Source organism: Sphingorhabdus sp. EL138, assembly GCF_945890115.1.
GTDB lineage: Bacteria > Pseudomonadota > Alphaproteobacteria > Sphingomonadales > Sphingomonadaceae > Sphingorhabdus_B.
Map to the genome: position 1 here is coordinate 1 of NZ_CAMDCK010000012.1, position 57,671 is coordinate 57,671.

51 protein-coding genes, 1 tRNA gene and 2 pseudogenes (1 of these 54 running past the window's edge) are annotated in these 57,671 nt (G+C 54.0%); 27 read left to right on the forward strand and 27 right to left on the reverse strand.

Going from position 1 to position 57,671, the window contains the following annotated elements:
* Positions 1-33 precede the first annotated feature (33 nt).
* The gene (locus Q0O07_RS07065) at positions 34-312 is read left to right on the forward strand and encodes a hypothetical protein (RefSeq protein ID WP_295491996.1); all 279 of its coding nucleotides are present in this window, start codon (positions 34-36) and stop codon (positions 310-312) included.
* Between the two features lie 114 nt (positions 313-426).
* On the opposite strand, the gene Q0O07_RS07070 is transcribed toward Q0O07_RS07065, so the two are convergent.
* Together Q0O07_RS07070 and queF are read right to left on the reverse strand one after the other, a co-directional pair.
* The gene (locus Q0O07_RS07070) at positions 427-1,563 is read right to left on the reverse strand and encodes a serine hydrolase (protein ID WP_295491997.1); all 1,137 of its coding nucleotides are present in this window, start codon (positions 1,561-1,563) and stop codon (positions 427-429) included.
* 185 nt (positions 1,564-1,748) lie between these two features.
* Positions 1,749-2,207, reverse strand: a complete 459-nt coding sequence (gene queF / locus Q0O07_RS07075; RefSeq protein WP_295491999.1) for a preQ(1) synthase — start codon at positions 2,205-2,207, stop codon at positions 1,749-1,751.
* A 161-nt stretch (positions 2,208-2,368) separates the two neighbouring features.
* Here queF and Q0O07_RS07080 point away from each other — a divergent pair, with 161 nt between their 5' ends.
* The 5 genes and pseudogenes from Q0O07_RS07080 to Q0O07_RS07100 all read left to right on the forward strand — a co-directional run bounded on the left by Q0O07_RS07080 (position 2,369) and on the right by Q0O07_RS07100 (position 6,591).
* Complete coding sequence (locus Q0O07_RS07080) at positions 2,369-3,892, forward strand: cryptochrome/photolyase family protein (protein WP_295492001.1); 1,524 nt, start codon at positions 2,369-2,371, stop codon at positions 3,890-3,892.
* 61 nt (positions 3,893-3,953) lie between these two features.
* On the forward strand, positions 3,954-4,796 hold the full coding sequence (gene sseA / locus Q0O07_RS07085; RefSeq protein WP_295492003.1) for a 3-mercaptopyruvate sulfurtransferase: 843 nt from the start codon (positions 3,954-3,956) through the stop codon (positions 4,794-4,796).
* A complete protein-coding gene (metC, locus tag Q0O07_RS07090; protein WP_295492005.1) occupies positions 4,793-5,971 on the forward strand; it encodes a cystathionine beta-lyase in 1,179 nt (392 codons plus the stop codon). The genes sseA and metC overlap by 4 nt, the downstream gene beginning before the upstream one ends.
* 78 nt (positions 5,972-6,049) lie before the next feature.
* Positions 6,050-6,204: pseudogene (locus Q0O07_RS07095) on the forward strand (MerR family transcriptional regulator); the annotation flags it as partial.
* Between the two features lie 18 nt (positions 6,205-6,222).
* Complete coding sequence (locus Q0O07_RS07100) at positions 6,223-6,591, forward strand: multidrug efflux SMR transporter (RefSeq protein WP_295492150.1); 369 nt, start codon at positions 6,223-6,225, stop codon at positions 6,589-6,591.
* Here Q0O07_RS07100 and Q0O07_RS07105 read toward each other — a convergent pair.
* On the reverse strand, positions 6,558-7,427 hold the full coding sequence (locus tag Q0O07_RS07105) for a 3-hydroxyacyl-CoA dehydrogenase NAD-binding domain-containing protein (protein ID WP_295492007.1): 870 nt from the start codon (positions 7,425-7,427) through the stop codon (positions 6,558-6,560). The two genes, Q0O07_RS07100 and Q0O07_RS07105, sit on opposite strands and share 34 nt — an antisense overlap.
* Before the next feature lie 190 nt (positions 7,428-7,617).
* On the opposite strand from Q0O07_RS07105, the gene Q0O07_RS07110 reads away from it, so the two are divergent.
* A complete protein-coding gene (locus Q0O07_RS07110) occupies positions 7,618-8,937 on the forward strand; it encodes a homoserine dehydrogenase (protein ID WP_295492009.1) in 1,320 nt (439 codons plus the stop codon).
* Here Q0O07_RS07110 and Q0O07_RS07115 read toward each other — a convergent pair whose 3' ends face one another.
* Entirely contained in the window at positions 8,938-9,381 is a 444-nt protein-coding gene (locus tag Q0O07_RS07115; protein WP_295492011.1) for a hypothetical protein, read from the reverse strand.
* A 105-nt stretch (positions 9,382-9,486) separates the two neighbouring features.
* Here Q0O07_RS07115 and glpX point away from each other — a divergent pair, with 105 nt between their 5' ends.
* Positions 9,487-10,470, forward strand: coding sequence for a class II fructose-bisphosphatase (gene glpX, locus Q0O07_RS07120; protein ID WP_295492013.1), 984 nt, complete (start codon positions 9,487-9,489; stop codon positions 10,468-10,470).
* 3 nt (positions 10,471-10,473) lie between these two features.
* On the opposite strand, the gene Q0O07_RS07125 is transcribed toward glpX, so the two are convergent.
* Positions 10,474-10,965, reverse strand: a complete 492-nt coding sequence (locus tag Q0O07_RS07125; protein WP_295492015.1) for a flavodoxin family protein — start codon at positions 10,963-10,965, stop codon at positions 10,474-10,476.
* 41 nt (positions 10,966-11,006) lie between these two features.
* Here Q0O07_RS07125 and recJ point away from each other — a divergent pair, with 41 nt between their 5' ends.
* Both recJ and Q0O07_RS07135 read left to right on the forward strand, forming a co-directional pair.
* Positions 11,007-12,773, forward strand: coding sequence for a single-stranded-DNA-specific exonuclease RecJ (gene recJ, locus Q0O07_RS07130; protein ID WP_295492018.1), 1,767 nt, complete (start codon positions 11,007-11,009; stop codon positions 12,771-12,773).
* 66 nt (positions 12,774-12,839) lie between these two features.
* Positions 12,840-12,914: transfer RNA gene (locus tag Q0O07_RS07135), tRNA-Glu, on the forward strand.
* Between the two features lie 1,047 nt (positions 12,915-13,961).
* Here Q0O07_RS07135 and Q0O07_RS07140 read toward each other — a convergent pair.
* The 7 genes and pseudogenes from Q0O07_RS07140 to Q0O07_RS07170 form a co-directional block, all read right to left on the reverse strand.
* Positions 13,962-15,128, reverse strand: coding sequence for a methyltransferase domain-containing protein (locus Q0O07_RS07140; RefSeq protein ID WP_295492020.1), 1,167 nt, complete (start codon positions 15,126-15,128; stop codon positions 13,962-13,964).
* Positions 15,129-15,795: 667 nt separating this feature from the next.
* Positions 15,796-16,956, reverse strand: a complete 1,161-nt coding sequence (locus tag Q0O07_RS07145; protein ID WP_295492022.1) for a glycosyltransferase family 1 protein — start codon at positions 16,954-16,956, stop codon at positions 15,796-15,798.
* A 115-nt stretch (positions 16,957-17,071) separates the two neighbouring features.
* Positions 17,072-18,361, reverse strand: a complete 1,290-nt coding sequence (locus tag Q0O07_RS07150) for a capsular biosynthesis protein (RefSeq protein ID WP_295492023.1) — start codon at positions 18,359-18,361, stop codon at positions 17,072-17,074.
* Complete coding sequence (locus Q0O07_RS07155; protein ID WP_295492025.1) at positions 18,361-19,872, reverse strand: beta-3-deoxy-D-manno-oct-2-ulosonic acid transferase; 1,512 nt, start codon at positions 19,870-19,872, stop codon at positions 18,361-18,363. The genes Q0O07_RS07150 and Q0O07_RS07155 overlap by 1 nt, the downstream gene beginning before the upstream one ends.
* A gap of 99 nt (positions 19,873-19,971) precedes the next feature.
* On the reverse strand, positions 19,972-20,799 hold the full coding sequence (locus Q0O07_RS07160) for an inositol monophosphatase family protein (protein ID WP_295492027.1): 828 nt from the start codon (positions 20,797-20,799) through the stop codon (positions 19,972-19,974).
* Positions 20,800-20,803: 4 nt separating this feature from the next.
* The gene (locus Q0O07_RS07165) at positions 20,804-21,976 is read right to left on the reverse strand and encodes a polysaccharide biosynthesis/export family protein (protein WP_295492029.1); all 1,173 of its coding nucleotides are present in this window, start codon (positions 21,974-21,976) and stop codon (positions 20,804-20,806) included.
* 225 nt (positions 21,977-22,201) lie between these two features.
* Positions 22,202-22,562 (reverse strand): annotated as a pseudogene (locus Q0O07_RS07170) (transposase); the annotation flags it as partial.
* A 268-nt stretch (positions 22,563-22,830) separates the two neighbouring features.
* Here Q0O07_RS07170 and Q0O07_RS07175 point away from each other — a divergent pair.
* The 5 genes from Q0O07_RS07175 (at position 22,831) to Q0O07_RS07195 (ending at position 27,427) form a co-directional block, all read left to right on the forward strand.
* Positions 22,831-23,940 (forward strand): hypothetical protein, encoded by a 1,110-nt coding sequence (locus Q0O07_RS07175; protein ID WP_295492031.1) that lies wholly within the window; start codon positions 22,831-22,833, stop codon positions 23,938-23,940.
* The gene (locus Q0O07_RS07180) at positions 23,930-24,739 is read left to right on the forward strand and encodes an ABC transporter permease (protein WP_295492033.1); all 810 of its coding nucleotides are present in this window, start codon (positions 23,930-23,932) and stop codon (positions 24,737-24,739) included. Before Q0O07_RS07175 ends, Q0O07_RS07180 begins: the two co-directional genes overlap by 11 nt.
* Positions 24,736-25,404, forward strand: coding sequence for an ABC transporter ATP-binding protein (locus Q0O07_RS07185; protein ID WP_295492035.1), 669 nt, complete (start codon positions 24,736-24,738; stop codon positions 25,402-25,404). Before Q0O07_RS07180 ends, Q0O07_RS07185 begins: the two co-directional genes overlap by 4 nt.
* A gap of 44 nt (positions 25,405-25,448) precedes the next feature.
* The gene (locus tag Q0O07_RS07190) at positions 25,449-26,366 is read left to right on the forward strand and encodes a hypothetical protein (RefSeq protein ID WP_295492037.1); all 918 of its coding nucleotides are present in this window, start codon (positions 25,449-25,451) and stop codon (positions 26,364-26,366) included.
* A gap of 80 nt (positions 26,367-26,446) precedes the next feature.
* Entirely contained in the window at positions 26,447-27,427 is a 981-nt protein-coding gene (locus Q0O07_RS07195) for a hypothetical protein (protein WP_295492038.1), read from the forward strand.
* A gap of 95 nt (positions 27,428-27,522) precedes the next feature.
* On the opposite strand, the gene Q0O07_RS07200 is transcribed toward Q0O07_RS07195, so the two are convergent.
* Positions 27,523-28,185, reverse strand: a complete 663-nt coding sequence (locus tag Q0O07_RS07200; protein WP_295492040.1) for an FkbM family methyltransferase — start codon at positions 28,183-28,185, stop codon at positions 27,523-27,525.
* A 239-nt stretch (positions 28,186-28,424) separates the two neighbouring features.
* Between Q0O07_RS07200 and kdsA the strand changes: the two genes are divergently transcribed.
* Genes kdsA through Q0O07_RS07235 form a run of 7 tightly spaced genes read left to right on the forward strand, consistent with a single transcriptional unit; the run spans position 28,425 to position 35,127 of the window.
* Positions 28,425-29,267, forward strand: coding sequence for a 3-deoxy-8-phosphooctulonate synthase (kdsA, locus tag Q0O07_RS07205; RefSeq protein WP_295492042.1), 843 nt, complete (start codon positions 28,425-28,427; stop codon positions 29,265-29,267).
* A 2-nt stretch (positions 29,268-29,269) separates the two neighbouring features.
* Positions 29,270-30,058 carry a hypothetical protein gene (locus tag Q0O07_RS07210; RefSeq protein WP_295492044.1) on the forward strand — a complete coding sequence of 263 codons (789 nt, stop codon included), beginning with the start codon at positions 29,270-29,272 and terminating at the stop codon, positions 30,056-30,058.
* 1 nt (position 30,059) lies between these two features.
* Positions 30,060-30,800, forward strand: a complete 741-nt coding sequence (locus Q0O07_RS07215; protein WP_295492046.1) for a hypothetical protein — start codon at positions 30,060-30,062, stop codon at positions 30,798-30,800.
* Positions 30,797-31,885: a GSCFA domain-containing protein gene (locus Q0O07_RS07220; RefSeq protein WP_295492048.1), complete on the forward strand. Its 1,089-nt coding sequence runs from the start codon at positions 30,797-30,799 to the stop codon at positions 31,883-31,885. The genes Q0O07_RS07215 and Q0O07_RS07220 overlap by 4 nt, the downstream gene beginning before the upstream one ends.
* 49 nt (positions 31,886-31,934) lie before the next feature.
* Entirely contained in the window at positions 31,935-32,978 is a 1,044-nt protein-coding gene (locus tag Q0O07_RS07225; RefSeq protein WP_295492050.1) for a bifunctional 2-polyprenyl-6-hydroxyphenol methylase/3-demethylubiquinol 3-O-methyltransferase UbiG, read from the forward strand.
* Between the two features lie 20 nt (positions 32,979-32,998).
* Positions 32,999-34,132: an NAD(P)-dependent oxidoreductase gene (locus Q0O07_RS07230; RefSeq protein WP_295492052.1), complete on the forward strand. Its 1,134-nt coding sequence runs from the start codon at positions 32,999-33,001 to the stop codon at positions 34,130-34,132.
* A complete protein-coding gene (locus tag Q0O07_RS07235) occupies positions 34,129-35,127 on the forward strand; it encodes an FkbM family methyltransferase (protein ID WP_295492054.1) in 999 nt (332 codons plus the stop codon). Before Q0O07_RS07230 ends, Q0O07_RS07235 begins: the two co-directional genes overlap by 4 nt.
* A 5-nt stretch (positions 35,128-35,132) precedes the next feature.
* Here the strand turns inward: Q0O07_RS07235 and Q0O07_RS07240 are convergent, their stop codons facing one another.
* The 6 genes from Q0O07_RS07240 to Q0O07_RS11230 are packed head-to-tail and all read right to left on the reverse strand — an operon-like array spanning position 35,133 to position 44,755.
* The gene (locus tag Q0O07_RS07240) at positions 35,133-37,334 is read right to left on the reverse strand and encodes a glycosyltransferase (RefSeq protein ID WP_295492057.1); all 2,202 of its coding nucleotides are present in this window, start codon (positions 37,332-37,334) and stop codon (positions 35,133-35,135) included.
* Complete coding sequence (locus tag Q0O07_RS07245) at positions 37,331-38,848, reverse strand: hypothetical protein (RefSeq protein WP_295492059.1); 1,518 nt, start codon at positions 38,846-38,848, stop codon at positions 37,331-37,333. The genes Q0O07_RS07240 and Q0O07_RS07245 overlap by 4 nt, the downstream gene beginning before the upstream one ends.
* Positions 38,845-41,166 (reverse strand): hypothetical protein, encoded by a 2,322-nt coding sequence (locus Q0O07_RS07250; RefSeq protein WP_295492061.1) that lies wholly within the window; start codon positions 41,164-41,166, stop codon positions 38,845-38,847. Before Q0O07_RS07250 ends, Q0O07_RS07245 begins: the two co-directional genes overlap by 4 nt.
* A 7-nt stretch (positions 41,167-41,173) precedes the next feature.
* Positions 41,174-41,812, reverse strand: coding sequence for a hypothetical protein (locus Q0O07_RS07255; protein ID WP_295492063.1), 639 nt, complete (start codon positions 41,810-41,812; stop codon positions 41,174-41,176).
* Positions 41,805-43,502, reverse strand: coding sequence for a hypothetical protein (locus Q0O07_RS07260; protein ID WP_295492065.1), 1,698 nt, complete (start codon positions 43,500-43,502; stop codon positions 41,805-41,807). Before Q0O07_RS07260 ends, Q0O07_RS07255 begins: the two co-directional genes overlap by 8 nt.
* On the reverse strand, positions 43,499-44,755 hold the full coding sequence (locus Q0O07_RS11230) for a glycosyltransferase family 4 protein (protein WP_367271061.1): 1,257 nt from the start codon (positions 44,753-44,755) through the stop codon (positions 43,499-43,501). The genes Q0O07_RS07260 and Q0O07_RS11230 overlap by 4 nt, the downstream gene beginning before the upstream one ends.
* Positions 44,756-44,865: 110 nt before the next feature.
* On the opposite strand from Q0O07_RS11230, the gene Q0O07_RS11235 reads away from it, so the two are divergent.
* The 3 genes from Q0O07_RS11235 (at position 44,866) to Q0O07_RS07270 (ending at position 47,538) form a co-directional block, all read left to right on the forward strand.
* On the forward strand, positions 44,866-44,955 hold the full coding sequence (locus Q0O07_RS11235) for a hypothetical protein (protein ID WP_367271057.1): 90 nt from the start codon (positions 44,866-44,868) through the stop codon (positions 44,953-44,955).
* A gap of 331 nt (positions 44,956-45,286) precedes the next feature.
* Positions 45,287-45,640, forward strand: coding sequence for a hypothetical protein (locus Q0O07_RS11240; protein WP_367271058.1), 354 nt, complete (start codon positions 45,287-45,289; stop codon positions 45,638-45,640).
* A gap of 1,214 nt (positions 45,641-46,854) precedes the next feature.
* Positions 46,855-47,538, forward strand: coding sequence for a hypothetical protein (locus tag Q0O07_RS07270; RefSeq protein WP_295492069.1), 684 nt, complete (start codon positions 46,855-46,857; stop codon positions 47,536-47,538).
* Positions 47,539-47,575: 37 nt separating this feature from the next.
* On the opposite strand, the gene Q0O07_RS07275 is transcribed toward Q0O07_RS07270, so the two are convergent.
* From Q0O07_RS07275 to rfbC, 8 genes are read right to left on the reverse strand one after another with little or no spacing between them, the layout of a single operon-like run.
* Positions 47,576-48,328, reverse strand: coding sequence for a DUF5672 family protein (locus Q0O07_RS07275; protein ID WP_295492071.1), 753 nt, complete (start codon positions 48,326-48,328; stop codon positions 47,576-47,578).
* 2 nt (positions 48,329-48,330) lie between these two features.
* Positions 48,331-50,019: a glycosyltransferase family 2 protein gene (locus Q0O07_RS07280; protein ID WP_295492073.1), complete on the reverse strand. Its 1,689-nt coding sequence runs from the start codon at positions 50,017-50,019 to the stop codon at positions 48,331-48,333.
* A gap of 27 nt (positions 50,020-50,046) precedes the next feature.
* Positions 50,047-50,856: a 3-deoxy-manno-octulosonate cytidylyltransferase gene (gene kdsB / locus Q0O07_RS07285; protein WP_295492075.1), complete on the reverse strand. Its 810-nt coding sequence runs from the start codon at positions 50,854-50,856 to the stop codon at positions 50,047-50,049.
* Positions 50,857-50,883: 27 nt separating this feature from the next.
* Positions 50,884-51,888, reverse strand: coding sequence for an SIS domain-containing protein (locus tag Q0O07_RS07290; protein ID WP_295492077.1), 1,005 nt, complete (start codon positions 51,886-51,888; stop codon positions 50,884-50,886).
* Between the two features lie 36 nt (positions 51,889-51,924).
* Positions 51,925-52,809 carry a glucose-1-phosphate thymidylyltransferase RfbA gene (gene rfbA / locus Q0O07_RS07295; protein ID WP_295492080.1) on the reverse strand — a complete coding sequence of 295 codons (885 nt, stop codon included), beginning with the start codon at positions 52,807-52,809 and terminating at the stop codon, positions 51,925-51,927.
* Positions 52,806-53,711 (reverse strand): dTDP-4-dehydrorhamnose reductase, encoded by a 906-nt coding sequence (gene rfbD, locus Q0O07_RS07300; RefSeq protein ID WP_295492082.1) that lies wholly within the window; start codon positions 53,709-53,711, stop codon positions 52,806-52,808. The genes rfbA and rfbD overlap by 4 nt, the downstream gene beginning before the upstream one ends.
* A 5-nt stretch (positions 53,712-53,716) precedes the next feature.
* Positions 53,717-54,772, reverse strand: a complete 1,056-nt coding sequence (gene rfbB / locus Q0O07_RS07305) for a dTDP-glucose 4,6-dehydratase (RefSeq protein WP_295492084.1) — start codon at positions 54,770-54,772, stop codon at positions 53,717-53,719.
* A 59-nt stretch (positions 54,773-54,831) separates the two neighbouring features.
* A complete protein-coding gene (rfbC, locus tag Q0O07_RS07310; RefSeq protein WP_295492086.1) occupies positions 54,832-55,404 on the reverse strand; it encodes a dTDP-4-dehydrorhamnose 3,5-epimerase in 573 nt (190 codons plus the stop codon).
* 749 nt (positions 55,405-56,153) lie between these two features.
* On the opposite strand from rfbC, the gene Q0O07_RS07315 reads away from it, so the two are divergent.
* Positions 56,154-57,521, forward strand: coding sequence for a cytochrome P450 (locus Q0O07_RS07315; RefSeq protein ID WP_295492088.1), 1,368 nt, complete (start codon positions 56,154-56,156; stop codon positions 57,519-57,521).
* Between the two features lie 49 nt (positions 57,522-57,570).
* A protein-coding gene (locus Q0O07_RS07320) for a hypothetical protein (RefSeq protein WP_295492090.1) crosses the window boundary here: on the forward strand, positions 57,571-57,671 show its beginning. 685 nt of this gene lie beyond the right edge of the window; only the first 101 of its 786 coding nucleotides appear in the window; it begins with the start codon at positions 57,571-57,573; the stop codon falls past the right edge of the window.

Genomic DNA, 57,671 nt, shown 5'->3' on the forward strand with positions numbered 1-57,671 from the left:
GGTTTTCATAAGTTTTGCTAGGGGGTTTCCCATATGAAGAAAATTGCTGTATCTCTCGTTCTTGCCGCTTCGCTCGGTTTGGCCGCTTGCTCAGGTGCTGAAGAAGCAACCACAGAAGCAACCACAGAAGCAACCACAGAAGCTGCTGATGCCGCTGTTGAAGGCGCTGAAGTAGCTACCGATGCTGCTGCTGCAACTGATGCCGCTGCAACTGACGCTGCTGCAACTGCAACTGACGCCGCTGCAACTGCAACCGACGCCGCTGCAGAAGCTGGTGCCGCTGCAGACGCTGCGAAAGAAGCTGCGAAGTAATATTCGCGCTTTCTAAGCGAAAGCATTTTGAAAAGGGCTGTCCTGTCTACAGGGCGGCCCTTTTCTTTGCCTGCGACAGGGCTATGTCTTTGGCAACCAAAATTGATGCCTAGGTTATTGTCCGTGATATGTGGCGATAGTCCGCGACACAAACTGCATGAATGACATGCGTTGTGGAATAGGCGCGGTTGTACTGCCCATCATAACGGCCACGGCATAGCGCGTGCCGTCAGGCGCCGTCATTATGCCGATATCATTATAGCCCGTTGAAACCGGAGGCAGAATTTGCCCCGTCCCTGTCTTGTGGACAAACCGCCATCCCGCAGGCACCCCTGCCCTCAATCGGTTCGGACCGCTTGATGTGCGTGACATTATCCCCAAAATAAGGCGCGTCGATGCAGGCGAGAGCAGTTCGCCTTTAGCCAATCTCGCAAGCGCACGAACAATCGCCTCAGGACTTGCCCCGTCGACGGGATCGGCAAGGTAGCGATCTAACGCTGCTTTCCGCGTCGCCAAGGGAACCGCGCCACGCGCAGCATAAAAACGGCGGCCAATCGCATATTCTTGACGCCATTCCAGCCCCGCTATCCCGCTTTGCATCAAACGCTCACCCGGACCAAAACGGATGGCGCCCAGTTTTTTGCGCAGCAGGAAATTCTGCACGGCCTGTGGACCACCCGCTGTCCTCAGCAAAGAATCATTGGCGGTGTTATCACTGCTGATGATCGCTTGTTCGAGCAACGAAAGCACTGTGACTTCGATCTCGCCATTGGCGATAACGCGATCGCGAATAGGTTGATGAAAAACCGCAAGGTCATCGCGCGTTATACGTATTTTTTGGTCCAACCGGACCTTTCCTTGGTCGACCAAGTCCAAAATGGTCAGCGCCACCCATGTTTTGGATACGCTTTGCTGCGGAAATAGCTCGTCAACGCGTTTACCGGTTATCCATTCGCCACCATCGATGCGCATGATAGCTACGCCCGTGCGGCCCGGAAAAATGCGCCATTGGTCGTTCAGCAGATTATCCAATCCTAACGGTGCACGGACAATCGCTGGACGAGCCGGAACGGCAGGCGTCGCAAGCTTTTGCACAGGCAGTGCCTTTTTCGCGGCTGGTGCAGGTGTTCGTGACGGCGCGCGCTCTGCAGCAACGCATGCCGACAGCACGGACAGCATCGCCAATGAGACCATGCCTTTGCGACGCGCGTCTTGAACGCGGCTTTCCCAAGCTCTTAATATATTGGCCATGCAGAAGTGATAAAGCAGGCCCTCGATCGAGAACAGCTTTTACCGATATTTTGCGACGAACGATTCCTGAGCGTCGACGAGATGAGGAATGCCAGCACCACGGAAGGTTGCGCCCTTCACATCTGCTGCCGGATTGGGTGAAAAATTCCTCATAGGCGAAATATTGGGCGGCTTGTTTAAATTGCCTAACCGCGACCGCGATAGGGCTGAACAGCTTGGTCGGGTAACCACAGACCCTTGGGTGGTTCGCCTGATTGCCAGAACACATCAATCGGTATGCCGCCGCGCGGATACCAATAACCGCCGATACGCAGCCAATGCGGTTTCATTTCCGAGAAAAGCCGCTGGCCGATGCCAACGGTGCAGTCTTCATGAAAGGCGGCGTGATTGCGGAATGACCCCAGAAACAACTTTAACGATTTTGATTCGACGATTGTCGCATCTGGCGCATAATCGATAACTAAATGGGCAAAATCAGGCTGCGCCGTAACCGGGCAAAGCGAGGTAAATTCCGGGACTGCAAAGCGCGCGAGATACAGCGTACCAAAGCGCGGATTGGGAACATAATCCAGCTGCGCCTCTTCAGGCGTTTGCGGAAGCGCGCTGTGCGCACCAAGAAATTTGGGCTTTAATGTGTCAGTCATGATCGCGCATTTAGCCGTTTCGCAGCGCGAAGCAAACCAGTGATGCCAGATATTGCGAACGGTTCGGGATTAAATAGGTTGGGATCCATCCAAACAGGACGCGCCCGTCTTTCTTTAAACCCTGTATCGCCCTGCAACGCACGCCGCGTTATGGCGCAGACATGACAATTTTGATTCCCATATTTGGTGACCAGCTCAGCCACGGCCTGTCTTCTTTGGCGGGGCAGGACAAAACAGCCTGCGTCATCTTGATGGCGGAGGTGGACGAAGAAACCGAATATGTGCCGCACCATAAATCCAAAATGGCGTTTATTCTGTCCGCTATGCGCCACCATGCAGAGGATCTGCGCAGCGCAGGCTGGACCGTCGATTACGTTAAACTGATCGATGCGAACAACAGCGGCAGCTTGACCGGCGAAGTCGCGCGCGCAATTGAGCGGCACATAATCTCCGCACTGCGCGTGACCGAAGCCGGCGAATGGCGGGTAAAGGCCATGCTCGATAGCTGGTCCAACCGCTTTGATGTTCCGGTGACTATCCTGCCTGACGACCGGTTTTTGTGCACCCATGGCGAATTTGAACGCTGGGCCAAGGACCGCAAGCAGTTGCGCATGGAGTATTTTTATCGCGATATGCGCCGTAAGTCCGGCCTGCTTATGAATGGCGATACGCCCGAAGGTGGGCAATGGAATTTCGACGCAGAAAACCGCAAACCCGCCAAGCACGATCTGGCAATGCCAAAGCCCTTGCATTTTGCGCCCAATGCCGTGACGCAAGAGGTCATCCAGATGGTTGAGAGCCGTTATGGTGACAATATCGGACAGACGGCCAAATTCGGCTTTGCCGTGACCCGCGCAGATGCGTTGCAGCAGCAACAGCATTTCTTGGTCCATGCTTTGCCCAATTTTGGCGATTATCAGGACGCGATGCTGACCGGCGAACCGTTTTTATGGCACTCGATCCTCTCGCCCTACATCAATGCGGGCTTGCTGGACCCGCTTGAGCTGTGCCGCGCGGTTGAGGTGCAATATCGGGCGGGCAAGGTTCCGATTAACGCCGCTGAGGGCTTTATCCGGCAAGTCATTGGCTGGCGTGAATATGTACGCGGCATTTACTGGCATGCTGGCCCCGAATATGTGGAGAGCAACGCGCTGGCCGCGACCCGGCCGCTGCCTGCCTTTTACTGGACGGGCAAAACCGACATGCTTTGCCTGTCGCAGGCCATTGGCCAGACGATCGCGCACAGCTACGCGCATCATATCCAGCGGCTGATGATCACCGGCAATTTTGCCTTGCTGGCGGGACTTGACCCAAAACAAGTGCATATATGGTATCTGGCCGTTTATGCCGATGCCTATGAATGGGTGGAATTGCCCAACAGCCTTGGCATGAGCCAGTTTGCCGATGGCGGCATGCTCGCATCAAAACCTTATGCGGCAAGCGGTGCCTATATCAATCGTATGTCCGATTATTGCACACATTGCCGTTATGACGTCAAACAACGCGTCGGACCAACAGCATGCCCTTTCAACGCGTTATACTGGGAATTCATTGCCCGGAACGAAGGCAAGTTGCGCAAAAATCCCCGTATGGCGATGCCGTATAAAAATTGGGAGCGGATGGCGGACGCAGATAAAGAAAAGCTTCGCAGCCATGCGCAGCTTTTTCTGGAAACGCTTGGATAGTTTATAAAAACTGCTTATCCTGCGCCGATTAAGAATCATATATGCGGGCAAGGACGAAATCATGGAATTGTTAGTAAGCACCGATTGGTTGGCGAACGAAATCGGCGCGTCCGACCTTCGCGTGGTCGATGCAACTTGGTTCATGCCTGATGCAGGGCGTAACGCACAGGCAGAATATGAAGGTGGGCATATTCCATCGGCCGTGTTCATGGATTTGGAAGAGCTTGCCGACGCCAATAGCGGCTTACCCAACACGCTACCGCCAGCTGAAAAATTCGCGAGCCGTATGCAATCGCTCGGACTTGGGGACGGCAGCCGTATCGTGGTCTATGATGACAGTCCGTTCAAGTCTGCCGCTCGCGCTTGGTGGATGCTGACCTTGTTTGGCGCACATGCTGTGGCAATTCTGGATGGCGGCATCGCCAAGTGGAAAGCCGAAGGCCGCCCGCTCGAAACTGGCAAACCCACTCTGCGCCACCGCCACTTCACCGTGTGGAAAGACGACAAGGCCGTGCGCAGCAAGGCTGACATGCTGGCAAATTTGCACAGCAAGGACGCAGATGTGGTCGATGCACGCGGCGCTGGTCGCTTTACTGGCGAAGAAGCCGAACCTCGCCCCGAAATGGCGTCGGGTCATATTCCGGGCAGCCGCAACTTACCCTTTGGTCAGTTGTTCAACGCTGACGGCACATGGAAACGCGGTGAGGATCTTGTCCAAGCTTATGCCGACGCAGGCGTTGATCTCAACAAGCCGATGATCACGACATGTGGTTCAGGCATGACCGCTGCGGCCATTCTGTTTGGCGCACGCATGACGGGCAAGACTGATGTCGCGCTTTACGACGGCAGTTGGTCCGAATGGGGCCTTGATAAAGACACCCCCAAGGCGCTGGGTGCGGCTTGAGTTCTGACAAGCCCCAAAAACCAGCCACCAAAATAGTCACTGCAGGGCGCAGCAGCGCGTTTACCGGTCCTGTCGTCAACGTGCCCGTTTGGCGTGCCAGCACGCATTTATATGAAAACGTAGCTGCGTTAGAGGCAGGGAAGACGGGCAACGCGGATGGCCGTTTTTTCTACGGTCGGCGTGGGTCACCAACACAATGGTCGCTGGCCGAGGCGCTGACCGAGATGGAGCCCGGCGCGCATGGCACGATGCTCTATCCCTCTGGTGTAGCCGCAATTGCGTGCGCGTTGCTGTCGGTTTTGAAGGCTGGCGACGTTTTGTTAATGACCGACAACGCTTATGATCCAAGCCGGTCGTTGGCCGACGGATTTCTGAATCGTTTCGGGGTTGAGACACGCTATTTTGACCCGCTGACTGCGGATTATGAAACGCTGTTTTGCGACCGCACCAAAGCAATCCTGCTCGAATCCCCCGGCAGCCTGACCTTTGAGGTGCAGGACATTCCCGCCATTTGCGCCGCTGCCAAAAAACATAATGTTGTCACTTTGCTCGACAACACTTGGGCGACATCTTATTTCCACACTGCGCTCGACAAGGGCATCGACATGACGATCTTATCGTGCACCAAATATATTGTCGGCCATAGCGACGTCATGATGGGCAGTGTCACAACGCATGATAAATATTGGACGCGATTACGCCAAACCGCGCAACAGCTTGGCCAGACAGTGTCACCCGACGATGCCTATCTTGCTAGTCGCGGCCTGCGCACCTTATCCGTCCGGATGAAGGCACATGAGGCGTCGGCGCTGCAGATCGCCAAATGGTTACAGACCCAGCCCGATGTTGCGGCGGTATTCCACCCCGCGCTGCCGGACTGTCCAGGGCATGACATTTGGAAGCGTGACTTTACCGGCGCGTCGGGCCTGTTCTCCTTCATCCATAAAGGGGACTCCGCAACCGCCGCCGCCTTTGTAGATTCCCTCGAACTGTTTGGCATCGGCTATAGCTGGGGCGGTTTTGAAAGCCTTGCTTTGCCCGTCCACCCCGAAAAATACCGGTCAGCTGTAGCTTGGGAAAAGGACGGTACGCTCATTCGGCTACAGATCGGCTTGGAAGACACCGATGATTTGATCGCTGATCTTGAGGCAGCCTTTATTGCGGCTAGTCCATGACCCTGACGCCGATTGGAAAGTTTCACGCACACAAATAATGCTTGAAGTTGACCCAGCGTCAAGATGCATACAGTCCAAATGACTGATTCGCTTCCAATAAACGAAGTTGTACGCCGCACTGGCCTAACGAGCCGCACTTTGCGTTTTTACGAAGCCAAGGGCTCGTCGCACCCTTGCGCACTGCTTCAGGGCGCCGGATATTCGGTGCACGCGAATTGTCGCGCTTGAAGCAGACAAAAAGGGAGATTGAAATGAACGCGTGGATATATCTGGCAATCGCCATTGTCTTTGAAATCGCCGGAACGAGCCTGCTCAAGGCGTCGGACGGCTTTGCCCGCATCGGCCTCGGTATTGGCTCGATGGCATGTTATTGGGTATGCTTCGCGTTCCTTGCCGTGGCGATGAAGAGCATTCCGGTCGGTGTAACCTACGCGATCTGGTCCGGAATCGGAATAATGGCGATTACCATCATCGGTTGGCTGGTGTTCAAACAAAGCCTGCAACCCATCCAGATTGGGTTTATCATGCTGATCTTGGTCGGGGCAATCGGACTAAATCTAACGACAAAAGCCGATGCCACAGAGCCTCAGCGTGTCGGCACGGGTACGTCCCCAGAATAATCGTAAAATCCGCGCTTAACCTTGCGGCCATACCATCCGGCCTCAACATATTTTTGCAACAACGGCGCAGGGCGGAACTTTGGGTCGCCCGTCGATTGGAACAGCACATTGGTGATTTCAAGACAGGTATCGAGCCCGATAAAATCTGCCAAGGTCAGCGGCCCCATGGGGTGATTGAGGCCAAGCTGGCAGGCGGTATCGATATCGCGCATGTTGGCAACGCCTTCGCCAAGCGCAAAGATGGCTTCGTTGATCATCGGCATCAACACGCGATTGACGATGAAGCCCGGCGCATCATTGGCAAAGACCAATTGCTTGCCCAGCTTTTCCCCATATTGGCGCACAACGTCGACGGTGGCGTCGGTCGTCGCTAGGCCGCGGATGATTTCAATCAAGCCCATGACCGGCACGGGATTGAAGAAATGGACGCCAATAAAGCGTTTTGGGTCGGGTGATGACTGCGCCAAACGGGTAATCGGGATGGACGATGTGTTCGATGCCAGTACAGCCTGATGGCCAAGGATTTTGCCCACAGCCTCAAATATCTTGCGCTTAATGTCCTCACGCTCAGTCGCCGCTTCGATGATCAACCCCGCATCAGCCATCGGTTCATAGCTGGCGACGGGTTCAATGCGTGATAACAATGCGTCAGCTTCGACCTGCCCCATTTTCTCTTTGGCGACCAAGCGGGCCAAGGCGCCTGCAATGCTGGCCTTGCCCGCTTCGGCCTTGGCCAGATCAAGGTCGGACAGATAGACATGATAGCCCGCAGCAGCGCTCACTTGCGCGATGCCCGCACCCATTTGACCTGCACCGATGACACCTATTACACGCATTTCTTCACTCCGATTTCGCATTTATCTTCGCTCTAGCGAACGCCATGCCCGCGCGCCAGCCCAAGGCTTGTCTTATGCCTATGGAGCGCGCACCTGCAAGGGCAGGTGCAAGCTTGGACTAGCGTTTCCATCAAATTCCACTTAAGCGCGGCATCAATCCAACAGATTCCAGGCAGAAAGTCATTTAGCCATGTCCACAGCAGTTCGTCATGCACCCCTGAATGTGGGCCTCGCCGGACTTGGAACCGTGGGCAGTGGTGTCATTCGTCTGATGGAAGAAAATGCGGCGCTTATCGCGCGCAGGGCCGGCCGCGAGATCAAGATTGTGGCTATTACTGCGCGTGACCGGACGAAAGATCGCGGCGTTGACCTTTCGCCTTATCATTGGGTCGACGACATGGGGCAGCTTGCCACGGCAGACGATGTTGACGTTGTGGTTGAGCTCATCGGAGGATCCGATGGCCCCGCCCTGACCTTGGCCCGTGAGACTTTGTCCAACGGGCGCGCTTTGGTAACCGCCAACAAGGCGATGATCGCGCATCATGGTTTCGAGCTTGCGGCTTTGGCAGAAAGCAAGCAGGCCGCGCTCAAATTTGAGGCGGCTGTTGCCGGAGGTATTCCCGTCATTCAAGGTCTGCGCGATGGTGCCGCCGCCAACCGCATTGACCGCGTCTATGGCATTCTCAATGGCACCTGCAACTTCATCCTGTCCACTATGGAGCGTGACGGGCTGGATTTTGCGCAGGTTCTTACCGACGCGCAGGCTAAGGGCTTTGCCGAATCCGATCCGTCGTTCGACATTGACGGCGTTGATGCTGCCCATAAGCTCTCCATTCTTGCATCTCTTAGCTTTGGCTCTGTCATAGACTTTGGCGGTGTCGAGGCGCGCGGCGTGCGCAAAATCTTGACGGCGGACATCGCACAAGCCAAAACCTTGGGCTATCGTATCCGGCTTATCGGTCTTGCTGAAATTGACGGCGACAATGGATCGGCGACTATTTTCCAACGGGTTGAGCCTTGTCTTGTGCCGCTGAGCCACCCGCTCGCGCATGTCACAGGCGCAACTAATGCCGTCGTTGCAGAGGGCAATTTCTCGGGCCGCTTGCTGTTCCAAGGCGCAGGCGCGGGTGACAAGCCAACAGCATCAGCGGTCGTTGCTGATTTAGTCGATATTGCGCGCAAGGAAACCGGCCCTGCATTCTCCATGCCGTCGGCTGAGCTTGAAAAGCTGCCGCGCGCAGCCTCGGCGCACCGGATCAGCAAAACCTATTTACGCATGTTGGTCGCAGACCGGGTCGGTGTGCTCGCGGAAATCACCGCAGCGATGCGTGATGCGGGGCTGTCGATTGAAAGCCTCATTCAAACCGAGGCAAGTGACGATGGTTCGGCGTTGATTGCCATGGTGACCCATGCGGGGCCAGAACAAGCCATTAACGACACCATAAATGCGCTGGCAAGCTCGGACAGCTTGCTTGGCGCGCCGATGGTGATGCACATTTTGGGCGAATGATCAGGGCGGTGCGTTCTCGCCATCGGTGACAATCATTTCGGGCTCGGGCAGCCCCTTGAGAATCTCCTCAAGCGGAATGGCCACTGGTGGGACATAGCCAACACCCATGCTCACACCTTTCATGTAAATCTTGCAATTGGTATCGCCGCGCAAACATGCCGCCGCGCGTTTGCTGGAAATCGCTTCCCCGCGCCGTATGCGGTCTTCGTCCGTTCCTTGCGTATCGCGAAATATGCGCTGGCTTTTATTGTCGGGGTTTTCGCCGCATACGACAATCTCGTCATTCTGAGGATATTTGACGCAGCCGTCTTCATCGACCGCAATCATCCGCCGGGCACGCTCAATTTGTGCGGCGGCGGAGCCATCTGCGCTTAATGCTGTTTGCGCCGCAGCCTCCGTTGGCGCCGCCATGAGAATGAAAATTGCAACAAGTAATCTCGACATTTGGCTACACCTTCCCTATCGGAACCGCAGTGCCGACTTTAATGCCCCAGATGCCGAAATTTCTTTCCCCAGAAACCCGATATTTCAAATAGATAGGAAATTCAGATGACTGCAGCAAGCCAAATCCTTGACCGCGTCCTTGTTTTGGAAATGGTGCGGGTGACTGAGGCTGCAGCCATTGCAGCGGCGAAGCTTATTGGTCGCGGCGATGAGAAGGCAGCGGATGCCGCCGCCGTCGAAGCGATGCGCGCTGCCTTGAACGAACTATATATGGATGGAACGGTCGTCATCGGCGAAGGTGAACGGGACGAGGCACCGATGCTGTTCATTGGTGAAAAGGTCGGGTCGGCGATTGGTACGGGTCCCAAAATCGACATCGCACTTGATCCGTTGGAAGGCACGACGATTACCGCAAAGGCCGGCCCGAACGCGCTGGCGGTGTTGGCTGTGGCCGAAAAAGGCAATTTGCTCAACGCACCCGATGTGTACATGGACAAAATCGCGGTTGGCCCCGGCTATTCCCCCAACATCGTCAATCTCAACAAATCGGTGGCTGAAAATGTCGCTGCCGTTGCTGCGGAAAAAGGTGTGCCGCCGCAAGATCTTATTGTGTGCGTCCTTGACCGTCCCCGCCATGAAAAAATGATCGCCGAACTGCGCGAAATTGGCTGCGGCGTTATGCTGATCCCCGATGGCGACGTTGCCGGCGTGATCGCGACAACGAACCCCGACACGACGGTCGACATCTATATGGGCAGCGGCGGCGCGCCAGAGGGCGTGCTGGCAGCCGCTGCTTTGCGTTGCGTCGGTGGGCAGTTCAAGGGCCGCTTGCTTTTCCGCAACGATGACGAGCGGCAGCGCGCGCGCAAATGGGGCATAGAAGATTTGGACAAGATCTACGACCTTGAAGAATTGGCCAAGGGCGATTGTATCTTTGCCGCCACGGGTGTGACCCATGGTTCGTTGCTGGAAGGCGTGAAGACCTTGCGCGATGGCCGTGTCACCACCGAAAGTGTCGTGATGCGCGCCTCATCTGGCACCGTACGCTGGGTCAAGAGCGAGCATCGTAAGGCTGACCGTCTCGGCTGATTTTTAGTAAATACCCATTTGCAGACCCGTTGCGATTTGCTCACCCAGTTCCGCAGCGGACAACAGGTCAAGTTTATCGATGGTCTTGGGTGCCAATATGGCCTCTTGCGTCTGCGCATGCGTGCACACAATGACACTGGGCGCAATTTGTCGCAGCCGCCAGCCCGTGGCAATGCGTTCCGCCTGCGCAACGGCAGTTCGCCCATCGGAACCTGCGCATACAATCATCGCATAAGCCCGCCCGTTTAGCGCACCAAGGCATGGATAATAGCATCGGTCGAAAAAGCTTTTCATGCCACCGCTGATCGCCGCTAGATTTTCGGGAAAGACGAACAGATAGCCGTCTGCCGCCAATATATGTTCAGCGTCCGCCTCTGCCGCGTTCAGCATCAGCACATTCACGCCCTGCCCCCGCACCGCGCCGTCATAAGCGGCCTGCGCTAGGGCTTCAGACCCGCCGGTCATGCTGTGCCAGATTATTGCGAGTTGCTTCATCCCCACTTGCTAGCACCAGCGGCGCGCCATAGGGAAGCATCATGTCGTCAGTCCTGAACATCCATCATTCCGTCCTTGAACAAGCTTGGCATTGGCGGGGCAGCGGCACCGATGGCCGTGACCCAGATTTTCAGCCCGATGACCTGGTCACGCAATTGCTAATGGCGCGCGGTGTCCCGCGCGATGATATTGAACGGCACCGCAACCCGACCATTCGCAATTTCATGCCCGACCCATCAATTTTTCAAGATATGGAAAATGCGGCACTTCGACTGGCGCAGGCCGTTGAGGCAGGGGAGCAAATCACTGTCTATGGCGATTATGATGTCGATGGCGCGACCAGCGCGGCTTTGCTCATCCGCTTGCTGCGCAATTTGGGGCTCAACGCAGGCTATTATATCCCGGATCGCTTGATGGAAGGCTACGGCCCCTCAGGCGAAGCATTGGTCCGTATTGGCGACAGTGGCAGCCGCTTAATCATTACCGTCGATTGCGGAGCCATGGCCTATGACGCTTTATCGCAGGCCAAGGCCGCCGGACTTGAGGTTATCGTCGTCGACCATCATAAATGCGCGTCAGAGCTTCCTGAAGCCTTTGCCTTGGTCAACCCTAACCGGCTCGACGAAACCGACGAAGCGGCCTCCCATGGACATCTGGCGGCGGTTGGCGTGGCATTTCTTTTGGGCGCGGCGTTGATCCGGACGTTGCGCACCCGCGGCTATTTCGCCGCTCGGCCCGAACCCAAGATCATGGAGCTACTCGATATCGTGGCCTTGGGCACCGTGGCCGATGTGGCGCAGCTGCGCGGCCTGAACCGTGCGTTCGTGGCGCAGGGGCTGAAGGTCATGGCCGCGCGCCGCAACATTGGACTGTCTGCGCTTATTCAAGCGAGCCGCCTGACCCGCGCGCCGATATGCTCCGACCTTGGCTTTGCCTTGGGCCCCCGCATCAATGCCGGCGGCCGCGTCGGCAAATCGGACCTTGGTGTGCGGCTGCTGATCACTGAAGACCCGCTCGAGGCGCAAGACATTGCGATGGAGCTGGACCGCCTGAATGAAGAACGTCGCGCAATCGAATCGGTGGTGCAGGAACAGGCCGAGGCCATGTTGGCCGGACAACATAATCGCGCGGTTGCATTGCTGTCGGGCCAAGGTTGGCATCCAGGTGTCATTGGCATCGTCGCTGGGCGCATCAAGGAAAAGACTGGTAAGCCATCCATCGTCATTGCCGTCGACGAAAATGGCGTTGGCAAAGGATCGGGTCGGTCTATTGCCGGTGTTGACCTGGGCGCGGCAATCATTTCCGCGCGGGAGGCTGGTTTGCTTGTGGCTGGCGGCGGCCACGCCATGGCGGCGGGCTTGACCGTTGACAGTGACAAGATTGACGCGTTGGCCGATTGGCTCGACGCGCGATTGGCAACAGACGTCGCCAACGCATCGGGCGCTAAGGCGTTGTTGATCGACGCCATAGTTGCGCCGCGTGGCCTGAACCCCATTTTTGTGGACGCCATGGAATCGGCTGGACCTTATGGCATGGGCTGGCCCGGGCCGCGGGTGGTGACGGGGCCATTGCGAATCATCAAGTGTGATATTGTCGGCAAGGACCATGTCCGCGCTATTGTGGCGGGTGACGATGGTCAGTCGTTCAAAGCTATGGCTTTTCGTCAGGGCGAGACCGTTCTTGGCCAGACCATGCTTCACGCCGATCGCGGTCGCCGCTACTGGTTTGCAGGCCGCGCGAAGACCGATGACTGGGGCACAACGCCAAAAGCCGAGCTGCACGTCGACGACATTGCCTTTGCCGACTGAATTTGCGCGAACTTGGCCTTGACGAGTGCAAAACGAACCCGTAAGGCCGCGGCTCGCCAAGCGATTGGCCCCTTCGTCTAGCGGTTAGGACGCGGCCCTTTCACGGCTGAAACACGGGTTCGATTCCCGTAGGGGTCACCAGTCATTGAAATTAAATAGAGTGGCGAGATCGGCGCAGTCTCTATATCGTGGGTATCTATCACACCGATTGCTTCGAAGTCCCGTATACATCCGGCAATCGATCTTCTGGGGGCATGCGCTGGCTATACCGCGCGGCGGAGACTTGGCTTAGTTTGAAGCTTTAGTGGCAGCTTTCGCCGCCTCTGGGAATGCTATTGCGCTCAGGCGCAACGGGGCATTAGCAATCCGAAAACCCCGACAGGGCCCTGTCTAGCAATCTCAAGACCGCGTCGCGGGCGTCCTCTGCCGACAATCCCTGGCCCTGACGAAGCGACACTGATCAGAAAACTAGCAGAATGGGAATCCCCGAAATGAGTCAACAACAAAAGGAATTAGTGTAACACCTGCCGCGAGCTCACACAACTTGCGGTTGATATTGCCTATGTCGACTGTCCCCGACCGCGTAGGCTGCGTGGTGACGGCCAGACCCGAAATGCAAATACTCTCCATCGCGAGTGACATGCCCAATTACCCGCGCCCCGCCGCGCCAGATATATCATCGGCACTTTTGATATGCCTTGTCCTTGACGGTATTCCACCTTGGGACCATCCAACTGAGCGCTCGGGTGCCGCTCGGTTTCAAAATACGAGTTGAGAAAAGAGGCTGGATCGTTGTTTATTTTCTACTTTGCCTGGCACTAACTTCTAGTCCTTGCGTCGAACTGTTCCACACCCTCTTGGCAAGCTTGATTACTGGACGATGGGAGCTCCAAATTCAAGCGTCTATATCTTCAAGCTATGACGCTACTTTAACCCGCTCAGGCATAATTTTTTGTATTTGGTGTATTTGGTAGGCTTTGACCGGTTTAAGGATACCGCCTTGTGCTTTATTGAGCTACATTCCGAATGTTGTGCTGCGGTCCTTTCCACCCAGGAAGAGTGGCCACCCCCCTGAGTGGTCCGGGTTGATTGTTAGTGCATGATAACCTCCTTGGCCAGTTCCGGCCGCAGGTGGAGCGTAGCGGAACCGGAGGACCACCCAGAAGGGCCGATCAAATCAACGAGTTTCTATTTCCTCGCCAAGGCAAAACTAGTGAACACATAGTCAAAACGGTTCAAAATCCCTACATTTCGGGCCATCTTTACTACATCATCGACTGCTAAAACGATAAAGCCACTTTTGTCCTTAGTGAGTTGGTTCATCATGCCTTTGGAAACTGGCATATCCGGCAGGACGACCATCTCGCTCACTTGGACGCCGGCATCACGTAACTCACCTCCAATAATGGACAGCAGCGATCCGCGACCAAGAACGATTACAGGGTGGCCTGTCCCGCGGAGAAACTCAATGTCGCGCTGGCAAGTTCGACGGATTGCTTCGTTACGCGGAAGAGTTTCAGGCAATGGCCAAGTGTACTTGCCATCAAAAGTCGTCGGCCTCGGTTCTGTGCGGAAAAATACAGTCCGAAGCCGCGGGATATGCGGGTATTCCTTGATCGTTTCATGGAAAGGGAAGCCAAGCTTAGCCATTAGCGCAATCGCACTATCATGAGAGAGCCAAACCGAGTTGTCGTTGCCAATCCCGGATCGAGGACCGCGGCGCAGACCGTCTCCCTGCACCTCTGACTTGTTTTTTGGTTCAGCGAAGTCTACGACGTCCAATTCCAGACCCTCGTAATCGAGCGTATAGCGATTGCCAAAGTTCGCAACAAATTTGGAGTTTTGCTGTTCGGTCTCGCTGCGGGGAGCATGACCCGTGTCGAGGTACACAAACAGCCTCGCGCTCTCTGCCGTGCGCTTAAGGCAGGCCAAAGGATCCTCTAAATGATAAAGGACACCTGCGTTGAAAACACCATCTACTTTTCTGTAGCTGGCTTCATCGTCTATATTTCCAACTGAGAAATGGGTGTTTTCCGAACCTAATACTGATCTGATCACATTGGCCCGACAGATGCCGTCCTCGCGGCCTTCAACGCCAAATACCACTGATCCCATCTGAGATAGCTCGAACGTGGTTGAGCCCTCGCTGCACCCGAGGTCGAGGAAAGAGCACTGCTCCCAATCGCGGTCTCGAACCCGGTCAAAATGAGTGATAAACTCAAGAGCTCTCTCACCGCTGTAGTTCGTAGCCCATTCCGGATACGTCGTACCATCCGGCAGCGGGAGCCCGAATTTATTGTGTGAAATGCCAAGCGAGTAGATCGCTTCTACAGGCTTCATGTCTTCAGTATCCACAGATAACCCCTGCCCAGTTTGGATGAATAAACGGATAGTAATGCCGTTACTTTTAATTATCAACAGATAATCGGGTCTGAGACCGAGCAATGGTCACGTTGTGAACAAACATAATTTTTTGACGGGTAACCAAATGGCAGCCCTATCCTGCTTTGCCTCCCAGGAGAGGAGTGCGGAGACCCAGTTAGGTGGAAATTTTATGCCGGTGTGGGTCTTAATGTTAGCCAGCTGACCTTTGGCCGCCCGCCGAAAAGCAGAGTGCTGTGACGAGCCGGAACAGGCGATGGCACCTGCAATTACCCTGTGTGGGGACCTATGGCGCCCCTGTACGCGCGCAGCCGTCAGGACAGCCTGGACGTATTGGCGCCCTCCCAACCCGCTATACCAATGCAAGCCAGCAACAGTTGATCGATAAGACACGGGTAGATTTTGATGTGGCACTGCCCGGTCTAATGTGCGCTGGCGTTGATTACACGCAGTGCATTGATGGCACGCAGGATTTTGCAGTATTTTGGCGAAGCCTGCCTTGGGATAACGCGCCAGGGGCGCTAATTCTGACACAGGCCGGGAGCGCTAGTTGGATGGATGGCACGCCCTACTCTGTGTGCGATCAACGGCCTAGTCTAATCGCACGCGGACCAAATGCGCCGTTATTCTGGCGGCCGTCTTATTCGATGACCCCTAGCCAGCTATCGACGCGTCGGAAGTGATCTTCCCAATTGGGTGCTACATAATTGGCGATAAGCGAGGCTTGCCGCTGCCGGTCTGCAGAACCTTCTGAATAGCTTAATATGGCTTCCATCCAAGCCGTTGGATCATCGGGGCGCAGGTAAAGGGGAATGTCTCCTGCAACTTCACGAAACACACCCAGATCCGATGCAATCACAGGGGCTCCGGATTGCAACGCTTCGATCACGGGGATGCCAAAGCCTTCAGCAAAGCTGGGTATCAGCAAGGCTCTTGCCCCGCTAAGAAGGCCAATCATCCGCCCATCGCTGCACCTGCTCAATTCGACGACATGGCCTTGCAGGCTGCGATCCTGATCAAGGATCTGGGCGACCTCATCAATTTCCCAGCCGCGTTGCCCGATGAGGAGCAATATAGGAGCATTCTCTCCTAAATCTTGGACAAGATGTTGCCATATCTTGAGCAACAGCAGATGGTTTTTCCGAGCCTCAATCGTGCCGATCATAACAAAATAAGGACGAGATGGTCGGTCAAGAGACGGAGCCGTGATTGGCAATGCTTCAGTGCCGAGCAACGCCGTCAGCTTATGTCCTGGAAGGGGAAGGTTCTGCTCGATTGCGAACTGCTCAAGCTGATCAAGCGTGTCTTGCGAATTTGCAATAACGCCATCTGCGCTTTCGAGCAGGTGGCGCATCCGCTTGGTATGGCGTTCAGCTTCTCCCGCGCGGCAATAATGCGGGTGGGTAATGGGGATCAGGTCGTGCACAAGATAGACAGGCCGAAGCTTTGTCCGTTTCAGCCAATTGGGCAGGCTGCGCACGTCAAGGCCCGTATGCCCGACATTCAGGTAGAGTTTGCCTCGGACATCCCGCTCTCTCTGCCAGCCCGCTTGCGCAAGGCAAGTTGTCAGATTGGTCCTCATGCGCGGTCCGCCATGAAGCAGCAACTGGAATAAGGCGTCGCTTGCCTTGGCATTGAGAACGATGCGCAAGCTTTGCTTTTGAATGACCGCATGGGAACGCGCGCCGTAATGCGCTAGATAGGCAAGGCATACCCGATCAATCCCTGTTGGCAGGCGCAGGCTCCATGCGCGCCAGATCAGGCGGCTCACATCAATAAGGAAAGGACGCTGACGCGGCATATTTAGGGCTATTACATTCCTAGGAGGTTGCACCGCGCATCACACGACCGTGGCTTTGTCTAACTTCCATGTGCATTACAAGCATAAAACTGCGGCTATTCGCAAGGGCAGTGGGTCACGCAACACGGCGCAGACTAGGGCGGCGCTTCACAGGGCGGTGGTTTTCAGCCGCCTGCGGCGTCAGTTCGGCAAGCAGTCGTTCGGCGCTGTTTTTGACAAGTGTCTCAACCCCCGATTTGCTGGCTAAGCCCCCTCGGACCAGGCATTGCGCATGCAGCATGCGTTTGAACGCATCGTAAAGGCGCACGTCAGGTATTTCTGGTAGGGACCAAAATTTATCCAGGCCGCCTTGGTGCGTTACTCCTGGGACATCATACACGGCTTCGCCAAGCACCGCGACAGGCTTTCCAGCTTCCAAAGCAAGCGTTCCCGATGTGCTGTTCACGCAGACCATGCCAAGCGATGCCTCTGTAAGTTTCTGAAGATCGCCGCCGTCAATATGAAAAACGCGATCCTCTATGCCCAGTCGGCGCGCTTGGATCATAATCTTCCGTCGCCAGTCTAAATATCCGCTATCGAGCGGGTGTTCTTTGATGAGCAAGTTGACATTTTGGGGGGCAAAACCCGCGAAACTTGCAAGCACATATTCCATGGCGACCAACATCGACCCAAATGGCGAGTGGGCGCGGATCTGATAGTCTCCCGTTAACTGGAGCGGGAATAGGAAATAGTCTTTATCTTCAACGCATTTTATCGTCTGTTCTGCCTGCGCATCGCGCCTTGGCTTACGTGCGAATTTCAACAGCCATCCGAACGCATCTAAGAACAAAGAGCCTTGCCGATGGGTGCGGTAAAATGGGAAACGCAATTTTCCGAAAAACACATGATGATAATGCCAATAGCTGTCGCGCGCGCGCCTTTTAAAATCTGCGGTAATTGTAGGCAGCTTCGGAATTGGGGGCAATGCGCGTGCCGCGGCCAAGATTAGGTCGGGATCACGGGTAATTGGAGAGTGGCCGTTCACGCCATCGCGCTCCAGCGTCATCCAATCGGGCCTAATATATCCCTCCTCAAAAACATGAACGTGAATGCCCCGCAGCTGTGCCAATCGGATCGCCACCTGATGCACAGGCCGGCAATCTCCAAAAAGGACGAGATCGGTTATGCCCCAATCCAGCACGACACGATCAAAGAATAATGGCCAGCGGCGCATTAAACCGGCATAATTGACGCTATCGTCGGGCCAGTCATGCTTGTCGCCGCCTGACAAATTGATTCGACGGACGCACGCGCCTTGTTCCACCAGCCTCTGCGCCAGCAGCCTAAAGAATGGCCCGGGGGGACCTTGCAAGAATAAAAATTTCCGGTGTTCTACAGAAACATTGGCAGGGACACGAGCGAACATTAGCGCCCTCCAATAAGCGACCGCAGAAGCGACCGCAAGCGGCCCTGCCATTGTCGCAAGGTGATCAGCGGGGTTGATATACTGGCTGCTCCATGCGCTATCCGTTCCACCAGCAATTCAGCGGGGCAGGGCAAGCGTGTCACGGGGTCCGTATAGCGCGGATAGAGCAGTAAGGTTCCTGCCACGAGTTCATCTAGCGACAGACGCCGGGTGCGCCGGGCCGGTACATTGCCCAAATCCTTGGTCAGTCCCCAGCCGGCATAAAAGGGCACGCCATGGGTCGTCACAGCCTTGCCGCGCAACAGAGCTTCAAAGCCGGCGAGCGACGTAATGACATGGACGCCGTCCACGGCATCGATAAGCGATGTGATTGCCGTATTGTGCTGGATTTCATCAGCAAAGCGGAGCGCCTCAGCCGTTTCTATATGGCCCTTGCGGTGACCGGCAACTACATCGGGATGTGGCTTGTAGATAATATGGGCGTCAGGCTCGTGCGTGCGTGCGCGTGCCAGAAGTTCTAAATTCGTCATGCCGTCCCCACCCGTGCATATTGACCGGTCATCTTCTACCTGCCCTGCTACGAGAATTATATGACGGTTTCTATCCGCAAGCTTTATCTCGTTTCTGCTGCGCCCGTATTTGCTAATGTCAGCTTCAACAAGCCGGTTTTTCAATTCTGCGGCACGGCGAGACAATTTTGCGTCGAAGTTATCGCTTTGTAATATATTCTCTAAATCGCTTTGTTGATTGGGATCAAAGTAAATTCCTGTCAAATCCACGATTGCCGAAAGAGGTGGCACGCAATTCGCTCCCAAACCGACAGAGCGTATAAATCCGTCCTCAATTTCACCGACTTGCGTGCCATTATGGGCTAGCTCGGCAAGCACCCCAGAAGCCGTTCTCGATTTCCAAGCAATTTGATACTGGCGCGCAGCCCTAATGGGCCGGAACCCACGGGCGTAGGGGACCGGGGAAGACCCAGCCCAGAGCATCGCATCAAGCGTAACACGTTTCCACCCTGCGACCCCATAAACAGCATCGATATTCCGATTGGCGTCAATAAGTTTCCGCCATGCGGCAAGCTGTGAGATTGCGTCTATCGGGCTCCAATCCTCACCCGTAAAGGGGCTGATGTAGCGCCAAGCCGCTACAATGTCGGCAAGCACTGCTTCGGGTGCGACATCGCATCCGGCAAAACGGCCATCCCCAAAAAGGATCAGGGAAGCACCACTTAAGCATGCAACCAAAGCAATTTCTTGATCTGCCCCAGCCCAGATTTCATCCGCCGATGCCGCCAAATGCCAAGGATCACAGTCAGCAGGAAGTCTCTGGCAGGTTCTGGGGAGACGCATAGCCGGCGCGATAGCGGCACTTCGCTGATCCCTGCCCAAGCGTGCCAGCATCGCCTGAAGTTGTTCTTCGCTATCTGGAACAAGAAGAATGACATTATCGCTTATGTCCGGCTGAGCACCCCAAAAAGCGCCGCCGATCTGAGCATCACATACTGCCATCAAAATTTCCGCAGCGTCAACCCTGCTGTTGCCAGCTTGCGTCAAAGGCCCGCCTTTGTGCCGAGGAAATGGTGGAATGCGAAGAAAGGGTCTTGCCACCTAAACTGGCACCCCTTTGGCAACCCGCTCGAACTCGTTCAATTGAACAGAAAATTGCTCCCACGTATCGTGATCCGTAGCAACAATCAGGCCTGAGCCGGTTTGGTCAACACGATATGGATCACCATTTTTGCGGGCCACATATCCACCAGCTTCCGATACAAATAGAGAACCGGCGGCATGGTCCCAAGCCAGGGTTCTTCCAAACAGAGTGATATCACTCTGCCCTAGCGTCATTCTGGGATATTGTTCTGCAGCGCATCTCGGAATTTCTGAAAGCTGGTACATACCTTCGAAAGCATGCCGAAGAAGTTCGCGATCAGTTACACTGCCATAAAGAGACGACATTGCTAGCAACTTCGGGGTTTGCCCTGATGCTTTTGAAAAAACCTTTTCCCCGTTGATCCGCGATCCTGAACCAAGCGATGCGGAACACCTCCTCCCCGTCAAAGGATCAAGTATCCAGCCGCCAATTACCTCACCGAATTTTGTGAGTGCTACCATAATGCCGAAGGGGCCAGTGCCATTTGCAAAGTTGTTTGTTCCGTCCAAGGGGTCAATGATCCAGCAAAGACCTTCGCTCAACTGATTCATCACGGCAGCGTCTTCAGATGCCGCCTCTTCGCCTACAATTTTTGCTTCAGGCAATAGTTTCGCCAAGGCATCGCTTAAAAATGCCTCCGCCTCCAAATCAGCGGTTGTGACGAGTTCACCGACAGATTTATCTCTTACCTCATGACGTTCCAGCAAGCGAAATTTTGGGAGTATTAACTTTTCTGCAGCATCTTTCATAAATCCAAATACTGCGTCATCAAGTTTTGCTGGCACTAGGTTATTTTCCGTTCACATAGTTCGTAACGCCGATTATCGAAAACGCTGTTTGGGAGAGAAGGCTTACAAATTTTTGGAGTTCAGCCCCAGAAGCATTGGACACATAAACAATGTCTTTGTTTTTCATCGGAAAATTTTGCGCAATGAAAAAGGACTTTGGATCGGATAGATCTACTCGATAGATTACAGGCGTTTTGCCATCACTCCTTTGAGGGATCGGACTATTGCTGGTCAGTTCTAATAGTTTGGCATCTTCCCATCTGAAAACAAAAACGCCTCGCGTATTCGCCCGCTCATCACGAAGTCCGCTTATCCGGCCGAAAGCCTGAGACAGAGAGATACCTGACGCCTCAAACGGCACCTCTGCATTCAATCCGCTCGCGCCTAGCGCTATAAAGCTATACGGCTGGAAAATCGCTGTCACCACATCCTCCGGTTGCAGACGGACATTCTGGAGGGGATCTTGAATAAGATTTTGCATTGGCATTGTGGCTACCGTACCGGCCCGCGTAATCTGTATAGTAATCTTGTCCACTTGCTGGCGAACTCCTCCGACGGCCGCAAGGACATCTAGAACCCGTTCGCCGCGCGGCGTCAGTGGAACCATGGAGCTGGTTGCAACTTCACCCAAGACTGTTACGTTTGAACTGTTGTTGCGGGCAATGCTGACGATAACCTGAGGCATATTCGCTATTCCTGCCAGGCGCTTCCTGATCTCTTCTTCGAGTTGATGCGGCGTTTGGTAAGCCGCCTTTATTACGCCAATATAGGGGAGAGAAATCAAGCCATTCTCGTCGACCATCTGAGCCGGAATTTCGGTATTTCCACCGACGGCATTGGGCGATGAGTTCGCCTTAGGATCTAACATGCCAAACAAAACTGCCGGGGGGACCTCCCAAACCGTTACGGCGAGGACATCGCCAAACCCGATCTTTGTCTGAATGGCTCGCGTGTCCGCTAACGCCTCGGAGAATGGAGTTGGCCGAGTGTAGCGATGCAGTCTGGTAGCGACTTCGTCGTCGACGTCAATGACTTGAACAATACTCCCTGTCAGATCATATTTCGAACTCGCAACAATTCGTGAGGTCGATGGGCCTGAATTTCCCAGCGAGGTACAACCGGAAAGCGCAGCAGCAAAAATCCCCACAACACAAAGGAGCCAAAAACGATACATAACACGAACCTCATTCTGTAACTATTAAACCGACGACTTCATTTAACTTCAGCTTCTTCCCCTCTTCATATTGCTTAGAGTAAACGCCATGGCAGAGCAATCGTGTAAATAATCGGGGACGTGACCCTCAACTATTATCCAGTTACAGTTAGTGCCTCAGCTTTGTTGTTACCCTTATGGCCTAGCGACGCAGCCCCTAGCTTTTTGAGGTCAGCGAGGCACCTCGTCATCGCCGCGACAAGACCGGAAGCGGATGACCTCCCGGTCCTCGACTAGGACCCTGCATTCCCGCCGCTTGTTGACATCAAGCAGTGCTTCAAAACTTGCGACCGCTGCACGGTTTGCTGCGAGCGTTACCATTTTTTTGACAGTAGATCCTTCAGACCTGCATTGTCTAACATGGCGTCTACCGGCAGACGCTTGAGCCCCCCGTTCTCATCTTCCAGCGCCCCAAGGTACTTGGCCTCAAAGACTTCCAGTTGTAAAGCGTCGCCTCCGATACGCCGTGCCGACGGGCAACATCAGCCGTCTTCCCGCCTGCCTCTGCCTCCCGCAGCACCCTGATAATCTGCCCTTCTATAAACATTAGTCACTTCATCGCTCCGTTCTTCTATTAAGATCCGGACTCTAATTAAAAATGGAGGAGATTTAAGGTGTCACTTCACTGAGGCTAAATTGACTTGTTCCGACATTGGAAGCTCTTTAGTTGCGTCAGGCGCGGGCCTGAACTAGGAAGCCCGAGAAGGAGCCTGCGAAGATCAGTCTACAATTGAAATTGTTCCTCAAACGCTCCGTCGAAGTGCGATGATTTCCAGTCCGAAATCTCTCGGGAAACAAAAAGTGAAGCAATAAATATGTTTGATTATGCATCAGTTCGTAAGATGAAAGTTGGCAAAGTTTTCCAAATTTGCGTAATAATTCCTACTCTCTTATCATGTATTTATTTCGGATTTATTGCCTCGGGGGTATATATTTCCGAATCTAGGTTTGTGGTCCAAAGTCCGGAGCGTTCCTCGGTTTCTGGTATTGGCCAGATTTTGGCTGGCGGGGGATTTACCAATGCCGGCGAAGAAGTAAGTGCGGCTAAGGTGTTTGTAGAGTCTCGAGATGCACTTGTCGCGGTTAATCTCAACGGTGCTTTTGAGAAGGCGTTCTCCAGGGCGCACATTTCCATATTTGATAGGTTCAACCCTCTCGGGATAGATGGCACATTCGAAGACTTGTTCGCATACTATGGCAATCACGTACGTATCGATAATGATGTGACCACGTCGATTTCGACATTAACAGTCCGCGCTTACTCCGCGAAGGACGCGCAGCGCTTCAACCGACAGCTATTGGAACTTTCCGAGCTAACAATTAATCGTATGAACCAGCGCGGCCGAGACGATATGATCAGATTTGCTCAACTGGAAGTTGAAGAGGCCAAAAACCGTTCCAGAAAAGCCAGTCTCGCGCTAGCTGCGTTTCGCAACAAAACGGGCTTCGTCGATCCGGAATTGCAGGCGTCGGCTCAGCTGGAGATGGTGTCGAAGCTGCAAGATGAAATCATAGCCACCCAGACTCAGCTTAATCAGCTGGAGGCATTTACGCCTCGTAATCCCCAGATACCGACATTCGAAAACCGGCTCAAAAGTCTCCAATCCGCTGCGCGAAAGGAATTGGGCACGCTTGCTGGGGGCAATAAATCCTTGGCCTCTAGCGCCGTGGAATATCAGCGGCTATTCCTTGAAAACAGTTTTGCGGAAAAGCAACTCGGCAGCGCATTAGTTTCTCTGCAAGAGGCTCGAAACGAGGCGCGCCGTCAGCAGGTCTATGTTGAGCGGATTGCTCAGCCAAACCTTCCCGACGCCCCACTAGAACCAAGGCGGCTCCGCGGGATCCTCTCCACGCTGGCTCTTGGCTTGGTCGCCTGGGGCGTCTTATCGATGCTTTTGGCAGGGGTTAAAGAGCATGGCCAGTAACCCGTCACTTAATGACACTAAGCTTGGCGGCTCCAGCATCAACGTCCAGGTGCGCGTGATTTATGCGCTCTTGGTCCGCGAACTCTTAACACGCTACGGCAGAAATAACGTCGGCTTCGTTTGGCTTATTCTCGAGCCTATGCTGTTCACGCTAACGATTACTGCAATATGGACGGCAACTCAGTCGATACACGGTTCAGACCTTCCAATCGTGGCCTTTGCGGTGACAGGCTATTCAGCGATGATGATGTGGCGTAACATGCCTGGTCGCTGCATCGGCGCGCTGACTAGCAACAAGCCGTTGCTCTTTCACCGCCAGGTGCGACCGCTTGATGTCTACGTGGCGCGTAATTTTCTTGAGTTTATTGGCAGCAGCGTCGCCTTCATATTTTTGATCACGGCCTTTTGGTCAGTGGACTGGATGAAGTTACCGGAGGATGCGTTGCAGGTTCTCGGCGGCTGGCTGATGCTGGCTTGGTTTGGAATGGGCTTGGCGTTATTGCTAGGCGCCATTTCGGAACGTTCAGAGCTGGTTGAAAAGCTCTGGTCGCCAATGTCTTACTTGCTCTTTCCCTTTTCTGGGGCGGCATTTATCGCTGACAGCCTGCCTGAGCGCGTCCGCGAAGTGCTTCTTTACCTCCCGATGCTCAATTGTGTTGAGTTCATTCGAGAGGGATATTTTGGTTCAATGATGAAAGCGCATTACGATATGGCATATGTCGCAATCTTTAACTTATGCTTGACCTTCGTGGCTCTAGTGCTGGTGCGTGGGCTCAACGTTGAAGCTGATTACGAATGATCCGGCTCACGGGCATCACCAAGCAATACGCGACCAAGGGCGGGATGCGTGAAATCCTTAAAGGCATAGACCTAACCATCAAGCCAGGGGACCATGTCGGCATCTTGGGGCGCAACGGCGCAGGAAAGTCTACTCTAGTCCGAGTGATCGGCGGAGCAGAGCCGCCAAGTTCGGGCACAGTCGAACGCAGCATGAGTGTTTCCTGGCCCCTGGCATTCACCGGCGGTTTTCACTCAAGGCTAACCGGGATCGATAACCTACGTTTTATATGCCGGATCTACGGCGTGAATTTTGATGAGCGGCTGGCCTTCGTAAAGGATTTTTCAGAACTTGGTTCATATCTGTACGAGCCGGTGGGTGTCTATTCTTCGGGGATGCGGGCCCGCCTAGCATTTGCCATTTCAATGACTATCGATTTCGATTGCTATTTGATCGATGAAGTTATGGCTGTCGGGGACGATTCCTTTCGCGAACGTTGCAAGGTCGAGTTATTCGAGAAACGTAAAGAAAAGGCTATGCTAATTGTATCTCACAGCCATCGTTACCTAAAAGGAACATGCAACCGGTTCCTGCTATTCCGCGATGGAGCGATCACCGAATATGAGGACTTCGAGGAAGTTTACGCTGAATATAAATTGCTCTTGGAGGAACCGCAAAAGTTCTGATCCGTGCAGGGGCAGAATTGCCGCTAAGAAAAGGATACTCATAAATGGCTCGGATTGATCGCCACCCTGGTGTTAAGGACTATATTCTCGAACTTTCTTTGTCCGAGATCGCCGCGCGTGGGGGTATTGCCGACCTCTTTGAGCAGGGCCATCTGGTCTTAGTCCGTGACTATCGGCTGCCATTAGACTTCTCCCCAATCGCTTCGATGGAAAAGGAATTGGATCGAGTCCTTGAGCCCGAGATCCGGCGCCGCGTGAAAAAGTTGACGACTTCCGCATTTCTCGAAGGTGAGCCTCCCGTGCAGCGTTCGCTCTTTGATCGCAGTGGTCCGGCTTTGCGGTTTAAGGATCCCTTGCGGCAGTCGATTTTCGACGTGCTATGCCGAGGCGATCAGAGCCTGTTCGAGGCCGTTTCAAAGACGCTGCGTAGTGCTCAAGACGAGATTGTTAAGATTTTCGGAACCTGCTTCCCCGGCTATAACCCATTTCGATTCATCCCAAGCATTCGGCTCATGCAGACGTTTTTCGAAAACCTGCACTGGGACAACCATTCCATCGATGACGATTTCCACCAAGCTCGCATTTTCGCAAACCTCGATAGCCGTCCCCGGATTTGGCACATCAGTCACCATTCCGACGATTTCATGCGGCAAATTTATGAAGAGCACGATCTGTCTCGCTTTGTTGGAAAGGACCCTAACGAACTACTTGAATTCATCCACGCCGATTTGCTGGGCGGGACCCGTCAGACGTGGATGGAAAAACTACCCAAACACAAAGTTGCGTTCGACCCAGGGGAGGTCTGGGTCGCTGAATCGCGTCTGATTTCGCACCAGATCTATTACGGGGAAGCTGCTTTGGTTTTCATGTGGTTTATGCGTGCGGATGACATGGCCAGCCCTGAAAACCGCTTCAACAAAAGAATTGAGGCGGTGCATAGCGCAATGGCGGCGCGGGGCTAGTTGGAAACAAAGCTTTTTATATTAATGCACTATATAATTGTATATATCGACAGAAATGCCGAATGCGGGTATCGTTAAGAATGTCTATCCTGATCTTGCATATCGGTCAGCCAAAAGCTGGGTCATCAGCCATTCAAAAGTATATTGCCAAAAAAAAAGATAAATACCGTGATCGTTTCGGCATTTTAATGATGCCTGATTTGGGTCGCGATGTGCTGGGCTTCTACAACGGCTCGGTAGATGCCTTAAACAGGTTGGATGATTTGGATTTCTCTCCCAAAACTTCGATTACTTCTTTTGAGTTACTATGGTCTAAAGTCGACGATTTGGTTAAGCTTCATGCTTTAAAAAAGCGCCTGTTAGAACATTTTACAAAAGTTAACATTATAGTGTATCTTCGCAGACAAGATGAGGTATTTATCAGCGGATATTATTCGCGTTGCTTAAGAGGCCAATCCGAAAGATTCTCTGAATTGAAATTTACGCATTCAGCTAGTTTCGATTATAGGCGGCGATTGGGCCTTTGGGCGTCTGTATTTGGCAGGGGTTCGTTAACGGTGCGGCGCTACGGTCCCGGCTATTTGTTTGCAGATGACCTTTTCCAGGACTTTTGTCGAACAGCGAAGATACCCTATATCCATACGGTATTTACCGGTGCAAACCGCAGTCCCTCTGCGAAAACCATTGAGTTGATTAGACTACTTTCTAAAGAATTCGAACCGAGCGTTCAGCGCAAGCACGCAATCAAGGCGATTGTAGACGCAGAAATTACGGGAGTAAAGCTTGGTTTGTCTGCCTGTGAGCGGAGGGAGATCATTAATTTATACGAAGCTGACAACAACTACGTGGCAAAAAGGTTTTTGGGTAAGAGCAAACTATTTGACCATCCGATCCCGAATGATGGGCTCGAATATCCCACACTCTCTTCGCTTGAAGTCGTTTCGATGATGCGGCAAGTTCTGCGGCAATCCGGCAAGGACGAAGATTTATTTGCAGCTGAAGCCAAAGCTAGCATTGACGTCGTCAATGCAGCATTTATTCGTCAATTCCGAAGCGTTTAGGACCATATGATTAGAGCTTCCATTTAGGTACAGGAACAAAACTCCATACTCTAAAAAAGGCAGATAGTATCCAAGAAGCCCGGCACGACATTTTTTCAGAAGGCGTATATGCGATCTGCTCCTACCTTCTCCCTAGGATGCATGCCAAGGCCAATCAAAAACTCTGAGGCCATCGCGATATGATCGATAGACCCCCCTTTCCCACCGATTGGCTTTTCCTCGATCAGCACAACCGGCCTACAGCGCAGCAATGTCTCCGAACTGCCTCGCAAAGCTATTAATTCACTGCCCTGAATATCGAGTTTAACTAATCCGACAGCTTTAAGATCTAGGCTGTCGATTGTTACCATTTGCACCTCCTCGATCATATCCGGGTTGTCAGCCGGTATGGGGCAGTCAACTAAAGCGTGGTCGCAGACAAAAGCGCCTCCAACGTTCTTGGGCGTGCGCTGAATATGGATAGACCTAGCTTCTTCGCCGACCGCAATTTTCATAATCTCAACATTGCTGGGAACATTCAGTTCTAGGCAGGCAACGTTTTCTGCGACCGGTTCGATGGCTACCACTTTGATAAAGCGAGTTGCGAAATGTCGGGAGAAGATGCCAACGTTTGCTCCAACGTCGATGCAAGTTTCCCAGTTTGTGACATACTCAAGCGCCTTGTCGCGCTGGGGCTTTTGATAGGCGCCAATCGCTTCGCCATATTGCATGAAATGCTGCTCGCTATCGGGAAAATAGAGTTCTCCTATTAGCTTCATCTTGCCCTCCATATCATAGCTACACGCTGACCAATCTCGTGTCTTCGCGCACAACCGCGTGCTTACACCTGATTATAGCTCTCGTAACCTTTTTGCGACGATAGTGAAAGTGGTATAGCGCAAATTTTTTATAGCTAGACTCTTGTTGAAGTTGATTGCTATTTACGGCATCTCATTTATCAGCGCCAGTTGTAATTGAGACCGTGATAAGCGGTTTTTTATAATGAATGGGAAACGTTTTGATTCAGGTTATTGAAGTCGCAAACGGGGTCACTGTTAGCAACAACTTACCATTTGTCCTAATCGGTGGTATGAATGTAATTGAAGATCGCGATATCGTGATGGAAGTTGCAGAGCGCTTTGTTGCGGTAACTCGCGATTTGGGCATTCCTTATGTTTTCAAGGCTTCGTTCGATAAAGCCAATCGTTCCTCGATCTCTTCTTTCCGTGGTCCGGGCCTGGACGCTGGCCTTGCGGTCCTCGCGGAGGTAAAAGCCCGCTTCGGCGTACCCGTGCTTACCGACGTTCACGAGCCCTACCAGGCGGCACCTGCCGCCGAAGTGGCCGATATCATTCAATTGCCGGCATTCCTGGCCCGCCAGACCGACCTAGTGACAGCTATGGCGCGCACTGGCGCTGCCATCAACATAAAGAAGCCTCAATTTCTGGCTCCCCAGGAAATGCTCCATATCATCCGCAAATGCCGAGAAGCTGGGAACAGCCGGGTAATGCTGTGCGAGCGTGGCTCGAGTTTCGGCTACAACAATCTTGTCGTCGACATGCTTGGCATGGACATGATGAAGGAATATGCTCCGGTGATATTCGATGCGACACATGCGCTGCAACGGCCAGGTGGGCGTGCTGACAGTGCCGACGGGCGTCGGGCACAAGCTGCCGCGCTTGCTCGTTCAGGCATGGCACTGGGGATTGCTGGTCTGTTCCTCGAAGCTCACCCGGACCCGGAAAAGGCCCTTTGCGATGGGCCATGCGCTTTGCCGCTTGATCGCCTACATGGTTTCCTTGAGCAGATGCTGTTGGTCGACCGCTTAGTGAAGTCTATGCCGCCAATTTTGACCGTGTAGCCATGATCGAACGATTGCAAAGTTGGGCGGAGCGCCTGAGTGGTAAAGCACAGCAAACGCGCATCATGATCTTTGGCGACAGCCATACTGTCGCCATCGAGCAGGCAATTGCTTTTCGGGCAGATAATCCCGATCCCGTCTTACCTCCGCTGGAGCTGTTTCGTTTACGCAAGGTCAAGGGTGAAGTTTGGCTTGGCGATACCGGATTAGATGAGTTCTGCAAGAAGATTTCCCGCTTGCGACCAACCGATGCGGTTTTCTCTGCGATAGGAGGCAATCAGTATGCCATCCCGAGCACGGTGCGTGCGCCGCCTTATTTTTACTTAGTCTCTAAAAACACGTCACAAGTCGGGGTGAATTTTGAAGAAACCATCATACCCGTGCGCGTTCTGGAGAGCTACATTTCCAGTGGCGTCACCAATTCCGATGGGCCTATGTTACAGAAGATACGGTCGGCGACGCACTCGCGGGTGTTTCATCTTACCCCGCCACCGCCCAAGGAAGACAATGAATTCATCAAGCGTTTTCATGAGAAACGGTTTGCAGCGGAAGGGCTGGGAAGATTAGAGCCGCATTCACCGGAATTGCGGCTAGCGTGCTGGGAAATGCAACATAAAAGCCTCACGTATTTTTGTTCCAAAGTTGGGGTCGAATTGCTGCCGCCGCCAACTGCTACAGTTTGCCCGCGCGGTTTTCTCGATAAGCATTATTATGGTAAGGATGTAACTCACGCGAATCGCCGATATGGCGAGCAAGTGTTAAGGCAGATTGCCTCAGTGATGGGTGGGTAGGATGACCAAAGCTGTAATCGTCGGACAAAGCCACACTGTTTGTATGTCCGCAGCCGCGGCGGCCACTCCAGGCTGGGGCCAGTTTCCAGTTTATCGGGTACGAAGTGGGGATAAGCTAAGTGACCCAGACGCGCTATCGAACGATCAGGCAATCGATCTGGTTCGAAAGCTAAATGAAAACGTCGATGTATTCCTCTCGATCCCGGGGACGTATCACAACATCCTCGGCTTGGTTCGGTCCCGGCTGGATTTCGATTTTTTCCTAAACCCGGAAGATCGTCTGCTTGATTTAGACTACCTTGTGCCGCGAAGGGTCATTACAAGTGCATTCGACATGCATCTTGAAACTGAGGCACTTGTGCCGAAATTGAAAGGAGTTGCGGCGGGCCGGGTCTATGTGCTGGCCTGCCCACCACCAAAGCAAGACAATGCATTCATGATGCAACGATTGCTCGCGAAATGGAATAAGCCGTACCGAGGTCAAGACATTGCAGCCTGCGGCCTAAATCGCCCGGAGTTGAGGCGCAAACTTTGGTTAATCGAATGCGAGAGAACTAAATTCTGGGCTGAGAGCATGGGTCTCGATTTCTTACATGCTCCACACGCAGCCTTGAATGACGAGGGGTTTCTAGCGGAACAATATTACGCCGAAGATGCGACCCATGCTAACGAAGATTATGGTCTTTTGATTCTTAAACTTGTTGCCTCTGTTACCAATCAAAACAAGGGTCTGCTTAAATGACCAAACCACATCCCTACAACTCCGCCCCAGCGCACAATTTCTGGCGACGGTCGGTCGCTGAGCTCGATCCAGGTTTGGTAGACCCTGTCGTCAACTTTCCAATTCGTATAGACTCGGACATGCGGGTTGCGACAGCAGGCAGTTGTTTCGCGCAACATATCGCGCGGTACCTACGCAACAGCGGTTTCAACTACTATGTTACCGAACCGGGCCATCCGATCTTGCCCGAATCTGTCCGAACAAAAAACAACTATGGGCTGTTCACCGCGCGCTACGGCAATATTTACACTGCTCGGCAACTGGTCCAGCTGGTCGAGCGCGCCTATGGTAGCTTCGCTCCAGCGGAGTCTGTATGGCAGGAAGCGGACGATGTCTTCCTTGACCCGTTCCGGCCTTCTAGCCAGCCAGGCGGTTTCATCACAAAGCTGGAACTTGAACTCGATCGGGCCCAACACCTTGCGGCTGTCCGCGAAATGCTAGAGACTTTGGACGTGTTTGTTTTCACACTCGGCCTCACGGAATGCTGGGTGTCGAGACATGACGGTTCTGCTTTCCCGGTCTGCCCAGGCGTGGAAGGCGGAGCCTTCGATCCCGATCGCTACATGTTCTATAACCAGACGCTTGATGATGTCATAGCGGATATGACGAAATTCCTGATGGCTCTGGCCCGGGTCAACCCAAAGGCGCAGGTTATCCTTACAGTCTCGCCGGTTCCCTTGGCAGCTACAGCTCGGCATGATCAGCACGTTCTCACGGCGACAACCTACTCCAAGGCGGTACTCCGCATAGCGGCAGAGACGCTAGCGGCACAGTTCCACCACGTCGCCTACTTTCCATCCTACGAAATTATCACCGGTGCATTCAATCGTGGTGGATACTATGCTCCTGATCTGCGCAACATAGTGGAAAGTGGAGTTTCCCATGTAATGGGACTTTTTATGAAGCACGCGACAATATCGCAAACCGAAGTCCAGGCAGAAAAGGACGAACCTATGCGCGGTACGGGCCAAAGTGATGCCTATTTCGAGATGGTGCAGCACGTGGTCCAAGTCGAATGCGACGAAGCCGCGCTTGATCGGCCATAAGCGACGCCTACCACCCTACGAACAGTTCAACTAAGTCTGGAACAATCCATTGAACCTTTTTGATCTCGCCCGACGCCAGGATACTAACCTCTTGCTCGATGGCGAGGTAGTCGCCTCGAAACGATCCTATGCAGATGGCGTATGGCGCGGTTTGGCTATCTCGTCTGGTGCATCCTTCAGGATCTCCGATATTCGACGGTTTGTATCGTTTCGTCACTTTCCCGAGCAAATCGGTTGGCGTTTCTCCGTTCCTCCTGGCGGCAGAGCTAGTTTGCGCTTGTTGTCTCAGACGAACCAAAGCGTTTTAGGTGAGGTGGAATTCGCTGAGGGGGTTCACCCGGTAACAATGCCATGGCCACTTGTGCCCTGCGGCGCGATCGATCTGGATGTTTCGTTCAATTGCTCCCAAAGCCAGCCGTTGTTTATCGGCAATCACCGCCTTTTGTCGCGGCAATGGCTTTATGACAGCTGCACCGGCCGGGGAGTTGAGATCGGACCGGGTCCCGTGCCCCAGATTTTACCCCAATCGGATCGTGACGTTTCGTATCTTGAGCAGATGCCGGCAGAGGAGTGGAACAGGCTCTACAATGGGGGCGGCAAGTACCCGATCCGCCCCGAGCTCTGGTCCAACTACATCGTCGGGGATGCCTCAGAACTCCCAGTGCCTGACGGCTCGCTCGATTTTATTTTCGGTAGCCATGTCTTTGAACACTTAGCTAATCCCATCGGCCATCTGCAGCGGTGGCATGCAAAGCTAAAAAGCGGCGGCAAGGTTGCCATGGTGGTCCCAGATCTTCATGGCACGAAGGATTCGATCCATCATCGCTGTTCATTGGACAGCATGATCGACGAATTCCGGCGCTGCATCTGGTCGGCTGAACCCGCCCATTACTCGCGCCACTTGCGACGCAGCGTCGATGATCCACGCCTGATTGCGCTCATGGATCGCGGGGAATCAATTCATGTCCATTACTACGATAACATAAGCTGCCAGCAGTTGCTCGATTTCGCTGTTCGGGAGTTGGGCTATGTAGATTATGTTATCAATCACACGCCCAATCACAAGGACTTCCATTTCCTGCTGGTTCGTTAAAATGCGTTTGGAGGCCTAGAATGTCGCAACTAGTACTAGTCACTGGAGGTGCAGGGTTCATCGGTACCCATCTGGTTCGAAAGCTGCTCTCTGCTGGCTTGCGGGTCCGAATCCTCGACAACCTGTCGCCGCAGGTTCACGGTGCCCATGCAACGTCTCATTATGTTCCGCCGCCGGGAGCCGAGTTCATCCTAGGCGATGTCACAAGCCGTGTCGTTGTCGAACGGGCGGTCGACCAAGTGGAAACAATCGTGCATCTTGCGGCCGAGACTGGAACGGGTCAGTCGATGTACGAGATTGATCGCTATTACCGAACAAATGTCCAGGCGACTGCGTTGATCTTTGATCTGCTTCGAAACAATGATTGCATACCAGTATCCAACTTTATTCTAGCTTCTAGTCGATCCGTTTATGGCGAGGGCGCCTATTATTGTGACGCTTGTGCGGGGCGCTGCTTTCCGTTGCCGCGCAAGCAGGCACAACTGGAAAGGCGTGATTGGGAACCACTTTGCAATGACTGCGGCGGTGCTCTGGAACCGATCCCGACCCGCGAGGATGACAAGCTACAACCATCCTCGATCTATGCAGCAACCAAATTGGCGCAAGAGGAACTTGCTCGCGTCGCGGCTTCGGCTCAGGGGCTGGCCCATTCGATACTGCGGTTCCAGAATGTCTATGGCGAAGGGCAATCGCTGGCCAATCCTTACACTGGGATCCTCTCGATCTTCTCGACGCGGATTAGATTGGGGCTGTCCTTGCCGATCTTCGAGGATGGCGCAGAAACGCGCGATTTCGTCCATGTAGACGACGTGACCGATGCGGTATTGGCCAGCGTCATGAACCCGGCAACCGAGGGGGTAACGGCGAATGTTGGGTCGGGTCAGGCGACCTCGATCATGCGGGTCGCGACCTTGCTCGCACAAATCATGGAGGCGACGCAGCCACCACATGTCAGCGGAGCTTATCGCGTGGGAGACATCCGCCATAACTTTGCCGATCTTGGTCGATTGCAGGCAAACTTCGGGGTCACTCCCTGCATTCCGCTTGAGGAGGGCCTGATCCGGTTCGCGGACTGGGTGGCAACTCAGCCCATTCCAGAAGATCAACTCGACAAGGCCAATGAAGAACTTCGCAAAAGAAAGTTAGCTGGATGACCAAATGGCTCAACCTATTTCGAAATCGGCCTGCGGCTGAAAAGCTGCCGTCGCCGTCGCCAGAGGCCCAGGCCGCTGCTCCGGGAAACGAACTGCGGGTCCAGACGAAATGGCTTGACCAGACTTATGCCGTGGTCGAGCATCATGATCAGTCCATGCGCTTTGCCACGACTGGTAAGTCCAGTTTCAAACGGGTTCGCAGCCTGTTCGAAAAGGAACCAATCACCCTAGCCTGGATCGATAGCTTTGGGCGCGAACAAGTGCTCTACGATGTCGGTGCGAATGTTGGCATGTACACAATCTATGCTGCGATTATGCGCCAGGCCCAAGTCTACTCTTTTGAACCTGAAGCGTTAAACTACGCTGAACTCAACAAGAACATCTACCTAAATGGGCTGCATGGCCAAGTGATGGGATATTGCTTGGCCCTTTCTGATGTCGACAAGATCGATCGTCTGCTGCTGAGTGACTTCGGCCTCGGTATTTCCTATCACGACTTCGAGGAAAACAGCTGGACCGAGGACAAGAAATTTTCGCCGGACTGGATAGTAACCCGCAATGATCGCAAGCCACAGGGTTGTATCGGTCGTCGGCTCGACAGCTTGGTCGCCGACGGGCTGCCGTTTCCGGACCATATCAAGATCGATGTCGATGGCCTCGAACACCGCGTCGTTTCAGGGATGACGGATTTGCTCAGAAACCCAAAGCTCAAAACTATGCTGATTGAGATCAATTTTGATAACCCGAAGAACTTGGCCCTGATCGATGATCTTGTTGCGCTGGGCTGGCGCTTTTCCTGGGCACAGCTTCGTATCAACCGTAAGGTCAAGTTTACGGTCGAGCAGATCAAGGGTTATCAAGCGCGGGGCGTAGGAGGTCTGAACTACATCTTTTACCGCGACGCAATCTATGACAGCTTTTTTGCGAATGTCTTTGAACGCTATGTTCCGGGGGTCAGTTTAAATGTGGAGGACCTAATTCCTGTCTGGACCTAACCCCTTCAATTGCGCCGCTGCGCTGCAAGTTGTGTTGCAAGTTCGAATTTTTGTAGCACTTGCCGAGTGAGTAAGTCCTGAGAATAGTCGCGTGTCAGCTTTTGCTGGGCAGACTTTACCATTTGGAACCTTCGTTGGGGATCGTTAATCAACGATTGTAAGGCAGAGACCCAATCTTCGTTGCTCTCAACTACGGTGCCGCAATTATCAGCGCAGCAGCGGTCATACGCGGTGCCGGCACTGGCGACCACAGCAGTGCCGATGGAAGTGTAGTCGACCCACTTTGTGTCCGCCTTAACAACGTTGAAGGGTGTCTGGCGAAGCGGAGCGAGGCCGATATGCCAGCGCAGCTGTTGAAATGCCTCGACAAATGCACCATAGTTGCTGACGCGGGGAATAGCATGAACCCGGTCTCCGAATTGCTGGAGTTCCGGCGGCATAGCCATTGACCCGAACAGTTCGAAGCGGACTTGTGGGTTGTGTCGCAAAATTTCGGACAGCGCAGGTATGAGGTCTTCAAGCTCTGGCGCCTTGTCGTTACCCATGAAACCAATAACGCTAACATCCGAGAGCTCTGCGGGAACCACGACCTGCCCGCTGCAATAAATCGCGCCGGCACTGACCCGTTGATCAAAACCAAGATCAGCGAGCCGCTGCTGAAGCCGACCGGTTGAAGTATAAACAAGATCGGCTTGCTCCAACAATTCCCGAACTGCACTCGTCCGCTCCGGTCGGTTGTGCTCGGCGTACTTAGGTCCAATCTCGGGCGGAACATGAAGTAGATCGTCATCGATATGGAAAATGACCGGGACATGCGAGGCTTGCAAGCCGGCAATTAGTTCTCCAGCCAGAGGGCCACTATAGCGGCAGAAGACTGCTAGATCCGGAGAAATTGAATCAATTAGATTTTGGACGATCTTGTTAAGTTCTTCGGCTACCGTGGCTTTACCGATCATGGCTTTGAGTTCGGCCTCTGTAATGACCGTCAGATCCAGCCGGTCCGCATCGGCAAGCAGTTGTAGCGGCTTGATGAAGCTGATCTCCACGGTGGGAATAACGGCGTTAGAGATGAGTAGAATGCGGCGCGGTCGCTCGAGAGCTTGATTGTCGGGCTGGCTGAGTAGGCCGTGTACTAAAGTGAGCAAGCGTTCACGGACAATGGTCGGGTCGACTGCTAGGTGATTGCGGTCCAGAAATTCTTGCTGGCGTTTACGGAACGGCACTGGATCACGGACAGCGGCGTCAGCAAACGCGATCCAGTCGTCAACGGAGGATACCGCAGCGAGCCCGGCATAACCTGTGACGTCGATCTGCCCGTCAGCGTCCTGCCAGACAGCAGTTGGAATGTCCGCCATAACCATATCGATGAGCACCGAGGACGGTGCGGAGATGCCGAAGGCGAACCTTGCTAGGTCGGTCTTGTACATGGCCGAATTGGCTAACTCGAGGTTATCGGGCAGGGCGATGTTGTTCTTAAGGACGAATTGGCCGCCCGGATGGGGACGCAGCGCGACGCGTCGGCCCTTGGCGGCCTGGCTGGTGGCAAATTGCCGAATTAAATCGATGTAAGTCGCCTGGAAGTTACCAGTTGTCCGCATGCGTACGGAGTGCAAATTTTCGCAAACAAGGCCGATTTCTCCCCCACCGGCTTCGCGCCGACGATTGAACAGGCGATTGAGGGCGAGTGGCGGCCCCAACTCGAAGAACTTGGGACGTTCCGAGTCCGCCATGTGGGTCATGCTTGCTAATGGACCCCAGCCACAAATTACATCTGCCGCGAACCGCACCCGAGCGCCATGGGCCAGGGTTTGCTCCACGTTCTGGCGGAAGCCGACACATTCATGTCCGTGCTGCACGGTTATCCGGACAAAGCTGTTCGGCATGGCCATGAACGCCTCGTGATTGGTCTCGTGAGCGGGAAGGTCTGTCTCACTGGCGCTAAACACTAACCCATGCTCGTTCTGAAGTAGCCCGTAAACCCTGCTAGGTGCATCAAACCCGGCAAGTTTTGCACGGCAAAGGCGAGCAAGTTCGATCAGTTCAGCCTGCCATACACCCGTCTGGTCCCGCCGACGAAGCTTGTGCGATCGCAGAAACATAAGTCGGTAGGGTGTTTCGTTCGCCAGCACACGGGCGATCGGGCGAAGGATATTGATATCTTGGATCAAGTCGAATAAGAAAACGATTGTGGGTTTCTGATGGCTCATTGGCCGTTCTCCCTCTCCGGTTCAGCAACAGTCAGCGGCATTTCATGCTCTGAAACAAGCAGGTAAGTTTGCGGAAATACTTCGCGATAAACCTCTTGAGTTGCGCGCATCAACGAGGAGAATGTCAGGATCCGCGCAGCTCTGCTTTTCCACATTTCCGGCGTTGCAGTTGCAAGTTCGCGACCGGCCGAACTGTCGGGCAGCGGCACAATATGGCTGTACCCGTCGACACTGCGCGCGAGTGGTTGGGCACTCTCGCGCCATTGGTCGGCCAGCCGGGCATAGCCCTCGCGGCTCACCCGCAACTCCACGCTGCCAGCCGGCTCGAATTGGGCAATCTCGGCATGGAACGGCTGGTGGTAAAGGGAGTATGGGGAACCTAGGGACAGCCAGCCAAGGGATTTGCAGAGCCGGTGTATCGATGATGGCGAGGACGAGCCATGGATGATACCGCGCATGGCGCGGTCCTCCACGCTGCACGCTGGCCGTTGGGTCAGGCCATCGAAGAAGTGGATTAGTTTGATCGCTTCCTGCGCCGGATCAGCAATCTTGGCGAAGCGCGCGGCAAGCGCGTCGAGCGATCCGCCATTCAGCTTCAGAGCGCCGCGCGCCAGATCATCGACCAAGTCTGGGCCTGATCGATAGATGAATGATCCGAGGGCCTCGTAAAGCGGGAAACCAGGACTAAAGACTTGTGCACCGCGTGCGAGGGCAGAGACCGCGCGGTTGAGCGACTTCGCAATGCTGAAGTTTTGGAAATTAACCGGCAGAAAAGCAAGTAGGGCCCGGTCAAGGGAAATAGCTTCGCCAGCCTCGGACCACTCCTCGACCTGCACCTGTGCGGGCAAGGTCTGCAGTGCGCCGAGGACAGCCTGATCAATTGCATCAGAGTTGGTCAGGACTTTCAGTCGAACTTGCCAGCCAGCTTGACGGAGCACTTGGAATTCAGCCCCAAATGCAACAACATCGTGCAGCCCCACAGGAAAGACGGGGTTATTGCCGTGCCCGAACCAGACCGCCTCTAAGGTGCGGCTCTCCTGAGCCTGCAGGAGCCTTGCCCCAATCGAGCTATCAACGATTGTCCTTGCGACAGGATCGTGCGGATCGTTCATCACATGGATAGGGACTTGGGGATCGGAGTCGCGCGCAATGGCTGACATCCGTTCAGTGGAGCATAGCAGAAAATCGACACGACCAATCAGTGCGCGCTGGAACACGCGGTGCACGAACGTGGCACTTTCTTGGCCACTAAAATAGTCGTCAAATAGATCGAACCCAACCAATGCACCTGCCTCGCGCAGCATGTCAGTCAGCATGAGTGCGCCGACGTCCTGACACTTGCTGAACAGATAGATGTCAGCGTTCAGGCGCAAGCCCTCATTGATGCTCGAGATCGGATCAATGGCGAGTTTCCAGCCAAGGGCGTTGAGTTCGCGCTTCAGGCGAAGGTAACGGATGCGCGTGCCAGCGCTGTTGAGCCAATCGGCTGACCGGACCAGAATCTGAATTTTCACGGCAACAACCTGATCAAGTAGGTCGCGCTGTCGCGCGCACGACCTGCCTTAAATGCGTCTAGGCTTGCAGGAGAGACTTCCGTAAATGGATCTAAACTTACGGCGGCGGCCCTTACAATAGTCGTAAAAACAGTTTGGAGCCCCCGGTCACGACAAAGGCTGGCGAGCTTCGTTGCAACATCCGCGGGCTGGTTCACCTGGTCTGCGGTCTTAAACTCTCGCCATAGGTCAGCACGCAACGCCATAATGCGGGGGTCGACCGCCGCCACGGCAAATGTCGCTGCTGGAAAGAACCTTGCAATGGCCTCGTCAGCGGGGCCAGGCGGGTCGAAAGTACAATCAAGCACCCACGGCGCCTGCATCACCTCTTTCACACCTTCTTCAGAACACGATATACCGATGGCACAACTCGCCGCTCCAATTTCATTGGTCCTGCACAGGTTAGCGAGCGCCGCAAATGTCCGAGGGTCATGCGGAAAAACTGCTGTATCAAGTTTGACAAGGACGTCATCCTGCGCTGGGCTAATTGCTTCTGTTTCCGTATCTCCTGCAGGAGTTCGAAACGCGATAGGGAATTCAACCTCAACAGGCCAAGTGATGTCTGACTGGGTCGAGATGACTGTGACCCCGTCAATAGCAACTCCCAATTGCGTGCTGATGGCCAACAGGCAGAGATCGAGTTGACCCTGCGTGCCGCTATGGGTAACGATAACTTGTAACTTTGGTGGGCGAATTTGTTTTGTTTGGACCGGCAATTCGAGGTCGGGGGACAGAGGCATCAACGCATCCACTTGCCAGACAATCTCATCAAACGTCCGGATGGCGCTAGGAAGGCCGACCTGCTGAGCTGGGCTCTGGCTGCGACTGCCTGGCTCCCAGCGGGGCTGTGGCAAAGGCAAGGCAGGATGCGTAAGTTCGTGCATGGCGTCAGTTGTAAATGGAAGGCAGGCGAGGACTGCTTCAGCAATGTTCCTACCAGGCACAATGCAGAAGGTCGCAGCACCAACTTGGTTGTTGTCGAAAGCACCGCACAGGGAGGCGAGCGAGGGTAGGCAATCGGCAGGGATTACTAATGCGGCACCGCCCCTGCGGCGAGCGGACAGGGCAGGATCGAGCGATGTAACCCCAAGTCGATCAGCAACCATTGCCGAACCGGTCACTTCTCCGTCGGCCAATAATTGCGTTCCGAAATGCATGCCCAGCGCAATTACTACGGCCGGATCGAAAATATGTTCAGATCCACTAGCGCCCCGTAAATCGACCTTGATCCGGCCCAATAGCAGGGGCTGGGTACCGAATAGAGCTGCGGCCAATTCGGCATTATAGCAAGCCATCGCATCAGACTTCTGGCCCTGAAGGCTGACCGCGTGCATCTCCGCATGGTGAAGCCCGCCCCGGTATAATGAAGGGAACATGGCCAAGGCCGTTCGAACCACTTTTCCATCCGAAGCCAGCCAAGCCAACAGAACAGGGCTGAATGGGTTTTCCAAGCTAAGCCGAACCAGGTTCGCTGAACTTGCTGCAACCTGATCAGCTACCCGACATGTCCCGCCGGAAGAATCGGACTGGAAGGCGACAATCCGGTGCGCGCCCGAGACTTCTCCGTCGATACGAAGCAGTAATTGCCGAGCGTGGACGAACCAACCATCGACCAGCAATTCCAATCCTAGTAGAACTGGATCAGGAGTTTGCCATTTGGCGATAGTTGTCTGCCTTGCCCCAGGCACCGTTGCCAAAAACATCTTGATCCGGGACTGGTCTGAGCCTTTAGCAAGCTTGGCGAGCAGGACTGGTTCGATGTTTGTGAGCGGTTCCGAGCTTGTAACCTGCGCACCGAGTTGCTGCCAACCAAGCGCCTGGGCCTGCCAGCTTGCATCATAATCGTTGGCATAAGGGTCCGCGACTTCGGTAGGAGGCGATGGTTTACCCATGTCACCTTGACCGAGGTCGACGTCGTCATTGCGGCCAGGTTGTAACGGCTTGATCGACCGCCCTTCATTTCGCCCATGCTCCAGGTAGTGCACCAGGGGATTGGCACCTGAACGTGCGACATCTACATTCCGTCGGAGATACCATCTGGCATCGAAGTGGGGGCCGGGGTTACGCCCTTCCGCACCGCCATGGAGAATAAAATGGTAAATCGGGTCCTGACCTGCCTTTGCCACGTCGGGATAGCGATGTAGATACCATTGCTCATCAAACAGTGCAGTCTGGCTAACAAGCTGCTTAAGCCTATGGAGTTCAGCAATCTGTCCCTTGCGGGTGAATCGGAACCAGCTTGCAACCGTGTTGAGTGAACGCTTTAACACCTTTTCCATTCTCCAATCAGGATACTTCGGCCGACTGTTCGTCGAGACAGGCATAGGTGTTGATACTTGCAGCGGCAGCATCCATTCCCTCCACCACCAAAGACCGGGCAGCCTGCTGCGACTCTTCAAGAAGCGTTGGGAGGGTGCTCCAGTTATGCGAGTAAATCGCGCCAGACAGAGCCGCGTCGATAGCAAGCAACAGAGCCAGATCAGCACCTGTTTGTCCGCGGTCAAATAAGATGATCCCAGGGGCATGCACCAATGAGTGGAAGGGAGCATCTAAGCTGCCAAAAGCTTGCGAAAGTTCGCCGAGATCGGCTGCCATCTCGCAGCGTACCAATGCTACTTGGGTGATTTCGGAATATGTGACAATGAGCTGCCACAGACTGAACAGCGCGTAGCTGTCGCTCGTCGAAGCCATGGCCTCTTCGTTTGCTCCGATCATCGCCGCCAGCGACTCAATCCGAGCAAGTGCGGCAGGATAGCCGGCAGCGAGGTTAAGAACCTGTATCCCTTTTGGCGCTGTAGTTTTTTTGGTTGTTGCAAGAAAGGGCCGAACCCCCGCCTCGACTTCGCTGGGAAACCAGTCAAACGCCGTTTCCGGATTGCTGGGATCATGTGGACAGACGAGCAATGCAATGACGGCATCAGACATAGTCTTTACCCTCGTGCTTTTGCATGTTTCGCCATGCCTCGCCGTTGGCAAACTCTTCTAACGTGAACTGCGACCAAGCAAGGTGAGCGAGCCAGCCGTCTCGTTTCGGGTAACGAGGCGCTTCTATCATGCCAAGGTCGGTCCAGCCGATTGGAGCGGCAGCACTGGTTGCGGACACAAATACTGGTGTGCCCAGGCAGGCAGCTTCAATTGCAACATTGGAAGAGTGCGTAACCAGCGCGTGAGCATCTTGTAAGGCCTCCGGGAGCGTAACGAATTGCTCTCCAGCTCGAGGCTTGGTCCGGATGACGATCGGCCGATCCGTTTCGAGCCTCAGTTGAGCGAGCGTTTCTCCCAGCCAATTTTCACAGCCATGCGCCGCAGCAAAAAAATCAGTTGGCGGGCAGACAATGATTGAGCGGCCTGATTTGCGCCAAGGCTCGATTGTGACGTCGAGTTTTTTGAGACGGTCGCCCGAACATTTTCGCACTAGTCCTGCCTCGTACCCATTCCGGGTGATGCGGTAGGAATTGCCATGCCCGCGATCGAAATAGGCGTGGTCGATGTAATAAAAATGTAGCCCTTGGGCTTTTGCCCGGGCAATGATCTCGTTGCTGCCTCGCAAAACGCCCCAGACGACCGGGAAGGAGTGCATCTCGCCGGTCTGCGCGAGCTCGTCTTCCGCATAAGCTAGTCTACAACCCGTCCCTCGTGCAAATGCGGAAACCACAGGATTCCCAGCTCCACCGCGATTTAGATAAGCACTCAGCGCCCAAGGTTGGATTGCAGTGGCCGGTGTTAGTGCGGCTACAGAGCATTGACGGACGCCACTTTCGCGTCCGAGTAAATGGATATCTAGGTGCCGTTCCGTGGAAGTCGTAAATCGGGGCGGCAGTTGGATTGCAAGTCCGGTGGTATCGCGAAACATTGCCGATTGTAGCGCTATTATCGTTGATCGACCATCATCGTTCTTTGTCGTAACTGCGATTAGGTCGTGTTCTGATACACTGGCAACTACCAAGCTATGTTGCCGGAATAAGGCTTCGGTTATGCCCTCCTGAGGCCGTTCTGGGATTGGTTCTGAAACGGGCTGGTCGCTTGACAAAGCGATTTCTGTCAGGGCCCTGAAATGACAACTCAGGTGTGGCAAAGCCCGGTCATAGCTCGCTCGGTCCCGTTCGCCGGCCAAACCACTCCAAGTCCCGCCGACGGGCCTACTTAAGTCGGACAAGCCGTCCAGCGCAGTAATGGCAGGTAGGTTTAATCCGTTGGTTTCAAATCCGGCGGGGTACTGGAACTCGACCAGTCGAGTAGATGTCGGCATGTGCTTCACTGTTGCCCGCCATTCTGCTTCGGTTGTAATTGTTAAGAACCCGCCCCAGCCGACGCGCATCGCATCGGCCCAGGCCAACCTTGCACCGATGCGGTTCGGCAAAACAATTACAACAACTGGCAACAGGTCGCGAGCTTGAAGCAGCTGAAGAAGCCCGACATAAAGCAAAACGTCTTCAACACATTGAACGGGCACCGCCACGTAGACCCGCGGCAGGGAGGGATCCGGCAGCTCTGACTGGCGGCGGTTAATCCAGGCTTCCCAAATTGCGCGATGCTGTTGCCACCGTTGGGGGTTCTTGGCCAATATTAGTCGGCGAAGCGCGGCATGCCGGACAAGGTCCATAAATCCTGTCATTGGGCCAGCTCGACAATCTTGGCGCTGAACCGATCCCAATCATATGGTTCGACGGTCGAGCGCACATCTGTTGGTAGCGCAAACGCCTTTTCGATTAGGTCTGCGACCATTTCAACACTGGCATCGTGGTCGAAGATAAAGCCATTTTGGCCTGGGGTTATCAGATCATGCGCGAAGCCAGTATTGCTAGCAACCGGGACAGCATTACACATCATTGCCTCGATTAGCGGAATCGGGCCGCCTTCAAGGCTCGAGATCGATAGGAACACATCGAAAGTCCCATAGATCCGAGGATAATCGCGATAGGGTGCGGATAGATAGGTAAAATTAGGTAGCGCTTGAAGTTCCTCGAAACGGGCATAGCGCTTCCAGTTGCGTCCCAGCAAGGTGAACTGCCGATGAGGGAGCGCCTTAATTACCTCCAGCATCAGATCTGGATTCTTGCGCTCGTAGAAAGAAGAGGACATACCAACGCAGCCATTGTCCCGGTTATGTCCAAGAAATAATTGCGGGTCTGCAGCGCCAAGGACGACTGTAGCCCGTTCCGGCGGCAAGCCACGCTCTATCCAGACCGCCCGGTTGGTCTCGCTGGTGAAGATGACGCGAGTTGCCCGGCCGAACAGGTCCAAACTGCGAGCGATGCTTGCCGGCGTCTCCTCCCGTGGGTGGGTATACCAAAGGAAGATCTTGCTCGCAGCAATCTCCTCAGGGAAGCGTATGTCAAAGCTATCGAGCAGCGTGAAATGGCTGAAGAACAAATTCTTTGCTGGTGGCGGCCGTGTCCGGTGTCCGATTACCTGCCAGCTGGCTGGCTGCCGCGAACCGATCTCCTGACAGATCGCGTCCAGTATCCAGCCGCGCGCATTGCTGTGGATGACAAAGGCCCAGTCAACCGAGCCGTCCAGATTCATGCGCGGGGGATGCGGGCCGGGCGGTGCGCGTGTCGTACCTTCGTCGACCGCTTCCTGGGTTGAATAAATGCTAAAGTCGCGATTTAGGGCCTCGCGAAATTCGACTACCTCAACATCAAACTTACTTGCTAAATCAACCATTGCCTTACCAAATTTGGTCCCACAGTTGCCAATGACCACGCAGCTGCATTGCTCAAGCTCACCGTCAAAGCTGGGCAATTTGCCCGAGAAGAACCTGGGCAGACACCGCGCCGCATGAAGCGCACTCGCAAAACGGGGGTTGGCTTCTAACAGATCCATCGAGACAAGCATTTCATAATCCAGCCCAGGCGTGCCGTTCATGGCTTTGATTGCGAGGAGTGCGTCGTCCAGCTTGTCGTTGGCGACTAGCACTAGTATCACGGCGGAACGACCGGCATTTGCATTCCATATCAGGTTTTTGCCAATGGCTCGTGTCAGTAAGTTTGACCAGATACGCGAGAGCGTTTCGGGCGTGTAACGTGCCAGAATGCGCTTTGCATCGTTCATCTTTATGGCAATAAGATCCTGGTTCTCTGGCCTGAGGCAGATGTCAAGGCAACGCTGCATATTGCCCGTTAGAATCACGTCCTCGAACTCGGCCAAGGCGGTGGAGTTATTGGCGATTACCGGCACGCCGCAGGCAAGAGCCTGAACTATGCGGTTTGCGGACTTAACTGCGCTGAAGTCATCGGTTCCGGTCGTAAGCAGGGCTGCGTCGGCGCTTTGCAACTCACTGTAGACTGCTGATCCGGACCACGGAACATAACGCGTTGGGAAGCCGCATTTATCCACAAGTGCGTTGTAAACACTACGGCTGTTGCTGACCACTACCAGCTCCAGTGGGACCATCTGATGAAATTCGCGCAACGACTTCAGCCAACTTTTCAGGCTGAAAATCCCAAAATTGCTATGGGTGCTGCCGTAATTCCCGAACCAGACGATCCGCTTCAAATCCGATGCCACGATCGCTGGTCCCTGCCAAACCGAGTTTATGGGCATTGTGGAGATAGTGCGGGGCGCGAACCCCGTAACGAACTTTGTAGTCGCCTCAAACAGTTCGCTGTTCTCGGCAATATCTGGGATGACGTGGCATCTGCAGGTAACCTGAGACCCCGCAAGATAGCCTTCGATCCGTTCGGCCATTGCCGCGCTTGGTACAATTATTCCGGCCAGAACCGGCGCGATTGCCCGCAGAGCGGTGATTGATTGCCCAGGGTCAGCACCACTTGCATAATGCGGATGAACAAGATCGTCGCAAAGATCAAGGAATACTGGTTTTCTTTTGTACTCTGCTAGGGCGGCAATATCAAACACGGTCCGGTCGAGGCGCTTGACCACGATGATCGCATCGAGACTATCAATCTGTTCTTTCAGATCCTGATACCTAGTAAAATACACGCTCTCGAATTGTTCCTCCAAGACGCGCGCAAAATGAAAACAGCGGAAACGCGCACTAGCTGAATTGACATCCACCTTCAACAATAGCCAGCCCAAGCGGGGCCGTTCAGCTTTGCGGGTTCGAAAAGCGGGAGCTTTTAGGGTAGCACCCGGAAAATGCAACTGCAAGCTGGATGCCTTACGCGTCATAATGCGAGGACCCTATCACAGCGAGTTCCCAAAACCCGGCGTCCAGCTGCGCAATTCGAAACGGAAGGGTGCACCACATTGATATTTTCAAGACTTTCAACGGCCGAACCCAGACCCAGCAACGGACGACTCTACGATTGTAGGTTAATTGATGAACAGCACTTTTTATTAGGTCCTAAGTTTAAAAGCTCAAGAAATAAATCGTCTGTTAAAGCCATAAATCACCAAAAATTTTTGTACTTTCGCTTGAGCCAGAGAAAAACTCGACCTAGAAGGGGACACATCCAATCAGCGTCGCATCGCGACTTAAGTCTAAATGACATGCTCGGGACACTTAATGATGACAAGCAAACCGAAAGCGCCCGTTATAAGAGGATCCGAATTTGCGGATCTAGTTGCGCGGTATGATCGCGAGAGGCTCGATCATTTGAGGCAGATTGATCTGTTGGGTCTCAAGGTGCGGCAATACCGCCAGCTGGCAGACGATGCCCAAGCCAGGGCGTCGATGCTCCAAGCGAGGATGGATCGCCATATGGCCCATTGCGATCGAGACGAAGGCGCCGTCCAGCGGCTTAAGGCGGAATTGCAAGAGGCCAATTCTAGGCGTAAGGAGCAAGGGTCGGTTATCGCGCGCCGCGAGGAGAGGATTGCGTCCCTTCTAGCCGCTGATAAGTTTACCACTCTAGCCGCTGATAAGTTTACCACCGAAACCGAGCGGCCTCGATTGCCGATAATGTTCAGAATCCCTAGTTTTCTGCGCTCGAAAATTGACAAAGCCGCGAGGTGAGTGTGGCCGCTATGGTATTTTGATTTGTAAACGAGGATTAAGCGGAATGAAGCAAAAGATTTTTGTGGGCTATGACAGCCGGGAAGACATCGCATGGCAAGTTGCCCGCCACTCACTCTTGCGGCATGCCGCTGATGAGATCGATGTCATTCCGTTGCGCCAAGCTGCCTTGCGCGAATTGGGTTTGTATACCCGCCCGTATGACCCGATGTCGTCGACAGAATTCTCGCTTACCCGCTTTCTTACCCCCTATCTCGCGTTCGTACATGGCTGGGTGTTGTTCTGCGACTGTGATTTCCTGTTTACGACTGACATTGGCCAAGTTTTCCGTCATCTCGATCCGAACAAAGCACTCTATTGCGTCCAGCATGATTATACACCGGCCTTCGACATCAAGATGGATGGGAAGCAGCAAACATCTTACCCGCGCAAAAACTGGTCGTCATTTATGCTGTTCAACTGCAGCCATCCCGATGTGAAGGCACTTACGCCTGATGTGGTCAATAGTGCAACGCCCGCATTCTTGCACCGCTTTGAATGGATCCACAACGAGGATCATATTGGATCGCTCCCGCTCGACTGGAATTTCCTTGAAGGTGAATATCCTAAACCACAGACGGTCCCGCGTGTGATCCATTATACCAACGGCGGGCCATGGTTCGAAAATTGGGAAGAAGTTGATTATGGTGATCTTTGGTTAACCGAGCGTGACCTCTATCTGAAGCCGTAAGAGATGAAGGCCACTGGTTTACTTATAAACTTTTAGCTCAGCAAAAAAGTTGATCCATTAGTATCCGCAGGGCTCGTCGGAAACCTTGGCGATGTCGAAGCATCGGCCAGATTAGCTTTCTGAGATTTGGTGCCAGTGCGCTCCGATTATCAAGCATCTGGTAGATACTCCAAAAACCGTCAGACCCGGCTTCAGTCGGTAGGTTAAACACTCCGTGAAAGCCGAATTCAGTTCCGACGCGCTCCGTCCTCTCGTATGAAAAATGGACAGCGATCGAAGGAGAAGCAAAGCGCACTCCGAACTCCTCTTCCAGCCGCGCCCGGTGTGTTCGGCAGATGGCAACGTCTTCAGGATGTTCGGCAAGACCTAAAGAACAACATGCATCCAACAGCCGTTTGCTTCGCAGCGAAAAGCCGCCGTTACCAACAATTGCACCGTCGGTGAACTGCGGCCATACCGCACCGATGTAGTCGAACTCCATGAAAGCCGGGTCCCAAGCCTCTGGATGCAACACAAAGCCATCCCATTGCACCACCAACACGTGGCTAGTGGTGATGTATTGTACCATTTCGGAGAGTATGAAGCGTGAGTAGCCAGCTGAGCTCTCCAGATTAGAAATGTGTTGAACTGCGATGCCCTCTGGAGGAGGTGCAAGGATCTGATCTGTAAGCAACAAAGCGGCCCCAAAATCGCATAAGGTCATGCTATGCTGCATGGCAGCCACTGTTGCCGCTACATTGACCGAGGTTGCCGCACAAAGCGTAACTTGGGGCAGGGATATCCGCGCCATAGCTAGAGCCCGATCACAAATTTTTCGGAAAAACGGCTGAGAGCAAGGTGGTGATAGGGATCGACCTGTGTATCGGTTCGCCAACGTCCTTTCAGTTGGGCGAGTTCGCCCGCAAAGCGCAACTTCTTGTCGCCGGCGTGGTCAGTACCTCGGCTTTTGGATTCGTAATGGAACAGTTCCGCTCTAGGTTCGTAAAGTGATTGCCAGCCACGTGCGTTTAGCTTGAGGCACAGGTCTACATCGTTGAATGCAACGGGGAACAATTCCGCGTCGAAGCCGCCAACGGCTAAAAACTTGTTACGCGCTACCACTAGGCATGCGCCAGTTACTGCACTGACGAACTGCGGAAGGCCCGCCCGTTGAAAATATCCTGCCTCGGTCGGATCCTCTCCCCGATGGGCATGCCCGGCGCCACCGCCGACTCCCAAAACCACTCCGGCATGCTGAATAGTGCCGTCGGGATAAAGCAACCGCGCGCCTACCGCGCCCACATCACCCCTCCGGGCTTGGGCAACGAGGAAGAGGAGCCAGTAAGGTTCAATCATCGATACATCGTTATTTAGAAAGCATAGGTACTCGCTCTCTGTTAAGGCCACCGCGCTGTTGTTGAGCGCTGCATAGTTGAAGGCGCCAGGTTGGCGCAAGACGCGAACGTGAGCGGTATCCAGACCATCCAGGAATTCAATCGTGGCGAGGTCGTCCGATCCGTTGTCGATGATGATAACATCCATCGGGGAATAGAGGGTTTGCTCGAGCCCCTTGAGGCAGGCACTTAGCAGTTCAAGGTGGTTTCGGGTGGGTATAATCACAGTCACCGATGGGGGCGTTTCTAGCACAGGTCTAGCCACTTCGGGGGTAGCTGGTTGTGGCCGGTTGAGGCGATGCATCAGAACATGCGGGACATGCGTGGGATCCTGTTCGGCGAGCTCTACGGCAGCGCGCGTCAAACCTTCGATCCAGTCTGGATCATCTAATGCCAGCAAGAAACCCAGCAGCGCCGGATCAAGCCTGACCGCTGCGGCTCCTGAGATGTAATCGTGATATCGGAAAAGTTCAGCATTCCAGTCAGGTTTGAAATGTGGGGTATGGCGGCGCTCGTTTCGGTCAATGAGGTCATCGTCGGCATAGCATAAGGATGTGCCTTCTTGCGCAGCCCGGGCTAAAATATGGAAGGTGTTGGGCGCTAGGCGATCCCCGGATTTCAGCATCAGAAGCCAAGTTCCTTCGGCTTGCTTCATCTCGTGGTAGAGATCGCTCAGTCCTCCTGCCCAGCGCACTGGTAAGTTTGCAGGATAGGAACCCGCAAGTAGTTTTGAAGCAGGGTCGGCAAGGACAATGACAGCGTCGGGGACGCCAGCGAACTGGATGGAATGCAGCGTCTTTGGTAGATGCTCGAGCGAAAGGCGTGCGTCGATGGCTATGATGAAGGCCGCTCTGCCCGATGCCGGTTCTGACAACGGCCAGCTTTGCGGTTCACGCCTAGCCATCCAGAGGGCATAGGCTTGGCGACTAGAGCCAATCAGTGCAGATAGCTGATTGCGGCCACGGACACGCTTACCAACCACCAGCCATATGAGCCCCATCAGGTAACGGCCGGGTTGGCGCAGCAGGGCTTCTCCGTGAACTGACAGGATTAGTGCAGCTCCGACCAGCCAATGAGGGCGGCGCGGTCGGTCCGGCAAAGCGTTCATTGAGTAGTCCCTAACCATGTGGTGATGTTAAACAATCCCGCGGCTCTTCAGGATCGCCTCGATAACTGGGGTGTCGCTAGGATTGTTCAGTTCGATTGCATCCCAGTCCAGCCGGCCAATCCGCACCACTCGGACTGGCAACCCCATGAAGAGGAAACGCAACTGCTCGAGGCCTTCTAGCTCCTCCAATTCGCACGGCGCCGCCTCCGCATAAAGTTTTAGCGCTGCACTTCGGTAAGCATAAAGCCCAAGGTGGAGGTAGACCGGCGGCTCGATCGCTTCAGCAGCTTTTTCTGGAAGGTAAGGCAAGACCCGCTTCGAGAAATACATCGCTCGGTCATTGCGTCCGATCACCACGGTGGTTCCCCCCACACGTCCTGCTGCTTGGTCGGCGATCAGGTGTTCGTAGACCCCGCGTGAACAAGGCGCCGCTGGTGTTGCCATCAGTGCCTCGGGATCAGACACCAAGGCATCGACGAGATCGGTCACGATGAAATTCGGAGAAAGTGGAGCATCGCCTTGAAGATTGACAAAGACTTGCGCCACATCGCCCAGCTTAGTCGCCGCTTCCGCACACCGCATCGTGCCGTTCTCACAGTCTTCTGAAGTCATCACCACTTGGCCGCCAAAGCCGGTAACTACTTCAGCTATTCGTTCGTCGTCGGTTGCCACCCACACGCCGACGCTTCCTTCCACGCCTTTGGCGCATTCCCAGGCTCGCTGGATTAACGGCTTGGCAATGCCCGTCGCGCCCATCAGCGGAGCGAGCGGCTTGGCTGGGAACCGGGTCGAGGCATAGCGTGCAGGTATTATAATCGCGAAGCTGGGACGGTGCATGGTCAGGTCACTCTGCTAAGTTACTGCTCAGCCAAAGCCGAGCCTAAGGAAGTCATGAACGTGGATGATCCCGACCAGTTGCTGCGATCCGTGTGGGTCATCTTCCGAGACTACGAAGGCGCAGGTAATACCATGCTCATTCAGAAAGCCCAACGCCTCTTCAGCTAGCACGTTATCGGCTATCATCTTGGGTGCCACGCTCATCACATCGCGCGCCACAGCGGACTTTAGGTTGTCGAAATTTCGACGTAGATCACCATCGGATATCACCCCAATTAGTCGACCATCCCCGTCAACCACCCCGGCAATCCCGAAACCCTTTCCTGTCATAATTGAAATAGTATCGCGCATGGACGTCTCTGCAGTGACAATTGGTAGGTTTGCACCACCGTGCATGATCTGCGAAATCGGAGAGAGCCTAAGTCCAATCGCGCCACCCGGGTGGAGCTTGCTCATATCATTTCTACCAAACCCGCGCAGGTCCATCACAGCCATAGCTAAGGCGTCGCAAAGCGCCAACTGAACCGTGGTTGATGTAGTCGGAGCAATGTTTGAATTGCATGCCTCCTGGACATTAGGTAAGCAAATGCCAATACTTGCTCGGTTTAGGACCAAAGAACGGGGACGTGAGGCGATCCCAATCACTAACACGCCCAAGGATTCGGCATAGTTAAGGAATGCCCTCAATTCAGGCGTGTTGCCAGAGTTTGAAATGGCCACCAAAACGTCACCCGGCACCAACATGCCAAGGTCGCCATGGGCGGCTTCAGCTGGGTGAACAAAGTTCGAGGGCGTACCAGTTGCTGACAGTGTGGCGGCAAACTTCCGCCCGATATGGCCCGACTTGCCCATGCCGGTAATCACCACCCGACCTTTCGCTTGGACGATTGCTTCGCAGGCTTCCGCGAAACTGATGTCGAGGCTGCGCGCAAGTTCTCCTAGCGCCTGAGCCTCTAGCTCAATAACCGCGACGCCGCGCGCCAGCACTCTGCCAGCTGTCTCTTCAAAATTAATGACGGTATTTGGAATCATGATTGTTTTCCCATTAGCAGGGTGAGATAAAGGAATTCAACGCGGTTTGTCCGCAAACTGCTCGCCTATCGCTTGTAGATAGCGACCATAATCAGACTTACCATAGCGAGTAACAATATCTGCAAACTGAGAGAGATCTACAAAGCCTTGACTCAAAGCAATTTCTTCGGGGCAAGCAATCTTGAAGCCTTGCCGCTTCTCTAGCGTACGAACGAATTCGGCAGCTTCGATTAGGCTGTCGGGCGTGCCGGTATCAAGCCAAGCGAATCCACGGCCCATTATCTCGACCGCCAATTGGCCGCGATCCAAGTATTCGCGGTTGACGTCAGTAATTTCCAACTCACCCCGGGCGCTGGGTTTCAAGTTGGCGACAATATCCACCACCTGCTTATCATAGAAATACAGCCCGGTTACCGCCCAGTTTGAGCGCGGGTTGGCTGGCTTTTCCTCGATCGATTTTGCACGCATTGAATGATCAAACTCCACTACGCCGTAGCGCTCGGGGTCGGTCACGTGATAAGCAAAGACACTGGCCCCGACTTGGCGCGCAATAGCGTTCTCGAACAAGTCAGTGATCCCGTGGCCATAGAAGATGTTATCGCCGAGGATGAGTGCTGACGGCCCGCCGGCAGCGAAATCCGCACCGATAATATAAGCCTGAGCCAACCCTTCGGGTTCCGGCTGGACCGCATAATCTATGGTCATGCCCCACTGGGACCCATCGCCGAGTAGCGCCTGAAAATTTGGAGTGTCTCGCGGGGTAGAGATAACCAGCACTTCTCTAATCCCAGCCAGCATCAGCGTCGAAAGAGGATGATAGATCATCGGCTTGTCGTAGATTGGCATGAGCTGCTTCGAGACGACAAGTGTCATGGGATGCAACCGCGTACCGGAGCCACCGGCGAGAATAATGCCCTTCATTTTTTGATCCTTTCGTCCGCCGAGAGAAGTTCGTTCACTATCTCATTTACCGCCTCCTGCCAAGGTTGAGGCTTTATGCCGAAGTCCCGATAGAGCTTTGCAGGGTCAAGGCAAGAGTTGGCCGGACGGCGCGCGGCAGTCGGAAAATCGGCAGTTCCTATCGGCACCACCGGCACATGCGGTCCGCCATTTCGCGCGCTTGCAATCATAATCGCTTCTGCAAGGCCATGCCAAGTCGTTTTTCCGGCGTTCACGAAGTGGTAGGTCCCGCAAGGGGCGGTTGATTGAGTAAGGTGTGCTAGTGCGATCGTGCGCAATGTAGCAGCTATGTCGCGCGCGCTCGTTGGGGAGCCTTGCTGGTCTGCCACGATCCGCAACTGTGGGCGCTCGGTGGCAAGGCGGAGCATGGTCTTGAGGAAGTTATTGCGCTGGGCGCTTATTACCCAAGCTGTGCGAAGGATTACATGCCGAGGCGCTGCTGCACGTACCGCAAGTTCGCCAGCAAGCTTGCTGGAGCCGTAGACCCCAAGAGGGCTAACATCATCGTCTTCGTGGTAAGCTCGATTGAGCGCTCCACCAAACACATAGTCTGTTGATACATGCAATAGAGGTATGTTCTGATTACGCGCTATGTCGGCGAGCCAAGCGGGTCCTTGGGCATTGGCAAGGAAGGCTTCTCCGGCCAATCCCTCCGCGAGGTCGACTGCCGTAAAGGCTGCAGCATTGATAATGCAGTCGATAGTCCGTTCAGCGAACCATGCGGCGATACTAGCCCCCGAGCCCAGATCGAGTTCCGCACGGCCCGGCGCCAGCAGGGTTACTTCGGCTGGCCAAGGTTGGCGCACTAATTCCAGGCCCACTTGCCCAGTGCCGCCTGTGATGAGAACTGTTTTCCTTGCCATTGTGCTCAAGCCTTAAGGCCCAGCCGCTCAGTGACATAGCGGCGTTGTAAGATAGGTTGCCACCAATCCTCATGGGTCAGATACCAATCGACTGTGCGGGCCACCCCTTCCTCGAAACCAACTTCCGGCTGCCAGCCGAGCTCACGCTTAATCTTGCTGGCATCAATCGCATAGCGCTGATCATGCCCTGGCCGGTCGGCAACGAAGGTGATCTGTTCGGCATACGACTTGCCATCATCGCGGGGCGCACGAGTATCAAGCGCGGCGCAGATCGCGCGGACAACTTCAATGTTCCGCCGCTCGGAATCGCCGCCAATATTATAAGTTTCGCCTGGGACACCCGCTTCGAAGACCCGGCGAAGCGCACGGGCGTGATCCTCGACAAACAGCCAGTCGCGTACATTGCTTCCGTCACCATAGACCGGCAGCGCCTCTTCGGACAGAGCGCGAATTATAATCAACGGAATGAGTTTTTCGGGGAAGTGGTAGGGGCCGTAATTGTTGGAACAATTGGTGACAAGCACTGGCAGTCCATAAGTGTGGCCCCAAGCACGGACAAGATGATCCGATGCCGCTTTTGAGGCCGAGTAAGGTGACCGAGGATCATAGGGCGTCGTCTCGACGAAATAACCATCTTCGCCGAGTGAACCAAACACCTCATCCGTTGAAATATGATGAAACCGGAAGCTTGCCTGGCGCTCAGCCGGCAGCCCCTGCCAATACTCCAGCGCCTGCTGAAGCATGGCGAAGGTCCCGACGACATTGGTCTGGATGAATTCGCCTGGCCCGTCGATGGAACGATCAACGTGGCTCTCCGCAGCGAGGTGCGCGATCACGTCGGGTTGAAACTCAGTCAATAGACGGCCGATGAGTTCGCCATCGCAAATATCGCCTTGGACAAAACGATATCGCGGGTTGCTTGCAACATCTTTCAGCGATTCCAAAACGCCAGCATATGTTAGCTTATCTAGGTTCAATACCTCGTGTTCGCTCTCGCCAATCAAGTGCCGAACCAGCGCAGAACCGATAAAACCTGCGCCGCCAGTAACAAATATCTTCATCGACAAAACACCTTCGCCTTATTCACTCAACTTCTATCGAGTTAACAACCGTTCGATAATCACGGGGTTATTTCAATCAGGCCATCGAGCGGCCTTCCATCATAAGGGAAATGAACATCAATGTCTTTCAACTTCGGCAAGCATGCATCCTTATCAGATAGGACTGGTGCGAGCTTCTCAATTGGCCAATGAACATTAATCGTCGGATCGTCCCAAGCAATGCCGCCATCACAATCTGGCGCGTAATAATCACTTACCTTATAGGATATTTCACAATCAGCCTCCAATGTTACGAAGCCATGTGCAAAGCCAGTTGGAATGAAAAGCTGCTTACCGTTGTCTGCCGAAAGCTCCAATCCCACCCATTTTCCAAAAGTGGGGGAATCGTGTCTGATATCCACTGCTACATCGAATATACGCCCCCTCAGGCAGCGAACGAGTTTGGCCTGCGCGTGAGGAGGAGCCTGAAAATGAAGGCCGCGCAATGTTCCTGCCGGCTGGGAATATGATTGGTTGTCCTGACAAAAAGAGGACGGCAATCCGTGGGAGGCAAAGCGCGCTTCGTTGTAAGTTTCACTGAACCAACCACGGCTATCTAAAAAACGGCGCGGGCAAATAACAAGCAATGACATAAAGTAGCCGCCATTCATAAGCTGAGTTTGGTTTGGTATGGTTTAAAAAGTCTATTTAAGCACGACGACTTGGTGAATACTAGTCGTCTAGACTATTTTTATACCGCCATTGGGCTATTCCGATGGCGGTAATTGATTATGAAATCAAGCAAAAAATTATCTAAGTTAGCATTACGTTCAACACTACTCTGACAAGCCTGGGGACAGAGCTCGTTCATTAATACAGAAGATGATAGTTGCTGCGATTGCGATGACAGATATGGAGGTGCGCGCATCGGTCGCAGCGGGTGTGGATTGCAGGGAATTGGAATAGATGACGCGTTCGTCAATGAAGTTCCAAGTGCGGCAAACCCTGATCAGCAAGTTGGGAACAATGTTAAAAAATACACAGATTGATGAACAGTGCTTCGCCGTCGCTGGGTTTAACCTTGCCTGTAAGGCTGAGCGCTCAAGCGGTTTTGAGAGGATTTAGCCTGACTGGCGGATGTCTTGCGCCATTGGACCTGCTTGCAGTTGCTTGGTGTTCGTTTCGGGACATGCGCCTTAATCCAGAGGGCTAACTAGAGTTGCTTGTTCGTTCTGTGACGCATCAATTTTATTCAGTGTTACGATAATCATTGGGGGGCATTGCACTCAAATTACGCTAGAAGACCCCTCGTCCCTTTTCTCAACACCCTTGTCCCACTTGCGCCATACTGACATCCATGGCAGTAAAGCTTAATCGCGCAATTAAATGAGGAAATAAGCCCATGGCCCTTGCCCATAGCGAAGCTGCAAACCCGCATTGGGTGCCGCGCACTAAGATTGGCGACCTTTCCCATATTCCCGGTGAAAATGGGCCGCCGATTATTGGTACAACGTTTCGCGTGTTGCGCGATCCGCCTGCTTATGGCGCGCATATGGTTAAAACTTATGGCAAGGTGTTTCGCACCAACGCCTTTGGCAATCCGACGGTGTCACTGGTCGGTGCAGAGGCCAATGAGCTGTTGCTGTTTGACCGTGAAAAGCTGTTTTCGTCGGAGCAAGGCTGGGGCCCAGTTCTGAACTTATTGTTCCCGCGCGGTTTGATGTTGATGGATTTTGACCATCACCGCATGGACCGGCGCGCGCTTGGTATCGCGTTCAAGCCAGGGCCAATGCGTGCCTACACCCAAGACATGAACCGCATTTTTGCCGAGCAGTTAAAAGACTGGCGCGGCGACATGCTTTTCTATCCGGCGATCAAGCAACTGACGCTCGATGTCGCGGCGAGCAGCTTCTTAGGCATACCATTGGGGCCAGAGGCGGACAAGATTAACAAGGCTTTTGTCGACATGGTGCAGGCATCGGTCGCGCCCATTCGCGCGCCATTACCCTTCACGCCGATGGGCAAGGGCGTTGCTGGCCGCAAATATCTCATTGATTATTTCGGGCCACAAATCGCCGAGCGTCGTCGCAATGAAAACCGGCAAGATATGTTCAGCCAATTCTGCCGGTCAACGCGCGACGACGGCGAGTATATGTCTGATGGCGAGTTGATCGACCACATGAACTTCCTGATGATGGCGGCGCATGACACGATTACTTCGTCGGTGACGTCGATGATCTGGTATCTTACCAAGCATCCCGAATGGCAGCAGAAATTGCGCGAAGAGTGCCTCGCGATTGGGCCTGGCGGATCGGACATCGCCTTTGCCGACCTCGATAAGTTTGAGCTGACGGAATATGCATTTAAGGAATCGCTGCGCATGATTTCGCCCGTGCCGTCCATCCCGCGCCGCGCGTTGCGTGATTTTGACTTTATGGGCTATCATATCCCCAAGGGCACATCGGTCAGCATCAGCCCGTCTTACGTTCATATGATGGAAGAATATTGGCCAAACCCGCATGAATTTGACCCCATGCGCTTTACGCCTGCCAAGGTGAAGGCGCGGCATAAATATGCGTGGGTGCCTTTTGGCGGCGGCGCGCATATGTGCCTTGGCCTGCACTTTGCGTATATGCAGACCAAGCTGTTCATGCACCATTTGCTGACGTCGGTTAAGGTCGAGATTGCCGATGGCTATGCGCCCGATTGGCAGGCTTGGCCGATCCCCAAGCCCAAGGATGGGCTGAAGGTCCGGTTCACGCCTCTATAATGCGGGATTGCAAGCAGCGCCCAGCGCACTAAAGCTGCGCGCTGCACGCATGGCCTATTCAGAACAGACAGATTGGAGCCGTGAGGACCTTCGGCGGCGTGGGCTTGGCCTCGCTGTCGCGCTGCTGCTTGAGATCATCATCATATTGGC

Coding starts and splice junctions, on each gene's coding strand:
- Q0O07_RS07065 (WP_295491996.1), top strand. CDS start 34: ATGAAGAAAATTGCTGTATCTCTCGTTCTTGCCGCTTCGCTCGGTTTG.
- Q0O07_RS07070 (WP_295491997.1), bottom strand. CDS start 1,563: ATGGCCAATATATTAAGAGCTTGGGAAAGCCGCGTTCAAGACGCGCGT.
- queF (WP_295491999.1), bottom strand. CDS start 2,207: ATGACTGACACATTAAAGCCCAAATTTCTTGGTGCGCACAGCGCGCTT.
- Q0O07_RS07080 (WP_295492001.1), top strand. CDS start 2,369: ATGACAATTTTGATTCCCATATTTGGTGACCAGCTCAGCCACGGCCTG.
- sseA (WP_295492003.1), top strand. CDS start 3,954: ATGGAATTGTTAGTAAGCACCGATTGGTTGGCGAACGAAATCGGCGCG.
- Q0O07_RS07100 (WP_295492150.1), top strand. CDS start 6,223: ATGAACGCGTGGATATATCTGGCAATCGCCATTGTCTTTGAAATCGCC.
- Q0O07_RS07105 (WP_295492007.1), bottom strand. CDS start 7,427: ATGCGTGTAATAGGTGTCATCGGTGCAGGTCAAATGGGTGCGGGCATC.
- Q0O07_RS07110 (WP_295492009.1), top strand. CDS start 7,618: ATGTCCACAGCAGTTCGTCATGCACCCCTGAATGTGGGCCTCGCCGGA.
- Q0O07_RS07115 (WP_295492011.1), bottom strand. CDS start 9,381: ATGTCGAGATTACTTGTTGCAATTTTCATTCTCATGGCGGCGCCAACG.
- glpX (WP_295492013.1), top strand. CDS start 9,487: ATGACTGCAGCAAGCCAAATCCTTGACCGCGTCCTTGTTTTGGAAATG.
- Q0O07_RS07125 (WP_295492015.1), bottom strand. CDS start 10,965: ATGAAGCAACTCGCAATAATCTGGCACAGCATGACCGGCGGGTCTGAA.
- recJ (WP_295492018.1), top strand. CDS start 11,007: ATGTCGTCAGTCCTGAACATCCATCATTCCGTCCTTGAACAAGCTTGG.
- Q0O07_RS07145 (WP_295492022.1), bottom strand. CDS start 16,956: ATGCCGCGTCAGCGTCCTTTCCTTATTGATGTGAGCCGCCTGATCTGG.
- Q0O07_RS07150 (WP_295492023.1), bottom strand. CDS start 18,361: ATGTTCGCTCGTGTCCCTGCCAATGTTTCTGTAGAACACCGGAAATTT.
- Q0O07_RS07155 (WP_295492025.1), bottom strand. CDS start 19,872: ATGGCAGTATGTGATGCTCAGATCGGCGGCGCTTTTTGGGGTGCTCAG.
- Q0O07_RS07165 (WP_295492029.1), bottom strand. CDS start 21,976: ATGTATCGTTTTTGGCTCCTTTGTGTTGTGGGGATTTTTGCTGCTGCG.
- Q0O07_RS07175 (WP_295492031.1), top strand. CDS start 22,831: ATGTTTGATTATGCATCAGTTCGTAAGATGAAAGTTGGCAAAGTTTTC.
- Q0O07_RS07180 (WP_295492033.1), top strand. CDS start 23,930: ATGGCCAGTAACCCGTCACTTAATGACACTAAGCTTGGCGGCTCCAGC.
- Q0O07_RS07185 (WP_295492035.1), top strand. CDS start 24,736: ATGATCCGGCTCACGGGCATCACCAAGCAATACGCGACCAAGGGCGGG.
- Q0O07_RS07190 (WP_295492037.1), top strand. CDS start 25,449: ATGGCTCGGATTGATCGCCACCCTGGTGTTAAGGACTATATTCTCGAA.
- Q0O07_RS07195 (WP_295492038.1), top strand. CDS start 26,447: ATGTCTATCCTGATCTTGCATATCGGTCAGCCAAAAGCTGGGTCATCA.
- Q0O07_RS07200 (WP_295492040.1), bottom strand. CDS start 28,185: ATGAAGCTAATAGGAGAACTCTATTTTCCCGATAGCGAGCAGCATTTC.
- Q0O07_RS07210 (WP_295492044.1), top strand. CDS start 29,270: ATGATCGAACGATTGCAAAGTTGGGCGGAGCGCCTGAGTGGTAAAGCA.
- Q0O07_RS07215 (WP_295492046.1), top strand. CDS start 30,060: ATGACCAAAGCTGTAATCGTCGGACAAAGCCACACTGTTTGTATGTCC.
- Q0O07_RS07220 (WP_295492048.1), top strand. CDS start 30,797: ATGACCAAACCACATCCCTACAACTCCGCCCCAGCGCACAATTTCTGG.
- Q0O07_RS07230 (WP_295492052.1), top strand. CDS start 32,999: ATGTCGCAACTAGTACTAGTCACTGGAGGTGCAGGGTTCATCGGTACC.
- Q0O07_RS07235 (WP_295492054.1), top strand. CDS start 34,129: ATGACCAAATGGCTCAACCTATTTCGAAATCGGCCTGCGGCTGAAAAG.
- Q0O07_RS07240 (WP_295492057.1), bottom strand. CDS start 37,334: ATGAGCCATCAGAAACCCACAATCGTTTTCTTATTCGACTTGATCCAA.
- Q0O07_RS07250 (WP_295492061.1), bottom strand. CDS start 41,166: ATGGAAAAGGTGTTAAAGCGTTCACTCAACACGGTTGCAAGCTGGTTC.
- Q0O07_RS07255 (WP_295492063.1), bottom strand. CDS start 41,812: ATGTCTGATGCCGTCATTGCATTGCTCGTCTGTCCACATGATCCCAGC.
- Q0O07_RS07260 (WP_295492065.1), bottom strand. CDS start 43,502: ATGACAGGATTTATGGACCTTGTCCGGCATGCCGCGCTTCGCCGACTA.
- Q0O07_RS11230 (WP_367271061.1), bottom strand. CDS start 44,755: ATGAACGGCACGCCTGGGCTGGATTATGAAATGCTTGTCTCGATGGAT.
- Q0O07_RS11240 (WP_367271058.1), top strand. CDS start 45,287: ATGAAATTCGCGCAACGACTTCAGCCAACTTTTCAGGCTGAAAATCCC.
- Q0O07_RS07270 (WP_295492069.1), top strand. CDS start 46,855: ATGAAGCAAAAGATTTTTGTGGGCTATGACAGCCGGGAAGACATCGCA.
- Q0O07_RS07275 (WP_295492071.1), bottom strand. CDS start 48,328: ATGGCGCGGATATCCCTGCCCCAAGTTACGCTTTGTGCGGCAACCTCG.
- Q0O07_RS07280 (WP_295492073.1), bottom strand. CDS start 50,019: ATGAACGCTTTGCCGGACCGACCGCGCCGCCCTCATTGGCTGGTCGGA.
- kdsB (WP_295492075.1), bottom strand. CDS start 50,856: ATGCACCGTCCCAGCTTCGCGATTATAATACCTGCACGCTATGCCTCG.
- Q0O07_RS07290 (WP_295492077.1), bottom strand. CDS start 51,888: ATGATTCCAAATACCGTCATTAATTTTGAAGAGACAGCTGGCAGAGTG.
- rfbA (WP_295492080.1), bottom strand. CDS start 52,809: ATGAAGGGCATTATTCTCGCCGGTGGCTCCGGTACGCGGTTGCATCCC.
- rfbD (WP_295492082.1), bottom strand. CDS start 53,711: ATGGCAAGGAAAACAGTTCTCATCACAGGCGGCACTGGGCAAGTGGGC.
- rfbB (WP_295492084.1), bottom strand. CDS start 54,772: ATGAAGATATTTGTTACTGGCGGCGCAGGTTTTATCGGTTCTGCGCTG.
- rfbC (WP_295492086.1), bottom strand. CDS start 55,404: ATGTCATTGCTTGTTATTTGCCCGCGCCGTTTTTTAGATAGCCGTGGT.
- Q0O07_RS07315 (WP_295492088.1), top strand. CDS start 56,154: ATGGCCCTTGCCCATAGCGAAGCTGCAAACCCGCATTGGGTGCCGCGC.